47 protein-coding genes and 1 pseudogene (1 of these 48 cut by a window edge) are annotated in these 52,600 nt (G+C 30.2%); 12 read left to right on the top strand and 36 right to left on the bottom strand.

The window, feature by feature from the left end; genetic code table 11:
• The 7 genes from AJ889_RS07105 to AJ889_RS07080 all read left to right on the top strand — a co-directional run.
• The coding region (locus AJ889_RS07105) for a bacteriophage T4 gp5 trimerisation domain-containing protein (RefSeq protein WP_070293332.1) at positions 1-730 on the top strand (730 nt) is incomplete at its 5' end.
• Between the two features lie 70 nt (positions 731-800).
• The gene (locus AJ889_RS07100) at positions 801-1,508 is read left to right on the top strand and encodes a hypothetical protein (RefSeq protein WP_215425375.1); all 708 of its coding nucleotides are present in this window, start codon (positions 801-803) and stop codon (positions 1,506-1,508) included.
• A complete protein-coding gene (locus AJ889_RS09460) occupies positions 1,492-1,665 on the top strand; it encodes a hypothetical protein (protein WP_002873070.1) in 174 nt (57 codons plus the stop codon). Before AJ889_RS07100 ends, AJ889_RS09460 begins: the two co-directional genes overlap by 17 nt.
• 15 nt (positions 1,666-1,680) lie before the next feature.
• Positions 1,681-2,541 (top strand): hypothetical protein, encoded by an 861-nt coding sequence (locus AJ889_RS07095; protein WP_002873071.1) that lies wholly within the window; start codon positions 1,681-1,683, stop codon positions 2,539-2,541.
• Positions 2,529-4,481 (top strand): hypothetical protein, encoded by a 1,953-nt coding sequence (locus AJ889_RS07090; RefSeq protein ID WP_032585102.1) that lies wholly within the window; start codon positions 2,529-2,531, stop codon positions 4,479-4,481. Before AJ889_RS07095 ends, AJ889_RS07090 begins: the two co-directional genes overlap by 13 nt.
• Positions 4,474-5,721 (top strand): hypothetical protein, encoded by a 1,248-nt coding sequence (locus AJ889_RS07085; RefSeq protein ID WP_032585104.1) that lies wholly within the window; start codon positions 4,474-4,476, stop codon positions 5,719-5,721. The genes AJ889_RS07090 and AJ889_RS07085 overlap by 8 nt, the downstream gene beginning before the upstream one ends.
• The gene (locus AJ889_RS07080) at positions 5,702-6,970 is read left to right on the top strand and encodes a hypothetical protein (protein ID WP_032585107.1); all 1,269 of its coding nucleotides are present in this window, start codon (positions 5,702-5,704) and stop codon (positions 6,968-6,970) included. Before AJ889_RS07085 ends, AJ889_RS07080 begins: the two co-directional genes overlap by 20 nt.
• A 1,067-nt stretch (positions 6,971-8,037) precedes the next feature.
• Here the strand turns inward: AJ889_RS07080 and AJ889_RS07075 are convergent.
• The 19 genes from AJ889_RS07075 to lepA all read right to left on the bottom strand — a co-directional run bounded on the left by AJ889_RS07075 (position 8,038) and on the right by lepA (position 27,777).
• Complete coding sequence (locus tag AJ889_RS07075) at positions 8,038-8,487, bottom strand: hypothetical protein (RefSeq protein WP_074484714.1); 450 nt, start codon at positions 8,485-8,487, stop codon at positions 8,038-8,040.
• Between the two features lie 15 nt (positions 8,488-8,502).
• Positions 8,503-11,748, bottom strand: coding sequence for a cytochrome c biogenesis protein (gene ccsA / locus AJ889_RS07070; RefSeq protein ID WP_032585111.1), 3,246 nt, complete (start codon positions 11,746-11,748; stop codon positions 8,503-8,505).
• A gap of 17 nt (positions 11,749-11,765) precedes the next feature.
• Positions 11,766-12,461 carry an ABC transporter ATP-binding protein gene (locus AJ889_RS07065; protein ID WP_002852965.1) on the bottom strand — a complete coding sequence of 232 codons (696 nt, stop codon included), beginning with the start codon at positions 12,459-12,461 and terminating at the stop codon, positions 11,766-11,768.
• The gene (locus tag AJ889_RS07060; RefSeq protein WP_002853599.1) at positions 12,448-13,218 is read right to left on the bottom strand and encodes an ABC transporter ATP-binding protein; all 771 of its coding nucleotides are present in this window, start codon (positions 13,216-13,218) and stop codon (positions 12,448-12,450) included. The genes AJ889_RS07065 and AJ889_RS07060 overlap by 14 nt, the downstream gene beginning before the upstream one ends.
• Positions 13,215-14,267 carry a branched-chain amino acid ABC transporter permease gene (locus tag AJ889_RS07055; protein ID WP_002853049.1) on the bottom strand — a complete coding sequence of 351 codons (1,053 nt, stop codon included), beginning with the start codon at positions 14,265-14,267 and terminating at the stop codon, positions 13,215-13,217. Before AJ889_RS07055 ends, AJ889_RS07060 begins: the two co-directional genes overlap by 4 nt.
• Positions 14,267-15,163: a branched-chain amino acid ABC transporter permease gene (locus AJ889_RS07050; protein WP_002852952.1), complete on the bottom strand. Its 897-nt coding sequence runs from the start codon at positions 15,161-15,163 to the stop codon at positions 14,267-14,269. The genes AJ889_RS07055 and AJ889_RS07050 overlap by 1 nt, the downstream gene beginning before the upstream one ends.
• A gap of 18 nt (positions 15,164-15,181) precedes the next feature.
• Positions 15,182-16,291, bottom strand: coding sequence for an ABC transporter substrate-binding protein (locus AJ889_RS07045; RefSeq protein WP_002852953.1), 1,110 nt, complete (start codon positions 16,289-16,291; stop codon positions 15,182-15,184).
• Positions 16,292-16,312: 21 nt separating this feature from the next.
• Positions 16,313-17,428, bottom strand: a complete 1,116-nt coding sequence (locus AJ889_RS07040) for an ABC transporter substrate-binding protein (RefSeq protein WP_002859183.1) — start codon at positions 17,426-17,428, stop codon at positions 16,313-16,315.
• Between the two features lie 30 nt (positions 17,429-17,458).
• Positions 17,459-17,893 (bottom strand): c-type cytochrome, encoded by a 435-nt coding sequence (locus tag AJ889_RS07035; RefSeq protein ID WP_002853050.1) that lies wholly within the window; start codon positions 17,891-17,893, stop codon positions 17,459-17,461.
• 8 nt (positions 17,894-17,901) lie between these two features.
• On the bottom strand, positions 17,902-18,093 hold the full coding sequence (locus tag AJ889_RS07030) for a mini-MOMP protein (protein WP_002853004.1): 192 nt from the start codon (positions 18,091-18,093) through the stop codon (positions 17,902-17,904).
• Between the two features lie 52 nt (positions 18,094-18,145).
• Positions 18,146-18,652: a YqhA family protein gene (locus AJ889_RS07025; RefSeq protein ID WP_002852919.1), complete on the bottom strand. Its 507-nt coding sequence runs from the start codon at positions 18,650-18,652 to the stop codon at positions 18,146-18,148.
• Between the two features lie 8 nt (positions 18,653-18,660).
• Complete coding sequence (locus tag AJ889_RS07020) at positions 18,661-19,692, bottom strand: aspartate-semialdehyde dehydrogenase (RefSeq protein ID WP_002859182.1); 1,032 nt, start codon at positions 19,690-19,692, stop codon at positions 18,661-18,663.
• The gene (flgR, locus tag AJ889_RS07015) at positions 19,692-20,993 is read right to left on the bottom strand and encodes a fla regulon two-component system response regulator (RefSeq protein ID WP_032585112.1); all 1,302 of its coding nucleotides are present in this window, start codon (positions 20,991-20,993) and stop codon (positions 19,692-19,694) included. Before flgR ends, AJ889_RS07020 begins: the two co-directional genes overlap by 1 nt.
• Before the next feature lie 56 nt (positions 20,994-21,049).
• Entirely contained in the window at positions 21,050-21,499 is a 450-nt protein-coding gene (gene flgQ, locus AJ889_RS07010; RefSeq protein WP_070293330.1) for a flagellar assembly protein FlgQ, read from the bottom strand.
• On the bottom strand, positions 21,475-21,990 hold the full coding sequence (gene flgP, locus AJ889_RS07005; protein ID WP_002859181.1) for a flagellar assembly lipoprotein FlgP: 516 nt from the start codon (positions 21,988-21,990) through the stop codon (positions 21,475-21,477). Before flgP ends, flgQ begins: the two co-directional genes overlap by 25 nt.
• Before the next feature lie 68 nt (positions 21,991-22,058).
• Entirely contained in the window at positions 22,059-24,647 is a 2,589-nt protein-coding gene (gene gyrA, locus AJ889_RS07000) for a DNA topoisomerase (ATP-hydrolyzing) subunit A (RefSeq protein ID WP_032585115.1), read from the bottom strand.
• Between the two features lie 40 nt (positions 24,648-24,687).
• On the bottom strand, positions 24,688-25,263 hold the full coding sequence (locus tag AJ889_RS06995; RefSeq protein ID WP_002853564.1) for a ComF family protein: 576 nt from the start codon (positions 25,261-25,263) through the stop codon (positions 24,688-24,690).
• The gene (gene mapA / locus AJ889_RS06990) at positions 25,260-25,904 is read right to left on the bottom strand and encodes an outer membrane lipoprotein MapA (protein ID WP_002852941.1); all 645 of its coding nucleotides are present in this window, start codon (positions 25,902-25,904) and stop codon (positions 25,260-25,262) included. Before mapA ends, AJ889_RS06995 begins: the two co-directional genes overlap by 4 nt.
• A 76-nt stretch (positions 25,905-25,980) precedes the next feature.
• A complete protein-coding gene (gene lepA, locus AJ889_RS06985; RefSeq protein ID WP_002837927.1) occupies positions 25,981-27,777 on the bottom strand; it encodes a translation elongation factor 4 in 1,797 nt (598 codons plus the stop codon).
• Between the two features lie 126 nt (positions 27,778-27,903).
• Here lepA and cmeD point away from each other — a divergent pair, with 126 nt between their 5' ends.
• Genes cmeD through cmeF form a run of 3 tightly spaced genes read left to right on the top strand, consistent with a single transcriptional unit; the run spans position 27,904 to position 32,935 of the window.
• Positions 27,904-29,178: a multidrug efflux RND transporter outer membrane subunit CmeD gene (gene cmeD / locus AJ889_RS06980; RefSeq protein WP_002852947.1), complete on the top strand. Its 1,275-nt coding sequence runs from the start codon at positions 27,904-27,906 to the stop codon at positions 29,176-29,178.
• Positions 29,175-29,915: a multidrug efflux RND transporter periplasmic adaptor subunit CmeE gene (gene cmeE, locus AJ889_RS06975; protein ID WP_002874044.1), complete on the top strand. Its 741-nt coding sequence runs from the start codon at positions 29,175-29,177 to the stop codon at positions 29,913-29,915. The genes cmeD and cmeE overlap by 4 nt, the downstream gene beginning before the upstream one ends.
• Positions 29,916-29,917: 2 nt before the next feature.
• Positions 29,918-32,935, top strand: coding sequence for a multidrug efflux RND transporter permease subunit CmeF (gene cmeF, locus AJ889_RS06970; protein ID WP_032585118.1), 3,018 nt, complete (start codon positions 29,918-29,920; stop codon positions 32,933-32,935).
• Positions 32,936-32,958: 23 nt separating this feature from the next.
• Here cmeF and AJ889_RS06965 read toward each other — a convergent pair whose 3' ends face one another.
• From AJ889_RS06965 to AJ889_RS06950, 4 genes are read right to left on the bottom strand one after another with little or no spacing between them, the layout of a single operon-like run.
• Positions 32,959-33,765 carry an adenylosuccinate lyase gene (locus AJ889_RS06965; protein ID WP_002852998.1) on the bottom strand — a complete coding sequence of 269 codons (807 nt, stop codon included), beginning with the start codon at positions 33,763-33,765 and terminating at the stop codon, positions 32,959-32,961.
• Positions 33,766-34,485: an arginyltransferase gene (locus tag AJ889_RS06960; RefSeq protein ID WP_002934655.1), complete on the bottom strand. Its 720-nt coding sequence runs from the start codon at positions 34,483-34,485 to the stop codon at positions 33,766-33,768.
• Positions 34,485-34,736, bottom strand: coding sequence for a hypothetical protein (locus AJ889_RS06955; protein WP_002853000.1), 252 nt, complete (start codon positions 34,734-34,736; stop codon positions 34,485-34,487). Before AJ889_RS06955 ends, AJ889_RS06960 begins: the two co-directional genes overlap by 1 nt.
• 3 nt (positions 34,737-34,739) lie before the next feature.
• Positions 34,740-36,185 carry an acetyl-CoA carboxylase subunit A gene (locus AJ889_RS06950; RefSeq protein ID WP_002856595.1) on the bottom strand — a complete coding sequence of 482 codons (1,446 nt, stop codon included), beginning with the start codon at positions 36,183-36,185 and terminating at the stop codon, positions 34,740-34,742.
• A 139-nt stretch (positions 36,186-36,324) separates the two neighbouring features.
• Between AJ889_RS06950 and ftsW the strand changes: the two genes are divergently transcribed.
• Together ftsW and murG are read left to right on the top strand one after the other, a co-directional pair.
• On the top strand, positions 36,325-37,488 hold the full coding sequence (ftsW, locus tag AJ889_RS06945; RefSeq protein WP_002853553.1) for a putative lipid II flippase FtsW: 1,164 nt from the start codon (positions 36,325-36,327) through the stop codon (positions 37,486-37,488).
• Positions 37,485-38,513, top strand: a complete 1,029-nt coding sequence (murG, locus tag AJ889_RS06940) for an undecaprenyldiphospho-muramoylpentapeptide beta-N-acetylglucosaminyltransferase (protein ID WP_002852970.1) — start codon at positions 37,485-37,487, stop codon at positions 38,511-38,513. The genes ftsW and murG overlap by 4 nt, the downstream gene beginning before the upstream one ends.
• Here murG and AJ889_RS09455 read toward each other — a convergent pair.
• From AJ889_RS09455 to AJ889_RS06875, 13 genes and pseudogenes are all read right to left on the bottom strand, one after another.
• A pseudogene (locus tag AJ889_RS09455) lies at positions 38,484-39,637 on the bottom strand (MFS transporter). The gene murG and the pseudogene AJ889_RS09455 sit on opposite strands and share 30 nt — an antisense overlap.
• Before the next feature lie 7 nt (positions 39,638-39,644).
• A complete protein-coding gene (locus AJ889_RS06930; RefSeq protein ID WP_002852987.1) occupies positions 39,645-40,496 on the bottom strand; it encodes an ATP-binding protein in 852 nt (283 codons plus the stop codon).
• Between the two features lie 62 nt (positions 40,497-40,558).
• Positions 40,559-41,449 (bottom strand): AraC family transcriptional regulator, encoded by an 891-nt coding sequence (locus AJ889_RS06925; protein ID WP_002901132.1) that lies wholly within the window; start codon positions 41,447-41,449, stop codon positions 40,559-40,561.
• A complete protein-coding gene (locus tag AJ889_RS06920) occupies positions 41,446-42,051 on the bottom strand; it encodes a thiamine phosphate synthase (RefSeq protein WP_002852949.1) in 606 nt (201 codons plus the stop codon). Before AJ889_RS06920 ends, AJ889_RS06925 begins: the two co-directional genes overlap by 4 nt.
• On the bottom strand, positions 42,041-43,186 hold the full coding sequence (gene thiH / locus AJ889_RS06915) for a 2-iminoacetate synthase ThiH (protein WP_002860176.1): 1,146 nt from the start codon (positions 43,184-43,186) through the stop codon (positions 42,041-42,043). Before thiH ends, AJ889_RS06920 begins: the two co-directional genes overlap by 11 nt.
• Before the next feature lie 2 nt (positions 43,187-43,188).
• Entirely contained in the window at positions 43,189-43,965 is a 777-nt protein-coding gene (locus tag AJ889_RS06910; RefSeq protein WP_002854009.1) for a thiazole synthase, read from the bottom strand.
• 2 nt (positions 43,966-43,967) lie between these two features.
• Positions 43,968-44,771, bottom strand: a complete 804-nt coding sequence (thiF, locus tag AJ889_RS06905; protein WP_074484711.1) for a thiamine biosynthesis protein ThiF — start codon at positions 44,769-44,771, stop codon at positions 43,968-43,970.
• A complete protein-coding gene (thiS, locus tag AJ889_RS06900) occupies positions 44,768-44,959 on the bottom strand; it encodes a sulfur carrier protein ThiS (RefSeq protein ID WP_002853007.1) in 192 nt (63 codons plus the stop codon). The genes thiF and thiS overlap by 4 nt, the downstream gene beginning before the upstream one ends.
• A gap of 9 nt (positions 44,960-44,968) precedes the next feature.
• Positions 44,969-46,066, bottom strand: coding sequence for a succinyl-diaminopimelate desuccinylase (gene dapE / locus AJ889_RS06895; protein WP_002869463.1), 1,098 nt, complete (start codon positions 46,064-46,066; stop codon positions 44,969-44,971).
• Between the two features lie 4 nt (positions 46,067-46,070).
• The gene (locus AJ889_RS06890; protein ID WP_052775737.1) at positions 46,071-46,670 is read right to left on the bottom strand and encodes a LysE family translocator; all 600 of its coding nucleotides are present in this window, start codon (positions 46,668-46,670) and stop codon (positions 46,071-46,073) included.
• Positions 46,663-47,364: an NAD-dependent deacetylase gene (locus tag AJ889_RS06885; RefSeq protein ID WP_002853532.1), complete on the bottom strand. Its 702-nt coding sequence runs from the start codon at positions 47,362-47,364 to the stop codon at positions 46,663-46,665. The genes AJ889_RS06890 and AJ889_RS06885 overlap by 8 nt, the downstream gene beginning before the upstream one ends.
• A gap of 42 nt (positions 47,365-47,406) precedes the next feature.
• Positions 47,407-51,246, bottom strand: coding sequence for a restriction endonuclease subunit S (locus tag AJ889_RS06880; RefSeq protein WP_052775739.1), 3,840 nt, complete (start codon positions 51,244-51,246; stop codon positions 47,407-47,409).
• 8 nt (positions 51,247-51,254) lie between these two features.
• Positions 51,255-52,600, bottom strand: partial view of an endonuclease MutS2 gene (locus AJ889_RS06875; protein ID WP_074484710.1) — the 3' portion only. The gene runs 865 nt beyond the window's last position; only the last 1,346 of its 2,211 coding nucleotides appear in the window; its start codon lies beyond the right edge, outside the window; its stop codon occupies positions 51,255-51,257.

The following is a 52,600-nucleotide window of genomic DNA, read 5'->3' as shown; positions in this document are numbered from 1 at the left end:
TGAACTTACCCTCTCAAATATAAAAGATAAAGAACAAATTTATTTAAAAGCCCAAAAGGATTATGATGAATTAGTACAACATAATTTCACTCAAAGAATTTTAAATGATAAAGATTCTATAGTGGATGGAATTTATAATGAAAGGATTAAAAAGGTTCATACTCAAACCATAGACTTAGCTAAAAATGTCAATGTAGGAGGAGAATACTTAACTAATGTAGGCTTATCTAAAGATACCATAGTAGGATTAAGCAATACCTTAAATGTAGGAGTAGATAATAAAGTAAGAGTATCTAAGAATTCTAGCGAATATGTAGGAGAAAACAAAGATATAGAAATAAGTGCTAATCAAAACACTATTATCCATAAGGATGAGATAAGAAATGTGAAGGGAAATAAAAAGGAGGTGGTTGAGGGGCATTATGATATTAATGTCAGTGATAAAACGCAAGTGTTAAGCGAGAAAGAGATGGATTATAAAAGCAAAGATAATATTCTTTTTACAAGTAATGAATCCATAGGATTTGAAAGTGATAAAAATACAAGCATGGTAGCTGATAATATCACAACTATTCATGAGTTAAAAGCCGATAGCGAGGCGACTATACAGGTAGGAGAAACAATTATTAATGCAAAACCTGATTGTGTTATCATTAAAGCAGGTGGAGTAGAAGTAATTATAGACTCTAATGGACTTGTGGTTAAAGGTGGAGAGCTTAAAGCAGAGTAAAGGATAAACAATAAAAAAACCTTTTTACAAACTTAAAAGATTTTATATACCTTGTGGTGTGCTTATAGCTTTGATTATTTTTATAAGCTTAACTTATCATTTTTTACAACGACCTTTAGAGCTTATCTTTTGGGATAGATATTATTATGAAAAAGAATATCAAAATGCTAAAGATATGTATAAACTATTTAAAAGTAATGAAGAAGAATTTAAAAAAGTTTTTAAAGAGCAAAACTTAAATGAAGAATTAAAAACAAATCAAAAAGAATTGTTAAATTATATGCATCATTTCAAAAGAGATTCTAATTTTATGCAAATTTTAGGTTTGGATAATGCTTATCTTAAAGCTCTTAGAGATAAGACAAGTATATTTGGAAGAAAAAGTGAAAATAATCTTAATTATTTTTATCTTGCTTCTAATAGCACTACTAATTTAGATGAAATGAATAATTTTATAAGCATTATAGATAAATATATCATTTTTATCAATAAAATAGATACATTGCCTGACACTTATACACTCATGAAAATAGCCTTTAACGCTGATTATTTTCTTTTTAATCTCGTCCCATTTGCTTCAAACTTTATTTGCTCTATACCGCAAAAAGAACAATTATTAGAAAATATGATAAATTCTTATGAAAAAATGGATTTATTATACAAAACAAAACTAAAAACCGAAATTCAAGAAATGATATACCCAGCGATATATGCAACAAAAAAACTTAATCATTTCATAGATATTGCCAAAGGAAGATTAAATGCATGTGGAAAATAATTTAAGTCCTGAAGATAGACAAGGTATAGAAAATTACCTTATTATTTTAAATACGATAAGTTTTCTAGGCGATTTGAATATAAAATATAACAATCATAATGCAAAGATTAAAAATTATTCTAGTGGTTATTGTAAGTATTATTGTAAAATAGCTTAGATTTTAGGATTATAAATGAAAAAACTTTTTTATAGACTTAATTTTTTATTTAATACAAAATTAAAAAAATTAACTTGGATTGTAGCTATATTATTTATCGGATATAAATTACTTTTTTATACCGAAATTAAAAATGGTTATGTAAAAGTGACTTTACGTCCTATAGTAACACTTAATCAAGAGGGTTATTGCATAAAAGAAGGTAGAAGATTAAGCCAAAATGAATTATTTGAAAGAGCTACTAAAGATTGGCTTGAAAAACTTTATAACCAAGCACATGATCCACTAGTTATGAATGCAGATGGAGATTGGCTTGATATCACTAATTGCTATTATTCAAGCAAAGAAAAAGCAAAGAAAGGTTTAAATTGTCAATTTTACAGCAACGGCAAACAATTTGGTATCGATGATATTGCAAAACAAATTGATCTTAATAAAAGCCAAGAAGAAAATATGCAAAAAATAATGCAAGGCTTTAGCATTGTAAGACCTTTTGAGGAGGAAAAAATTTTAACAGATGATTTAGAGCTTAAATATTCTTTACTCTTACAAGATAGGTTAGGTGATTTTACTTTTATGCCTTATGATATTAGATTTATTGTCGTTGGTGGTGATACTGGTTATTATTCAAAATTTGGTTATTCTGTTTTTGCTTTAATGATACAAAAATATTTTATTGGAAACGACCATGACTTTAAATTTAAAAAAGGCACTGTAGAATATTGGAAAAATAAAGATAATAAAAACAATCATGAATACATATATTATCCCATTACAAATTGTGGCGAAGTTGAAATGCGTTATGACTTTGATCCTCCTGGATTATATTATCAATTATTTCATGATATGCAATGGAGGGATGAATGGCATCGTTAAATTTAAAAGGCGATTATGGAGTAGAAATTTTATCCTATTATCTTTGGGGGCAAAGCACACCGCCAAGTGATTTAGCCAGAAAAGATAACCGTGTGCTTATAGGTAAAGATTATCAAGCAAGAGATGAAAAAGAAATAATCATACAAGCTTCAGCACTTGATTATATGAAATATGTAGATAGATATACCAATGCTACAAATTTTGGGATATTTCAAAATTTTTTCAAAAGTGTTTTTAGTGAAAAAGAACTTGGGGAATTTAAAGATAAAATAGAAAATGAAACATATATTTTAGAATTAGACGATATCATAAAAACTAAGGTATATGGAGGTGTAAATCCGTTTCTTGATGAAGATAATAAGAATAAAGATAAAAGCACTAAAGATAAAGAAAATAATGAAGAAAATAAATACGAAAAATACGATGAAAATAAAATGGCAGTTAGAATAATTCATTATTATTTAGATACAAATTCAGGCAATTATGCTAAAAGAGCTTTTGCTTTTGGAAGCACAAGTATAGCATTTAATAAAGATGTAAAATTTCATATTAGTGCTAAAACTTATGAACCTGTTTGTATTTCCAATCTACAACTTTATCCTTTAAAGGATAATTTTGATTTTGAAAGTGATAGCAGTCTTGCAGAATTTGTAAATTTCTTTCTAGAAAAGGAATTAGATCCCTTAAAAATAGGTAGAACGGTTAATATTCATTTTATAGATCAAGAAAAGATTACACCTATGGTTATTTATAAAAGAGTATTTCAAATACTTCAAAACCAATCTTTTAATTCTTTAACTCCTTCTATAACTTCACTTCGTGAATATTATAAAACCCGTATCCTGCCATCTGGGGTATTATATTTGCAAGATGACAATACAAACTCTCAAACCAATTTAGAACAGACTATCCTCTACAACAATACAAGTTTTAACAAAATTTCAAAAGAACCCTTAAATGAATCCTCATCCAGTGCTAAAGAACCTTGCTTTATCACTTTATATTTAAAAGATGAACACAATAAACCCATTGCTAATGCTAAAATCATTATCAAAGGTTTTAAACATGATGAAGCTTTAAGAGTAGTTAATCTAAAAAGACGCAGTGATGAAAAGGGTAAAATAAGATTTGATAAAGAAAAGTATTTTAGTGATTGTTATAGCTTTAAAGTAAAGCTTGATGAAAGTGAAGCTTATTTTCCTACTCCTTTACAAAATGCTAAAAGGATATTTAATAATTATACCCATCACAAAGTTGGACTCATACTTAAATTTAAAGCAAAAGATCATTTAGTTTATGATGGATTTAATCTCTATCATTATAAAGGAAATGAATTAATTAATTCTTATATGGCAAGAAGTGGTACTGCTAAGGCAGATAATGAAAAAAGAAGTAAAAAGCAAATTGCAAATTATTTTTACCAAGATGAAAAAGATACAAGTAAAGGTAAAAAAGCTTATTTTTATTATGATGATGAAAGTATTAAAGATAGATTTGGCACTTTGCCTGAAGGAGAATATTATTTAAAGATTAATGAAATAGCTAAAGATACTAACCCTAGCTTTTTAAAAGATTATCCCTTTGAAATAGGAAAAACTTGGGGAAAATGTTGTGTAAGATTATATACCAATAAAGAATGTTCTAAAACTTTTAAAGAAGTAAAAATAAAAGAAAGTAATGAAAAAGAAAACAAAACAAGCAAAAAAGATAAAAAAGAGCAAAGCATAATAAAAGATAATCTATATCTTTACTCTATCAATGAAAAGGGAGAATTTGGCAGTAATGGTAGCATAGGTATGGCACAAGCACAGTTATTAGAGGATTTAAGTAAGCAAGCTAAGTTTGTGCAGAGTGAGGGGGAAAATATAATCTCACTCAAAGTGGCTTACCCTGAAAAAATAGATAATAAAATTATATTTGTAGGAAAAGTTTATGAATAAAACACTAATATTTCATGAAAATTCCCATATTGATTTAAATGCTTCTTTTGCACCAGGGACTTATATAGAATTGCAATTAGAAAAAGAAAGCGATAAAACGCTAAATTGGAGTTATGTAGAGTGCAATAGTGAGAAAAAAATGCGATCTTTGTTGGATGTTGATTGTCGTTCTATTGAGGCTAAAGATCTTAAATTTATAGCGAGTTTTAAAGGTAATATTTGTGGATTTCATTTACCTATAAGTAGAGATAATGAACCAATAAAAGATATAAAAGATTATAAATATTACATCATAGTCTTTGCTTATGATGAAAAAAAGGCTATACCTAGTTTAGAAGATTTTCATATAGTTATAGATATGAGCTTTAGAGTAGGAGTTGGAAGGGATGAGGATGTAAAAGAAAGCAAACTAAGGAATGATTTTAATAGTGATATAATTCAAACAAATTGTATTTTTAGTGTTCTTGAGGCTGTAGAGTTTTTAAAAGCTTGCCAAAGTTTTAAAGAAAAAGCAAAAGAAACAAATAATTATGAATTTTTTAAAAATTATCCCCAACTTGCAGGAAAAATTGCTTATATTTATTATAGATTTGATTTAGCTAATGAAAAATTTATTAAAAGTGTAAGTGATGGAGATAAGTATTTAAAAGAAAGAGAGAAATTTGTTAAAAAATTTATAGATGTTTATTCTGATGAGAAATTTTTTATCATACCAAGCTATAAAGCAAAATTTAGTGAATTTTCAAACAAAAGTGATGAGGAAAAAATTATGTTTTTTCAAGAATTTCTTGAAGATTTGGTAAAAGCTTTTGACATAGAACCACCAATTCCAACTATTTATAAAGAGTTTAAACAATACAATAACGGATCTTATAATAGTGTAGGAAAAAAAGCATTATATTTGAATTTAAAAAACAAAAAAGAACAGATATTATCAACTTTTTTTCACGAATTTAGACATTTTTATATTGATAAAAATAATTCTAAAGAAATAAAAAATCAACATACAGAAAGCATTTTTAAACTCATATATTCTAATGGATATTTTAAATTTGAAAATGTTGTTATGTTTTGGGCGTATGATAAAAAATGCATAATTAGTAATAATTATACAGATTGTGTCGGAGTTAAACCTTATAAATACAGTATATTTTCAGATAAGCCTGCAATTTATTGGTTTTCTCCAAGTGAAAGAGATGCGAGAATAAGCACATTTTATTTTGAAAAATATAGAGGTTGATATGTTAGAAGTAGCCATAAAGAATATATTTAAACATAAAGATTTCTTACAAACCAGAAAAGAACCTTATGCTATTTATTTAGCCATAAATACAAACATAAAAAGTTATAATAATATTTGTCCTAGCGAGAAATATTTTTGGAAATTTAATGATATGAATGAGCTTGAATGCTATAATCCAAAATTTGGCATATATCTTGGTAAAATTGTTTTTGATAAAAAAGGCAACAAACTCATCCCAAAATACATACCCGCTAAATTTGAAAATTTAGAAGAAGAAGTTAAAAAGATAAAAAATCCTTTATGGCTTGCTAATAAAAATCCTAATTATATTAAACCTAAATTTTATGATGGTATGGGTGGGGGTTATTATTTTGAAAGTCCAAATAATTTAGAGTATCAATGTAAAATAGAAAAAGACACTCAAATTTTAAGCCAAGAACAAATCATTTCCTATGTGAAAGAACTTTATAGTAAAAACACAATGATAATAAAAAATTATATTGATGCAATCAATAAAAATCATGGCATAAAACCTTTCGTATTTAATGATGAAATTTATGATCAATTAGGAGAAGTTGGCATTCTTACAAAAGAACAAGCTAATAATTTTAAAGATAAAAGTTATATTAAAAAAAATCCAATATTGCTTGCTATGCTTGATTATTTAGCAAAACAAAATAAAAAAGATGAAGATTATTTAATCACTTTTGATGATGAGTATTTTTATGCTGATTTGGTTTGGAGTTTAAAAGATTTCTTATTAGAGCTTTCTTATGGTTTGTTTCAAGATGAAACCAAGCTTCTTTTTAATCCTGCAGCTTATATGGATGACACAAAAATAGATTATAAAAATTTAAACGAAGAAATAAATAAGCGTTATGAAAAAATATTGCTTGATATGGGATTTGAAGGAGAAAATGGTTATTTTAATGATTATTATGATTATAGCTTTGGCAATAATGGTATTTTTAAATTTAACATATATGATTATTTTGCTTATGATGAAATAGGAGTGCGCCCATATGTTTCTCCTAGAAGCCCTTTTTATAGCCCTAATTTTGTCTATTCTGATGGAAATTATCACGGAGATGCAAAGCTTATCCCTTCTGCTTTAGGAAAGTATTATTTTGAGCTTTCCTATCAGAAAGGAGTTTATATAGAACTTTTACGCCCTTATTATCCAAGCATAAAAGATTTACCAGAAGGTTGGGACAATAAAATGCTAGAAAAAGCTAATTTAAAATAAATATGAGCATCCGTGAATAAACCCTTCTACAAACTTAAAAGATTTTATATACCTTGTGGTGTGCTTATAGCTTTGATTATTTTATAAGCTTAACTTATCATTTTTTACAACGACCTTTAGAGCTTATCTTTTGGGATAGATATGATATATCGAAATTATCTATTAATAACGAAGAGAAAAATTTTAAAACAATGAAAACTGTGATTACTTCTACTTTCGCTAACACTTAGAAGTAGGAGCTTCCTAACTAAAGCCAAGTATTCTTAGCTAGCTCGAAAGGCTTCTTGTTTATAGCTTACACCTAAATTTTCATATAAAATATTAAAACTGATACAAAAATCTTTCATAAATTGTTTCAGAAGTTAAAGAGTTTGTTTGGTAAATTACATTAAGGGTTTAAGCCGCAGGCTGACCCCCTACGGCTAAATTGTGAAACCCCTGAAAGGAGGTAACTCAATGAGGCTCATAAAACTCATTCTAGTGGTTATTATACTGCTTTGTTTATTTATAGTCAAGGCATATTAACCAAGCGCCATTTTGGGGAAACTAGAGTGGGTTACCTGCGGTATCAAACAAACTTTTAACCAAGCTTATCTCCTTTATATTGAATTATTTTATTTTTTAATTTATATTTTTCTTGCTTATACTAAAAGATAAGATTCAATTATAAACAAAATGTATTAAGAAGCTAAAGAGTTTGTTTGGTATAATTATAAAAGGTAGATGCCAAAGGGCTGCAACCCTTTAGCGTTAATTTACCGCCCAGAAGGGAGGTGATTAAATTGCTAAACAAAATTATAGTAATAATTATACTACTTTGTATAATTATAGTCAAGTGTTATTAACACTTGACTTCCCCTTTTTTTAAAGGGGAGCTATAATTTTCCTTTGGCTTACCAAACAAACTTTTAACTAAACTTCTCTTCTTCTATTGATTTTCTATATTTGAAAAATTTTATTTTTTAAAAAGTATATGTTAAAGTATATGTTTTTTGTATTATTAATTTTTCAAGTATGTTCTTTTGGTTATTTTAACTATAAATCACAGTCCTCTTGAGCACACCATATTATTTATCTTCTTTAATTTTTCTTTTAGCTAATCCCATATGCTCGTAAGCATCAATTTCTTTTTTGTAAGATCCAGAAATTTTCTTAAGTTCTTTATTTAAGTAACTTACTGTTTGTGCACTTGCATTAATATTTGCAGCCAAAGCAGAAACAAATTCTAGTTTCTTTTTTGCTGCTTCATCTAATTCTTTAGAAATTTTTGAACCAAGTTTATGTGTCTGCACATAAAGTTTGGCAAGTTCTTTTAATTCAATATCCGTTAGTTTAACATCGGAAGCAGCAATTATCATTTTATCTAAGTCTGTATCAAATTTTTTAGTCTTTTCAGCTACATGCTGCTTTTGGCTAGTTTTTTGCTTTTTAATTGTTTTTTTGCCATCACTTGTAATAAGATAAGCAATCACGCCTAAAAACAATAAAAGCGCTAAAGCAGCACAAAAAATAACCAAAAAAATATGGTTCATTTAAAGTTTGCCCACAAAATTTCGCTTCCTTCTTGCAAAAAAAGCTAAAACCACCATCAATGCAAATCCCCAATAAACATAATTAGGAATTTGAGCCGCTTCGCCTGCAGCGTAAGAATGAAGTCCTGTTAAAAAGTAATTTACTCCAAAATAAGTCATAATAATAACCCAATAAGCAAACATACTCCATAAAGCAAACACAAATTGATTACAATATTTTGGAATCATTCTAAGATGCAAAATTGCTGCATAAACCAAAATGCTAACTAAAGCCCAAGTTTCCTTAGAATCCCAACTCCAATATCTCCCCCAACTTTCATTTGCCCAAATTGCTCCTAAAAAATTTCCTACAGTAAGCAAACAAAGTCCAAAAATCATTGCCATTTCATTAATTCTTGTAGCCTCTGTAATATTTCTCAAAATATTAAGATTATATTTTCCATCTTTCTTAAGAAAACACATCAAGAACAATGTAAAGATACCAAGTAAGGCACAAAGTCCTAAAAATCCATAACTAGCAGTAATAACAGATACATGAATACTAAGCCAATAAGAATTAAGCACAGGAACAAGATTTGTAATTTGCGGATTCATTTCGCTTAAATGCGCAACCATTAATACAACACCAGATAAAATAGAAGTTAATGACAAGGCTATAGGACTTTTTCTGGAGAAAAATATACCCGACAAAGACAATGCCCAAGCTATATACACCATACTTTCATAACCATTACTCCATGGAGCATGACCTGATAAATAAGCACGAAGTCCAAGACCTACTGTATGAATTACAAAAGCTAAAACATTTAAAACATATACCACTTTAAATATAAAAGAGATTTTTAAATTCGGTACGACCATTTTAGAAAAAACAAGAATCAAAAGTAAAAAACCCGCAATTAAATATACAGGAGCGAGTTTAACGAAAATTTCAGCCTTATTAGAAAAAATTTCCATTTCAACCTTGGTTTTACTAGGCATGACTTTATATCCTATTTTTTCTTGATATTCTTTGATAAATTTCAAGCCTTCATCAGCTCTAGTCCAATTACCATCTTTAAAAGCATTTTCCACGGCACTAAAATAATTCTGTATTAAAGCCAAAACAATATGCCCTTCATCCCCCTTAAGAGTAGTTACAGCAGAAAAAGGTGCAAGCCAAACATTATTTGGATTATTTTGAACAGGAATAAATTTAAATAATTCACCACTAAAAACTAAATTTACAACATTAGCTCTTTCATCTAGTTTTATAATTTCCTTATCAAAAACTCCTCTTGCATTTGGGTTTTTACGATTTGCATTTTCAACATATTTTTGAAGTTTATATCGGTTATTCTCATCAAAGAAATCTTTATAAGAAATATATTTAGCACTAGGAATTTCTAAAATATTTGCAATAGCATCACGAACTGCTTGATTTTGTGGCATTAAAATAAAAGGTTCCATTTGCCATTTATCTACATCAACGAGCATGGAAAGCATAACAGCGTTAGAATTTTGACCCTTATAGCTATCACTTTGATGAATTTTTTCTAAAATTTCTCTTGATAGCGTATCAAAAGGCACCATTCTTCCATCTGCTGATTTTTGAACTATTAAAGTGGCAAGAGCTTTAGCATGATTAGTATTTACCACAGGTAAGGTCGAATTTAAATCTTGAGCAAAAGTCTTTTCAGAACCAAAAGATAACAATAAAATAAAAATAATCACACTTGTATGTTTTAAAGTGTCTTTATTAATTAATCTTGCCAAAGTTCTAAATCTAGAATGTGGATTTAAAAAATTCATAAACATTCCAAGACAAAGCAGAAAATAACCTATATAAGTTGGTATTTTGCCCGGATCTTTATTTACAGATAAAACAGTCCCTTTTTCATCTTGATCATAAGAACTTTGATAAAATCTATAGCCATCATAATCTAAAACATTATTCATAAAAATTCTATAATCAAAATTTTCATTATTATTTTTTACGGTAATTTCACTTGCATAAGAAGCTGGAGACATAGAACCTGGATAACGATCTAATACAAAATCTCTTAAATAAATATCAAAAGGCAATTGTTCATAAGAAAGTGCCCAAGAAATAAAGAATTTTTGACCTGCAAGTTCTATCATAATAGGTTTATTATATTCAAAAATATAAAATTCTTTATTTTCATTTTTATAGCTTAATTCTAATTTCAAAGCATTAGAGCCAGTTAATTCTAAGTTTTTATTCTCATTGCTTAAGGCAAAATCTTTAAAATGCAATAATAAAGAATTTTTCCAATTTTGAGGCTCGCCAAAAGTAGAAATCAACATAGTTCTACCCACTTCTAACCAAGCAGATTTAAACCATAACCAAAAACTTTCATCTTGAGGTCTATTGGAACCTTCTAAAGCTTCTTGCGCGTGCAAAGAAGCAGCTTTAACTACAAAGCTGATATCATTAATTTCATAGAGTCTTCTTTCCTTAGCATTTGCCTTTTCTCCAATTTTAAGGTCTAAATTTTGTCCATCTAGCATACTTAGAAAATGTAAGTTTTCACTTGAACTTAAAGTTAAATTTTCATCAATTTTTACAAAAGGTGCTTTAACATTATCATTCATAAAAGCAAAGTTAACCCCTTCTATATTCTTAACTTCACCTTTTTCAAATTTAACATCAACACCTTGAGATCCTTTTTGAGAAAGCATCAAAACCAATAAAGGATCAGAATTATTATTTTCTTTATAAGTATAATGAGCATTTAAGATTAAATCTTTATATTTTAATACAGCTTGATCATCACCTAAATTAAGTTTTAGTTTAAAAGAATTAGCAAAAGGCAAATTTCCTATATAACGATCATTAACCGCACTATAGCGTTCTCCATCTTTTATAGCAGAAATACGCAAAGAAGTCTTAGAACTTTCTATAAGTGAATTTTGAGTATGCTCTCTAATAGGTAAAATACCTTCAAAACCAGCATATCTTGTCATTGCAGAACCCACTAAAATAAATAAAAAAGAAATATGAAAAATCATTAAAGGTAATTTTTTAAGCCCAAACATTTTATAACGAAACATCCCGCATAGTAAATTAATACCAAGTAAAAGTTGTATATATTCAAACCAAAAAGTATCATAAACCATTGCCCAAGCCGTAGGAGTTCCATAAGCACTTTCAATAAAAGTTGCCAAAGCACAAAAAAGCGCAAAAAGCAAAAACAATACAACCGAAACTCTTAAATCCCCTATGCTTTTTATTATATTTTTCATTCTTTTTCCTTTAAATTTTAAAGCCCTAAATATTTCTTTCTAATCTCATCATCACCTATTAAATTTTTAGCCTCGTTTTCCATTACAATGCGACCATTTTCCAAAACATAAGCATAATCACTTATTTTTAATGCAGAATAAGCATTTTGCTCTACCAAAAGAATAGTTATACCCTCTTCTTTTAAACGCACAATAATATCAAAAACTTCACCCACAATCTTTGGAGCAAGTCCCAAAGAAGGCTCATCCAACATCAAAAGTTTTGGTTCACTCATTAAAGCCCTTGAAATCGCAAGCATTTGCGCTTCCCCTCCACTCAATGTTCCAGCTAAAGCATGCTTTTTACTTGCAAGTCTTGGAAAAAGTTTATACATTTGCTCTCTTAAATGCTCATAATTTTCAGCATTATTAAAAGCACCTATTTTTAAATTTTCCTCTACGCTTAAATTAATAAAAACACGCCTTCCTTCAGGAACTAAAGCTATACCTTTTTGAACTAAAGTATGAGTTAAATGCCTTTTAGTATCATAACCTAAGAAATTAACCTCACCAGTTCTTTTAACTGAGTTTAAAAGCGCATTTAAAGTTGAAGTTTTACCTGCTCCATTTGAACCTATAAGAGAAACAATATGACCTGTTTCCACTTTAAAATCAATCCCTTTAACAGCTTCAATTAATCCATAATAAACATGCAAATCTTTAACTATTAGCATCAAAATCCCCTAAATACGCAGCAATTACTTCTTTATGATTTACAGCATCGCAAAGTTTACCTTCAAAAATTGTTTTTCCATAATCAAGTACCAATACGCGATCACACAATTTATTTACAAATTTCATATCATGTTCTATAAGCAAAACGCTAATTTTATAATCTTTTCGTAATTTAAAAATGAGCTCAGCAAGTTCATCACTCTCAGAGCTATTCATCCCAGCGGCTGGCTCATCAAGCAATAATAATCTTGGTTGAGTAGCCATTGCTCTTGCAATCTCAACTTTTCTTTGTTGTCCATAACTCAAGCTAGTAGCCTTTTCATAGGCAAATTCTGCAATACCAAGTTCTTCTAATATTGCATAAGCCTTCTCTTTAAATACTTGTTCTATTTTTCCAAAACGCCCTAAATGCAAAAAGGCTTCAAAAATATTATATTTCATTTGTTTATTAAAACCAATAAGAACATTTTCAAGCACATTCATGCTTGAAAAAAGCCTAATATTTTGAAATGTTCTAGCTATTCCTAAATGCACAATCTTATGAGGTTTTAAGTGATCAATTCTTTCTCCTAGAAATTCAACCGAACCTGAACTAGGTTTATAGTTACCTGTTATAATATTAAAAAGAGTTGTTTTGCCAGCCCCATTAGGTCCAATTAAAGCAAAAATTTCACCCTCATTGATTTTAAAAGAAGTTTCATTAATAGCCTTAACACTACCAAAACTTTTTGAAATTTGTTTTAATTCCAAAATCATTTTTTGCTCCTTTTAAAACGCTTTTTAATCCCTCTAATCACATCACTCAACTCATAATAACCCATTATGCCTTTTCTTGCAAAAAGCATTACTAAAATCAGAACAATAGAAAAAACAACCATTCTAAGCCCTGGCGTTGATTGGATATCAAGATTTAAAGAATCTATTTTTATATTTAACTCATCTAAAAATCTAAGCCACTCACTTCCACCAATAACCAATATCGCACCTATAATAGCACCTGTAGTAGAACCAAGTCCACCTAAAACAATAATAATCAAAAGCTGAAAAGTAAGTAAAAAATCAAATTGAGTTGGAGATACGGTAGTCAACAGACAAGCTAAAAGTCCGCCACCTACACCTTCTAAAAATGCTGAAGTGCTAAAAGCTAAAGTTTTTATCCAAAAAGTATTTATTCCCATAGCGCTTGCAGCATCTTCATCATCTCTTATAGCCTTCATTGCACGACCATATTTAGAATAAACTATATTTAAAATTAAAATAACCGCTACAATAGCAATACCACCTGTCCAATAGATCGTGGAAAATTGTGGAATATCTACCAGCCCTCTTGAGCCATTAGTAATAGAAGGAAAATTAATAGCAGCTATTTTAATAATTATTCCAAAGCCTAAAGTTACAATAGCCAAATAATCCCCTCTCACGCGAAATACAGCAAAAGCCAAAATCAGGGCAAGTAAAGATGAACAAATTCCAGCCACAATTAAAGCTAGAATAAAGGAATTTGAATGGATAGCTAAAATAAAAGAACTAGGACCATCTAAAAAAAACTGATCATTTTTTGCATCAGCACTTAAAAGAACTAAAGCAGCCGCATAAGCTCCAATCGCAACAAATCCATTGGGTTCTAGTGAAAATTGTCCAGTTACACCATTAATAAGATTGTAACTCACAGCCAAAATAATAAAAATAGCAATTTGATTAACAATGTTTAATCCATAATCCCCAAAAATATAAGGAGAAATGAAAATAAAAATAATTGAAGCAATTAAAAAGATTAAATGTGAAACCTTAATTCTAACCATCATTAAAACCTACTCTTTTCAAAATTTATACCTAAAATTCCCGTAGGCCTAAATAACAATATAAACACCAAAAAAATAAAAGCAAATGCATCTTTAAAGCCTGATAAATCTGGAAAAAAAGCCACAACAACAACTTCAGTAAATCCTATAATAAGTCCACCCAAAACTGCACCTACTACAGAACCTATACCTCCTAAAACTGCAGCAGCAAAAGCTTTTAAACCTATTAAAGTTCCCATAGTAGGTTCAACAGAGTAATAATTTGCAGCCCAAAAAACACCCCCAACTGCTGCCAAAGCTGAACCTAGGGCAAAAACTATAGCAATAATACGATTTGCATCTATACCCATTAAATTTACTGTTTGTATATCAAATGCCAAAGCACGAATAGCTATACCATATTTGCTTTTATACAAAATCCATAACACTGCTATTAAAATAACAAATGTAAGAGCAGGAACCATTAAAGAACCATAAGTTGTTATCACTCCACCAAAATTAACACTTTCCTCAAAATAACTTGGTGGTGTAAAAGTTCTAGGTGTTGAAGTAAAAAGCATATTAAAAAGATTTTGCAAGAAAAAACTAATACCGATTGCTGTAATCAACAATGAAATTCTAGGAGCCTGTCTTAAAGGTTTATAAGCGATTCTATCTGTAGCTATTCCAACACAAGCAGCAAAAATCATTGCTAAAGACAAAGCTCCTAGAAAAGGAACATTTAGATTAGTCATGCAAAAAAGAGCCGCATAAGCACCAACCATCATAATATCGCCGTGAGCAAAATTAATAAGTCTTAACACGCCATAAACCATAGTATAGCCAACAGCAATAAGGGCATACATACTGCCCAAACTAAGTCCATTAACAAGTTGTTGTAAAAATAAAGTAGAATCCATAATCTTTCTATTTTTCCTTTAAGGATTGATAATATCTTTATAATTTTGCTTCTGATTTTTAATTTCTTTAACCACTACAGAACGAGTTGCATTTCCTGTTTGATCAATACTGATAACACCAGAAACACCTTGATAATTTTTAGTTTGGTGAATTTTTTCATTGACACACTTACTAGTAAGATTTTCAACGCAAGCATTCATAGCATTTAGCATTACAAAATACGCATCAGCACCCATAGCCGAAAAATTTGGAACTTCTTTTGTTCCCTTAGCTTTTTCATAAACACTGATAAATTCTTTGCTTAATTTTGTAGTTGGATTATTAGCATCAAAACTATCTGTGAAAATATAACCCTCGCTTGCATCTCCAGCTAAACTAATAAAAGTTTGATCAGCAACTCCATCTGCAGAACCCATAGGAATATTTAAACCTGCGAGTTTTGATTGTCTTGCAAATAAAGAAGCTTCACTATAATAAAGCGGTAAAAAAATAAATTCTGGATTTAAACTTTTAACTTGAGCTACAATAGCTCTAAAATCTTTATCACCTGAATTAACTCTTAAAATTCTAAGAATTTGACCACCATTAGACTTGTACTGTTTTTCAAAAGCTTTTGCTAAACCTAAGGAATAGTCAGTGCTTTGATCTACTACAATAACAGCACTTTTGTAATTAAGTTTTGAAAAAACATATTTTGCTAAAGATGAACCTTGAAAACTATCCATAAAACATACTCGAGAAGAATATATTTTTTTATCAAGCAATCTATCACCAGTTGCAGCAGGAGCGATCAATGGAATTTTATTATCTTCTGCTACGCGCATAACTTGCAATGTATTAGCAGTAACCATTTCCCCTATAAGGCCTATAACTTTATCTTGAGAAACTAAACGATTTGCTCCACTCGAAGATTCTAATTTATCACCTTTAGTATCAATAATAGCAAGAGAAACCTTATCTCCATTACTTAAAGCTGATTGCATTGAATTTGCAAGTTTAATCCCTTCTAGTGCGCTTTGTCCATATGCTGCAGTAGCTCCGCTAAGCGGTAAAACAACTCCTATTTTGACTTCCGCAGCACTTAAACTTAAACTTAGAATACTTGCTAAAATTAAACTTTTTTTCATTCTCTACCTTTATTTTAGTAATTATGGATTTATAATTGTTTTATAATTTTGTTTTTGATTTTGAATTTCTTTAATCACAACAGAACGAATGGCATTACCGCTTTCATCTATGCTAATCACACCACCAACAGCTTGAAAATCTTTAGTTTGATGAATTTTGCTATTAATACATTCGCTGCTAAGATTACCAACGCAAGCATTCATAGCATTTAACATTACAAAATACGCATCAGCCCCCATAGCCGAAAATGCTGGAAGTTCTTTTGTTCCTTTAACTTTCTCATAAGCTGCAACAAAATCTTTTCCTAATTGTGTAGATGGATTGTTATAATCAAAACTATCAGTGAAAATTACTCCATTAACAGCACTTCCGCCAAGATCTATAAAAGTTTGATTATTAACACCATCTCCTGCTGCTAAAAGTTTATCAAAACCAATTTGTCTTGCTTGTCTCGCAATTAAAGCAGCTTCAGGATGATAAATAGGCATATAAACAAAATCAGGATTTAAACTCTTAAGTTGAGAAACCACAGCTCTAAAATCTTTATCTCCTGAATTAATAACAAGTTTTTTTATAATTTTCCCACCATTATTCTTAAAAGAATTTTCAAAAGCTCTTGCCAAACCTAAGGAATAAACATTGCTTTGATCTATGATGATAACAGCATTTTTAAGTCCTAAATCCTTAGATACATAAGTAGCAAATTTATCTCCTTGAAAACTATCTTTAAAACAAACTCTACTTGCATATTTCTTTTTATCTAGCAATTTATCTCCAGATGCCACTGGAGCTATTAGGGGAATTTTTTTCTCTTCTGCTATAGAAATAGCTTGAATGGTATTTGGAGTTGTAGCTTCACCAATAATCCCAAGGACTTTATCTGTTGCTATTAAACGATTAACTCCATTTGAAGTTTCAAGCTTATCTCCTTTTGTATCTATTGTGATAAGTTTAATAACATCTCCATTTGAAAGTTTTGGCTGTAGCTTATTAGCCAGTTCAATTCCGTTAAAAACATCTTGCCCATAAGCTGCCACAGTTCCAGTTAAAGGTAAAACTACTCCTATATTAATATCCTTAGCATATAAGCAATTTACCATAGTTAAAACACTTAAAGTTAAAGTTAGTTTTTTCATAGTATTCCTTTTAATTATAGTTTTTACATTTTATTTTAGAAATATATTATGTTTTGTTTTTTGCGCAGGTTCTTCTTCAAGAAGATCTTTTACTTGCAAATCAAGCGCAAAATTTCCACCTTTAATATAAGCAATAATATTATCTATATCCTCGTGGCTTAAATTTCTAGCATAAAAAGCCATTTGAGAAGCTGTTGTAGAACTGCTACTATCAAGAGTATAACCTATCAAAGCTCCTTTAATATCCTCAGGAGACATATCTTTTAAAATTCTAGATCCTATAACACTCTTTTCAGCATTATCTCCATGGCAAGTATTGCATTTATTTTGAAAATACAAAGCCTTCGCTTTTTCCATATCATATTGCTTATTTGCATCAAAGGTATAAGTAAAAAATGATTTCAAGTTAATACCAAAAAGCGCAACAACAAATATTGAACTAATAAACAACCAGCGTGCAATCATGATTTTCCTTATTTTATTGTAATTTCTGTTTGTGTTTTATTTTGATATCTATGTGTTTTTTTGTTGTATTTTTTTTCTTTTTTAATATCATAGCGATAACGAACAGTCCCTGAAACTTCTATATCTTTAAAGACTTCATCTAACGGAGCTGCAAAAACAAAATGATTTAAAATCATACCAATTAAAAATATTTTTTTCATTTTTATTCTTTAAACACAAAAAAACGATTATATCAAAAAAAGATAATCCTTGTTAATGACCACCTTTGTGTAAAAAATAAAGTCCTACACAAAGAGCTAAAATCGATCCAGCAAGAAAAGCCATATCCACAGGAGTAGCAAATTTCATCTGTAAAACCCTTTGAAAGAAATTTACCACTAAGACCATAATGATAACTTTTGCAAGCTTGTCTTTTAATTGATCTAAGCTATGCACCTCTAAAACCTTGCTTTGTTTTGTTTGTTTAAATTCTTCTATTTCGCTGATAAAAAGCTCATAAACTCCAAAAGAAAAAATAAACAAAACTAAAGCCATAAGATAAAGATCAACAGCTCCTATAATTAAAGCCACCACATCCTCATGCAAATCCACATTAGAACCTGCATCAAAAAAATAATTATAAGTATAAAATATAACTTTTAAAACATCATAACTTGCAATAAAAAACAATACAAAAGCTCCAATTAAACCAAAAATTACGGGTAAAATTGTAACAATACGACTTCTAACAAGTAAAGATTCAAATATTTTCTCTAACATTTTTTTCCTTATTTATTTTTTAATTCTAACCATTTTTGCGCAATACGCACAGCATTTGTTGCAGCACCTACACGAATTTGATCCGCCACACACCAAAGATGGAGTATTTTTTTATCATACACATCAGCACGAATTCTTCCTACATAAGTTTCATTAGTATCGCTAGTCATTAAGGGCATAGGGTATTTTTTATTTTTAGGATCATCTATGACAATAACACTTGGTGCTTTTTCTAAAATTTCTTTAGCTTTTTTTACATCTATTTCTTTTTCAAAATGCATAGTAATGGCTTCGCTATGACTTCTTAAAACAGGCACTCTTACACAAGTTGCCGAAACTTCTAAATTTTTATGTAAAATTTTTTGAGTTTCATTGACCATTTTAAGTTCTTCTTTAGTGTAATCATTATCCATAAAAACATCAATTTGTGGAATAAGATTAAGTGCCAAAGTATAAGGAAAAGTTTGAGGTTCAAATTCATCAAGTTTAAAAGCAAAAAAACTTTGCATGGCTTCAACCAATTCTTGCATTCCTTCTTTTCCTGCTCCACTTGCAGCCTGATAGGTACTTACATCAACACGCTTTAAATTAAATGCATCATTTAAAGGTTTTAAAACTTGCACCATTTGTATAGTAGAACAATTTGGATTAGCAATAATCCCTGTTTTTTTCCAATCTTTAATATCCTCAGGATTGCATTCAGGAACCACCAAAGGAACATCTTTTTCCATTCTAAAATGACTTGTATTATCAATTACAATAGCACCTGATTCTACTGCAAATTTAGCATATTTTTCACTCACACTTCCACCTGCGCTAAAAAAAGCAATATCAATAGGATTTTCTTTAAATACATTTTCGGTAAGTTCTTTGACTTTATAAGCTTTGCCTTTAAATTCTACTTCACTACCTACACTTTTTGCACTTGCTAAAGGTAAAATACTTTCCACTGGGAAATCAAGTTCATCTAAAACATTTAAAAGCTCTTCCCCAACCGCACCAGTAGCACCCACAATGGCTATTTTTTGTTTTTTTGACATTACTTATCCTTTATTTGATATTTTTTAATTTTTTCATTTAAAATTTTTATATCCATACCTAAAATTTGAGAAGCTTGATCCTTGTCATAATCTACACTTAAAAGAACTTCACAAATCAATTCTTTTTCTAAATTCTTTACATCTTTTTTTATACTTCTAGCTTCTAAGAACAAATCTTCACTTGAAATTTCATCATTTTCACTTAAAATACAAGCTCTTTGTACAACGGATATTAATTCTCTAATATTACCAGGAAAATCATATTCAAGTAAAGCATTTTTAGCTTCTTGACTGAGCTGTTTTTCCTTAAAATCATATTCTTTACAAGTATCTTCTAAAACCTTTTGAGCTATACCTAAAATTTCTTCTTTACGCTCTCTTAAAGGCGGGATATTAATAGGAACAGTGTTTAAACGATAATATAAATCTGAACGAAATTCGCCATTTTTTATTTTTTCATCCAAATTTGCATTAGTTGCACTGATAATTCTTACATCTATTTTGATGCTTTTTGTACTTCCAAGTCGCGTAATTTCTTTTTCTTGCAAAGCTCTTAAAAGTTTGGCTTGAATTTCATAAGGCATTTCGCCAATTTCATCTAAAAATAAAGTGCCCTCATTAGCCATTTCAAAAAGCCCTATTTTAGTTGCATTAGCATCAGTAAAAGCACCTTTTTCAAAACCAAAAAGCTCACTTTCAATCAAATTTGCAGGAATGGCCGCCATATTAATAGCAACAAAAGGCTTATTAGAGCGTTTAGAACGAGTGTGAATATAACGAGAAAATACCTCTTTTCCTACTCCACTCTCTCCAAAAAACATTACAGAGGCATCAGTTTTAGCCGCTTTTTGACTTAAATTTAATGTTTTTTCTAAATTAGGAGAAGTTGAAAAAAAATCTTTATTTTCTTCTTTTTTTTCATTTTTTTTGCTTTTTTTATCGGCTGTTTTTTCTCTTATGATTTTAGCACGCTTAATAGCCTCGACTAAAGTATCAACATCAAAAGGCTTGGTTAAAAAATCTTTTACTCCCAAACGAACCGCTTCTATAGCACGGCTTAAAGTAGCATTTCCTGTCATAATAATAAAATCATATTTATTTTCACAGGCTTTAACAAATTCTATGCCATCAATTCCTGGCATATTAATATCTGTAATAATCAAATCTGTATTCTCATCTATTTTTTTTAAAGCTTCAGTAGCAGATTTATAAGATTTAATATTAAATTCTTCATACTCTGCTAATGCAATTTCTAAGGATTTGCGCATATTAATATCATCTTCTACTATGACTAAATTCATCCTAAGCCTTTTAAAAAATTTCTACTATAGTATCCAATTTGCGCTTAATTTTGAATTTACTTTTTTTTAAGATAATAAATTATCGCATTTTGTTCGCCAAATTCCACGGTAAAACGCAAGGGTAAAATTTTAACATAAGTTTCACTTTGAGCACGTAATAAGTCAGTATTAACAATATCCTTAACACTGATTCTAGCCCCTATAAAGCAATCGCTTAACTCATCTTTATGAGAATTTAAAAAATTAAATTTAATTGTTTTTGGCATATTATCATCAATCAATCCTAAAGAAGTTCGAGGTACAACTTTTAAATCTTGATCACTATAAGAAATTTCACATACCCATTGTTCTTCAACATTTTCGCTTTGCGTCATTGCTAAGGATAAATTTTGATTTTGATGAAAGAGAATGAAATTTTTACTAGAAAGCTCTGCCCAAAAAATAAATTCATCTTGGGCAAAAAGCTTAAAGCTAAGAAAGATTAATAAGCAAACAATTCTTTCCACTTGTCTGCATCGATTTTAAGTTCTAAGTTTACCCTATAAAGCCCTTGATTAAAATTCTGATCAATAATACTTGCATTTTTTATCAAACCATTTACTTGCGCAGTAATAGTTGAACTTCTAAGCATTGCATCTTTTACGGTGTCTTTACCATTCACTTTCACACCATAAAGCTTACTTGCAAGCTGTCTGTAAGCATCTGTAATCGCTGCTCTTTTTGCTAAAGCTAGGGCTTGAGCAGTAGAAACTGTATTCATCGGAGCAATCCCTTCACCAACTGCTGTAAAACTAAGTTCCGTTTCGCTAGCATCTGGAGCCAACATTTTTTCTTCTCTGATAATATCACGCACATCATCTTTATCGACTTTTTGCACGATAACATCTTGAGATGGGGCAGTGCTATTTGCACTTGAATTTTTAGTTGCACTGTTTGCACTTGATACACAACCAGCGAAAATTCCTGCTATTGCTAGCATAAAATAAATTTTTTTCATTTTTACACCTTCAAAATATTGTAATTAGTAAAAAATAAAAAGCAATAAGCGTTCCAACTTTAAACTTATTACAAATCTAAACCAAAGTTTTCATCGCTTAACTCATCCTCATCATTTTCCTCTTTAGGACACTTAGCGATGCTAACCACCTCGTCATTTTCCACATTAACTACAATGACACCACTCGTATTACGCCCTGCTTTTCTAATGCTTTGCATATCAACACGTATCATCTTGCCTGAACTTGTAAGAGCCATCAAATCCATAGTTTCATCTACTATAACTACGCTAATAAGATCTTTGGTTTTTTCTGTAAGTTTCATACAAATTACACCCTTACCACCTCTGCTTTGCAATCTATATTCTCCAGCATTTGTGCGTTTTCCTATACCTTTTGCACTTATGCTTAAAATTTCTTGCTCATCATTTTCTATAACAACTGCACCTACTAATTCGTCATTTTTCTCTTTAAACTTAATAGCCGTCACCCCACGACTTACACGGCCGATTTCACGCACTTTAGCAAGTGGGAATTTGATACACATACCTTTTTTGGTTACTGCAAAGAGCATTTTACCTTGTGTGCTTACACTTTCTTCATTTTCAAGATTTTCATCATCTAAATTTTCAATTTCTTGATTTTCTAAATTTTCTTCACCACCAGTGGCAAAAATTTCATCTTCATCTCTTTGAACAATAATAGCAGTTACCAACTCATCATTTTCATCCAAGTTGATCGCTCTAACTCCTACACTTCTGATATTTTGATATTCACTCAAATTTGTACGCTTTACAATACCATTTTTAGTAAAGAAACATAAAGATTTACTCTCATCAAAATCCGTGGTTGGAATAATAGCCATGATTTTTTCTTCAGCTTGTAAATTAATAAGATTTACCACTGCTTTTCCTTTAGCCGTTCTTGAGCCTTCAGGAATTTTATAAACTTTAAGCCAATAAAGCTGTCCACGATCTGTTACAAACATAAGTGTATCATGTGTATTTGCCGTAAAGAAACTTTCTATAAAATCATCATCATAAGTCGTAACGGCTAATTTTCCTTTTCCGCCTCGTTTTTGCTTTTCATATTGTTTACTAGGCACACGCTTAATATAACCACGATGCGTAATAGTTACAACCATATTTTCATTAGGAATCAAATCTTCAATATCAATATCATCATAATCATCTTCAATTTGAGTAATACGTGGCACATCAAATTTACTTCTAATTTCTTTTAATTCATCGCGAATTAAATTTTCAAGCAAGGTTTCACTTTTTAAAATTTCTTCAAGTCTTGCAATTTCTTTCATTAATTCTGCAAGTTCATTTTCGATTTTTTCTCTTTCAAGTCCTGTTAAACGACCAAGTTTCATATCTAAAATAGCATTCGCTTGAAGCTCACTAAGACCAAATTTAGCTACCAAAGAATCTCTTGCGGTATTATTATCAGAACTATTTTTAATTAAAGCAATCACTTCATCTATATTATCAAGTGCAATTTTAAGACCTTCTAAAATATGAGCTCTTGCTCTTGCCTTTTGAAGTTCAAAAATCGTTCTTCTAATAATAACTGTTTTTCTATGGGTTAAGAAAAGATTTAAAAGTTCTAACAAAGAAAAAATTTTAGGTTCTTTATTGTGAATTGCCAACATAATCACACCAAAAGTACTTTCCATAGTAGTAGATTTAAATAGATTGTTTAAAACAATTTCACTCATAGCCTCACGTTTAAGCTCTATAACAACGCGGATTCCTTCTTTATTGCTCTCATCTCTTACTTCAGATATTCCTTCAATTTGCTTTTCTTTAACAAGCTCTGCAATCTGCTCTATAAGCCTAGCTTTATTGGTTTGATAAGGAAGCTCATCTATAACAATAACATCTTTATTTGTCTTTTTTTCAATATGAGTTTTAGCGCGCACTTTCACGCGACCACGCCCTGTGCGATAAGCTTCTATAATACCTTTTTTACCATAAATTATTCCACCTGTTGGAAAATCTGGACCTTTGATAAACTGCATAATCTCTTCTAAGCTTGCATCTTTACTATCAAGCAAATATAAAAGTCCATCTATCAACTCATTTAAACTATGAGGTGGGATGTTTGTCGCCATACCTACAGCTATACCACTTGAACCATTTAATAATAAATTTGGAACCCTAGAAGGTAAGACATCAGGTTCACTTTCTGAACCATCATAATTTGGAATAAAATCGACCGTATCTTTATCTATATCTTTTAAAAGCTCATGAGAAAGTTTACTCATTTTTGCTTCAGTATAACGCATCGCAGCAGCGCTATCACCATCTATAGATCCAAAGTTGCCTTGTCCTGTAATACTTGGATATCTCATAGAAAAATCTTGAGCCATTCTAACCAAAGCATCATAAACTGCTATATCTCCATGTGGATGATAACGACCTATAACAGCACCCACTATACGGGCTGATTTGACAAAATCTGTTCTACTTTTTGCCTCATCATTTTGCATAGCATATAAAATTCTTCTATGAACAGGCTTTAAACCATCTCTTGCGTCAGGCAAAGCACGACCTATAATAACACTCATAGAATAGTCTAAGTAACTACCTTTTATAGAATTTTCTATATCTACAAGTTCAATATCAGAATCTTTGCTAAAAATATTCTCCATAAAAATCCTTCTATTAGTTCAAAGTTTTGATTATAGCATATTAAACTTTTGCATCAGCTAAAACAAGAGCAAAAAGTACAGAAATTTTATTTTCTTCTAAAACTTTTTTAGCTTCCAAAAGGCTAGAACCAGTCGTTACAATATCATCTACTAAAATTACAGGTTCGTGAATGGTTTTTAAGAGTTTGTAATTTCTTTTATGTTTTTGACGAAATTCTAAACTTTTTCCAGAATATTTAATATGATTTTGTGCTTTTAAAACATTAAAAACAGGTTTTACAAATTTTGTTTTAAGATATCTAGCTAAAATAGCAGAATGCGAATAAAGCATATCTTCAACCTTATCATCTAAAGCTATAACATTAATTGTCATTCTAGGATCAAAAAAATCTTTAAATTTTGCAAAACTTAATTTAGCAAGCATTTTATAAACAAAATAACCATAAAAATAATGTTTAGAGTGAAGCAAGTGTTGTATTTCATGGTATTTATAAAAAGAATAGACTTTGAAATTATTATCAAGCTTTCTTACATTTAAGGAAAATTCAGAAAGCTCTAGCTCGCATAATTCACAAAAGCAGAGCAGAGCAAAAGCTCCGCAATTTATACACCTCAAAGTTCAGAGATTAAACTAGCTGCTTTATTTGCCATTTGTTTTATTAACAAATGAGTATAAAAAGTTGTTTCTTTTAAATCATCAAAACCTTGTACATCTTGCTTGGTGCGGATTGTAAATTTCTTATTTTTATTTATATCACTAACTTGTAAAACTCCTACTAGTTTTGAATGTAATCCTATAGCATCTTGAGTTGCTCCATAAGATATAAATTCTAAATCAATCTTACTCACATAAGGTGAATTTTGATCGTTATTGTCAAGCACAACTATTCCTCTAGCTTCAAGTTCTTGTTTTAAATAAGTATAAAATACCGCATTAAAATTCACATCAACAAATAACTTTTTCCCTTTAGCATTTAAAACCTTTTGCCCTTCTTTTAAATCATAAAATCTATGTAAATAAACCTTTTTCAAAGCAATACCAGTGTCTAAAGTGCGTTTATTGGCACAACATTGAATTCCAACATCGCTAATGTATAAAAGCCCTTTAATCTTTGCTTCAAAACCACCAGGACTTTCACAAGAACTGCATTGAGAATTTTTAGAAATTTGATTAACTTGAGCAAAAGTATCTTGTTTAGTTGCACAAGCACTCAAAAATAAAATAGGCACTATAAAAATCAAAAATTTTTTAAACATTTTTTCTCCTTAGAAAATTATTTTAAAATTGTATTAAAAATACAAGCAAATTTCAAGCCAAGTTTTAAATTTATCATCAATCTATCTTTAAAACACTCAAAAAAGCCTCTTGAGGTAAATTTACCTTACCTATAGCTTTCATTCTTTTTTTACCTTCTTTTTGCTTTTCTAAAAGCTTTCTTTTTCTAGTAATATCCCCACCATAACATTTTGCTGTCACATTTTTACCCATGGATTTAACAGTTTCTCTTGCGATGATTTTATTTCCAATACTTGCTTGAATGGCCACTTCAAAAAGCTGTCTAGGAACTATTTCTTTCATAGCACTAACAAGTTCTCTTCCTTTACTTTGCGCTTTTTCATTAGGCACGATAATGCTTAGCGCATCAACATTTTCACCCGCTACCTTAATATCAAGTTTTACCAAATCCCCTACTCTAAATTCTATAGGCTCATAATCAAAACTCGCATAACCTTTTGTTAAGGACTTTAATTTATCATAAAAATCCATCACAATCTCATTTAAAGGCACATCATATTCTAGCAAAACACGCTCAGGTGTGATATAGTCCATTTTAACCTGTACTCCTCTTTTGCGATTTAAAAGAGTGATTAAATTCCCTAAAAATTCACTTGGAGTAATGATAGTAGCTTTAACATAAGGCTCTTTTATATGATCGATTTTATTAACAGGAGGAAGCTCGCTAGGATTTTGAATTTTAATAAGCTCTCCATCGGTTTGATAAATTTCGTAAGTCACAGTTGGAGCTGTAGCAATCAAATCAAGATTAAATTCTCTCTCAAGCCTTTCTTTGATAACTTCCATATGTAAAAGCCCTAAAAATCCTACCCTAAAACCAAAGCCTAAGGCCAAAGAAGTTTCAGGCTCATAAGTAATAGAACTATCATTAAGCTTTAATTTATCCAAAGCATCTCTTAAATCTTCAAATTTATCCGTTTCTATAGGATAAAGTCCCGCAAACACAAAAGCTTTAGCCTTTTCAAAACCACCTATGGCTTCTTTAGCTTTGTTTTTTACCAAAGTGATGGTATCGCCTACTTGTACATCACCTACGGTTTTAAGCCCTAAAACCACCACACCTACTTCGCCTGATTGTAAAGATTGAGTTTTAATTGGACTTAAAGGGTGGGGATAAAAAAGATCTTGAACTATATGTTTTTTATCCGTACTCATGACTAAAACTTCATCGTTTTTAGCAATACTTCCTTCATAAATCCTAACCAAAGCCAAAGCACCCAAATAATTATCAAACCAAGAATCATAAATTAAAGCCTTAGTAGGAGCTTCATCATCTGTTTTTGGTGCAGGGATTTTAGTAATAATTGTTTCTATAAGCTCTTTTATACCCACTCCTGTTTTTGCACTCACACAAATTGCATCTTTGCAATCTATACCTATAATATGCTCGATTTCATGCTTTACTTTCTCAACATCAGCATTAGGTAAATCGATTTTATTAATCACAGGAATGATTTCAAGATTATTTTCAAGCGCTATATAAACATTAGCTATAGTCTGTGCTTCAACACCTTGAGAAGCATCTACTACAAGCAAAGCTCCTTCACAACTTGCCAAAGAACGACTCACTTCATAAGAAAAATCCACATGGCCAGGAGTATCAATAAGATTTAAAACAAAATTTTCATTATTAAATTTATAATTTAAACGCACTGATTGTGCTTTTATGGTGATACCACGCTCTTTTTCTATATCCATAGTATCCATAACTTGTGAACTCATCTGCCTATCGCTAATAGCACCACACTCGCTAATAATCCTATCTGCAAGAGTAGATTTTCCATGATCTATATGAGCTATAATAGAAAAATTTCTAATATTTTTTACCGACAAAATTTCATCCTAAATATAAAATTTTAAAGCTAGGATTTTAACAAAATTTATGTTTAAAACAAATAAATTTTATTTTATATAAAAAACTTCAATTGAAATTTATATAAAACATATTAAAATATCAAAATGTTTGAAAAATATTTAAAATCAGCTATATTTTTAGCTCTTTATCCCTTAGCAATGTTAGCTTCTAATTTGCACGAATTTATAGCACTAAGTCAAAATAATGAATCCTATCTCATTAAGCAAATGCAAAGCGAACAAGCAAATTTAGACAAAGAACAAGCTTTTAGAAATTACCTACCCTCTCTTAGTCTAAACTCAGCTTATGTAGCCAACAATAAAGATCGCTTCATTATCGATCCACAAGAAAGTTTATTTGCTAAAGTTTCTCTTAATTTTTTGCTTTTTGATGGGGGTGCTAGAGAGGCTAATTTAAGAGCTTTAGAAAGCAGAGAAAAATTAAGCCTTTTAGACAAAGAACAAAATAAAAATTACCTTGCCCTAAATGCAATCACACTTTATTTTAACACCTTAAGTCTTGAAAAAATTTTACTAGCCAATCAACAAAAAGTATCTTTTTTAAAATCAACTTTTGAAAGATTGCAAAAATTTTACGACGCAGGACTTAGCCCTAAAGATGAACTTGAAAGCATTAAGGCTAAATACCATTTAAGCTTATTAGAGCTCAGTCAAAATGAATTAAAACTTGCCAATATACAAAAAGAGATTAAAATTTTAAGCGATACAGATTTTAAAGTGCAAGGGAATGCTTTTTTAGAAAATCCGCAACAAGAAAAAAGTCAAAACTATGAAGTAATGATAGCTAAAGAACAAATCAATCTTGCTAAAGAAAGTGTAAATTTAGCAAAAGCTGAATATTTTCCAAAATTTTATATTCAAGATAATTTTAACTTTTATAAAAACAATTATAATCCAAAAGTTCCAGCTCCTTTTGCAAATTTAGCGGATCAATTCTTAGAAAAATATTCTCAAGGTAATCAATTTATTTTAGGTATGGAATGGAAAATTTTTGATTTCAATGCAAGGGCGAAAGAAGTTGAAAAAGAGCGTTTAAATGTTCAAATAGCCAATGCAAATGCAAGATTTAGCGAGAGAAAAAATAAAGAAGAATTAAATTATTTAGACAAAAGTTTAAAAGTTTTACAAGAACAAATTTTAGCTCTTAATCTTAGCTTAAATGCTGCAAATTTAGCTTTTGAAAGTGTAGATAAAAAATACCAAGCAGGACTTGTTTCTTATGTAGAATATCTTCAAGCTTTAGAGGTTAAATTTAAAGCACAAAGCGATTTAGAGCTTGCTAAAAATGAATTTGAAATTACTAAAGCAAATTATTATTTTAATGCGGGTATAGATCTTAATTCAAAGGTTAAAGAATGAAAAAAATTCTATTTTTACTTCTTGTTTTTAATTGCGCCTTTGGCGAAGAAATTTACGCAAGTTTCAATGTAGAAGCATCAAAACAAAGCAAACTTGCCCTTGAAAGCATAGGTTTGGTTCAAAAAATTCCTGTAGAAATTGGACAAAAAGTCAACAAAGGAGAACTTTTACTTGCTCTTGATCAAGAAAGTGAAAAAATAGCTCTTCAAAATGCTCAAAATTCTTATCAACTTGCCCTTGTAGAATACGAAAATACCAAAAGTAGGATGCAAAAAATCAAAGCTGTAGAAAATGTTATAGACAAACAAAGCTATGAAGATATGAAAGCTAAGTTTGATGCTGCTAATTTAAATTTAAACAAAGCAAAAATCAATATAGCTTATTATAAAAATATCATGGCAAAAAAAGAATTACGCGCACCTTATGATGCTATTATCGCAAACAAATTTATACAAGTGGGCGAAGGAGTAGGAGGAGTAGCTCAACCTTTAATAGAAATTTTTTCCTATCCACAAAGCAAACTGATTTTAAGTTTTGATGAAAAATATAAAGATAAAGTTAGATTAGGCGATGATTTCTTTTATAAAATCGATCAAAATGGTACAGAATTGAAAGGAAAAATTAGCCTTATTTATCCAAGTATAGAAGTAAAAACAAGAAAAGTTTATGCTGAAGTGCAAACCACAAATCTAACACCAGGGCTTTTTGGTGAAGGTAGAATCATCACTAAAGATTAAAAATGTTTAAACTAGCTATAAACCGACCTATTACCGTGCTAATGTTTTTCTTAGCTCTTATGATTTTTGGGCTAATCTCTGCTTTTAGCATGAGTGTAAATTTATTTCCTAATGTTTCCATACCTCTTATAAAAATCACAAGCAAGATAAATGGGGATTTAAATTTCGTAGAATCAAAAGTCACTAAAGAAATAGAAAATGCTTTAAGTGAAATCGATGGAGTAAAGACCATAACCTCAGCTGCATATGATAATTTTAGTGTAAGTGTAGTCGAGTTTAAACTGGGTAAAAATCTTGAAGTAGCTGCCAATGATGTGCGTGATAAAATAGGAACTTTAAGCCTACCTTCTAAGCCTGAAATTGAAAAAATCAGTTCAGATTCTGGTTCTGCTATTTCACTTTTTCTATATTCTAAAGATAAATTACAACTCATGCGTGAAATCAATGACAAAATAAAACCTTTTTTGCAAAGAGTTGAAGGAGTAGGTAAAATCGAAGCTAAGGGGTTTTTAGAACCCCAAATTCGCATAGAATTAAAACCAAACGAACTTAGAAAATACAATCTTAATGCCCTTGATGTAGCAAATATCATCAAAAGTCAAAATTTTAAACAAGCCCTAGGCGAACTTAACAACAATCAAGATAACTATATCATCAAAGGCTATTTTGAAGCCACAAATTTAGAAGAACTTAGCAATCTTCGCATAAAAACAGGAGTATTTTTAAGTGATATTGCTAATATTTTAAGCCTTTATGAAGATGAAAAACAAAGTGCTTTATACGAAGGTAAAGAAGGGGTGCTTTTAGAACTCGGAAAAATCGCAAATTATAACACCCTTGAAATGATTAAAAATGTCAAAAATGCCTTGCCTATTTTAGAAAAACAAATTCCAAAAGATATAAGCATTAATATGCTTTATGATAAAAGCTTAAATATCCACAAGCACCTTTCTCAAGTGATTTTTGATATGGTTTTGGGGATTTTTCTAACCCTTGTTATCGTGTTTTTATTTTTAAGAAATTTAAGTGCAACTCTCATTGCTTGCATAGCTATACCTACTTCTATCATTTCAACTTTTTTTATTATCGATCTTTTAGGCTATGATTTAAACCGCTTAACTTTTATAGCTTTAACCTTAAGCATAGGAATTTTTATCGATGATGCTATAGTAGTGATTGAAAATATTGCTAAAAAACTAAAAACTTATCCGCCTTTACAAGCTGCTTTTTTGGGTATCAATGAAATAGGTTTTAGCGTTTTAAGCATAAGTATAGTTTTACTTTGTGTTTTTATCCCTATTTCTTATATGAACTCTATATCAGGACTTTTTTTCAATGCCTTAGGCATAAGCGTTGCAAGTGGGATAGTTATAAGCTTTTTGGTTTCTGTATTTTTAATACCTAGTATTGGGGCAAGATTTTTAAATCCAAAAGAAAACAAGTTTTATGAAAAAACAGAAGCTTTTTTTGAAAAAATAGAGCAAAAGTATGAAAATTTACTCTATAAAATTTTACAAAATAAAGTAAAATTTATCCTAGCCACTCTTGTTTTTATAGGGCTTTCTTTTGCTTTAGCCACTCGCATAGGGCTTGATTTTTTACCTATGGAAGATGATAGTGAAATTCAAGTTTTGCTTGAAAGCAAAAAGGATTTAAGTTTAGAAGCCATGAAAGAAAAAAGTTTAAATTTGCTTGAAAAAATCAAAAATGATAGCAATGTCAAATACGCTTTTTTACTTGTAGGCTATGATGATGCCAAAGATGCTACAAAGGCTAAAATTTATGTTAAACTTAAAAATTTAGACGAAAGAAATTTAAGACAAAGCGCCATAGTAAGTTTATATCGTCAAAAATTTCAAGATGAAAGTTTAAAAATCAAAATTTTAGAACTTCCAAAGATAGAGGGTGCAGGCATTGATGATCCCGTGCAATTTTTAATCTTAGGAGATGATTTAAACACTCTAAAAGAAGCTGCTTCTCAGGCAAAAGAAATTTTAGGCACTAATGCACGCATTGTAGATATAAGCGATAATGCTAATGCTACAAAAGATGAAGTAGCCTTACACATCAACAAAGAAAAAGCCAAACTTTTAGATGTCAATCCTCAATATATCGCTGGGGTTTTAGGGTATTCTTTCTCGCAACTTAGCGTAGGAAGCATGGATAGAGGCAATTCAAAAGATGATATTATCCTAAGTTTTGCTCCAGAATTTAAAAAAGACATAGAAGCTTTAAAGCGCATTAGCATTAAAAACAACCAAGGTATAAATTTAGAACTTTCAAGCGTGGTGGATTTTATATACAGTAAAGATTTAAAAACTATCAATCGTTACAATAAAAACCGCTCTGTGAAAATCACAGCTGGAGTGAATGATCTTTCCTTAGGAGCGGTGCAAAAACTTTTACTAGATAATATGGATAAAATTTTAAATAACAATCCAAGTCTTAGCTATGCTTTTTCAGGCTTTATCAATCTTTTAGGTGAAACCGTGCAAGGTTTTGCTATGGCAGTAGCACTTGCTTTTGTTTTAATTTATCTTGTTTTAGCCGCACTTTATGAAAGTTTTATTCTGCCTTTAATCATCATGATAACCATGCCTTTAGCCTTTGGCGGAGCTTCTATAGGGCTTTTTATCACAGGGCATAATTTTTCACTTTTTGTACTTATTGCCATCATCTTACTTTTTGGTATGGTGGGGAAAAATGCTATTTTACTCGTAGATGTAGCTAATAAAAAATGCCATGAAGGTTTAGATCCCGATAAAGCTCTTTTAATCGCTGGAAAATCACGCTTAAGGGCTATATTGATGACAACTTTTGCTATGATTTTTGCTATGCTCCCACTTGCTCTTTCAAGGGGTGCGGGCTATGAAGCTAATTCTCCTATGGCAATAGCCATTATCTTTGGACTTATAAGTTCGACTTTGCTTACCTTACTCGTAGTACCTGCACTTTTTAAATTTTGTTTTAAACTAGATAGCAAATTAAGAAAAATTTATGAGAGAGAAAAATTAAATTAACCAAAATGATTAATTTAATTTTTTTAAGTATTATTCTTATAAAGTGCTTTTAAGTTATCATAGGCGATTTGTATTTTTTCAAACTGTTCTCTTGCGTAAGCTTTTTCTATTGCACTTTTTCCTTGATGAAAATCAGGATGATAAAGTTTTACCAAAATCAAATATTTTTGTCTGATTTCACTAAGATCATTTTGCGGAGTGCATTCTAAAGTATTAAAATAATTACTAAAAAGCTTAGCTAAAGCATTAAATTTCCATTTCATATTTTCTTTATTGTGAATATTTTGGCGAAATTTTTTATACTCTTCGCGGTCAACTTCAAAATTCACGCAATATTTTAAATGCTCGCTCTCATCTGCAAAAGCTTCAAAAAGTTCAAGGGTATTCTCGTTTTTATATTCTAAAATTAGAATATTTGTCATTTCATTATATTCTATATTATGATCTTGAAAATAATTTCTTATATAAGTAATAAATAATTTTTCATTAGAGCTTAACTTCATCAAAATTCTACCCGCAACAAAATCAATCTTGATAAACAACATAGGCTTAAGCATATTATTTTGTTCAAAAATTAATCTAAAAGTTTTAAAATGAGCATCTTGTAAATTCTCTATACCTTCATTTGTGCTTTTACGATATTTTTGATCTAAAACTTTTAAGAAATAACGGCGCTGTGGAATTTCATTTTCTTCAAAAAAAGAAAAAATTTTATTTTTTCGTCCTATGACCTTTGTGAAATTTTTGGTAATCAAGTCTTTAAAATACTGAAATACGCTAATATCATCTGTATTAACATTGATAGTTTCTAAAGTTTGCACGATTTGCATCTATTTCTCCCATAAAACCTCATTTTCAAAAAGCTCTTTAGTGCCTTTTAAAATTTCATTGGGTGTATAATCGGCTTTATAAGATAAAGATTGACACTTTTTTACAAAATACCCAAGATAAATATAATCTAAGTTCATTTTTTTAGCTATTTGTATTTCATTGAGCAAAGAAAATTTACCCAAAGAAAAATACGAAAAATCAGGATCATAAAAACAATAAATGCTTGAAATTCCATCCTCTAAAATATCAATCAAATCAACACAAACGAGCTTATCTTCTATATAAAATGCAAGCTCATATCCAAAATTCATAAAACCATCGACATAAAGATTATAATACTGTTTAAAGCTTAAATCATAACGCTTCCAGTTCTTTTTTTCTTCCATAAAACGATGGTATTTATCATATAAAAACAAATGTTCATTGCTTAAATTGGGTGTTCTAAGTATAACTTTGGTGTTAATATTTTTATTTACAACCCTTCTTTCACTTCTTGAAAAATTATATTCATTAACTAAAATTCTAAGACTTAAACATTCATCACAATCTTTACAAATAGGGCGTGAAAAATACCTACCAAAACGACGCCAACCTCGTTTTATTAGCTCATTATTGATTTCTTTAGGGCAATTTTCAATGTATTTATACTCTATTTTTGAACGTTTATCCTTTAAGTAAGGACACTGATCTTCAAGAGTACAAAAACCAATCTCAAGCATTAAATTTTCTTAATATCTGTATTTTTGATAAATTCGGAAAATTCATCCTGTAGTTTTTCTTGCTTTAAGAAAATTTCTTGCATTTCCTTATCTATGTTTGTTTCTTGATTTTTTTCGCGAATATCTTTAGCTAGTTTTTCTAAATTTTTTACACTTGCACCACTCTTGCTTGATTTCTTCGCTAATTTTGAAGTATTGGTGTTAGCTTGCATTTCTTTTTTAATACTTTTAAGACTGTCTAAAAAATCCATCTATTATTCCCTACTTTCTCGTATTTTTTTAAGCGTAGCAGCTATTGCAGCTATAACTTCTTCTTTATTTTCTTGATGACGATCTTCTGTTTTTTCTAATAATTCTTGCATATGTGTTTCTATGAAAGAGGTGTCTAAATACCCCCTTCTAAATTCTCTTGTTTTTGTAATGGCAATTAAAAATGGTATTGTTGTTCTAATATCATCAATCACAAATTCCTTCAAAGCACGCTCAAGTTTATTAACCGCTAAATCATAACTTGTTGCTTTAATAATAAGCTTTGCAAGCATGGAATCATAATAAGGCGGCACAGTATAGTCTTTATAAATATGACTATCAACCCTAACAGATGGTCCAAGAGCTGGGTAGTATTCTCCTATTTTTCCAGGACTTGGAATAAAATTTTTCCATACATTTTCAGCAGTAATTCTAGCTTCAATAGCAAAACCCCTAGGTTTAATATCGCTTTGTTCTAAGTCCAAAATTTCTCCTGCTGCAATACGAATTTGTCTTACAATAAGATCAATACCTGTAATTTCTTCAGTAATTGGATGCTCAACTTGAATTCTTGTATTCATTTCCATAAAATAAAAGCGATTATAATCATCAAGCAAAAACTCTATAGTTCCAGCATTTGTATAACCTACAGCCTTAGCAGCTGCCACAGCTGTAACACCCATGGTTTTTCTAAGATTATCTGAAATTCCAGGGCAAGGTGCTATCTCAATTACCTTTTGATGTCTTCTTTGAATAGAACAATCCCTTTCACAAAGATGGATAATATTTCCGTAGTTATCTCCTAAAATTTGAAATTCTATATGTCTGGGATTAACTACATATTTTTCCATAAATACTTCATCATTATTAAAGTATGTTAAAGCTTCTCTTTTGCAAGATTCAAAGGCATTTTCAAGATCTTGTTCTTTATGAACAACGCGAATTCCGCGTCCACCTCCACCACCTGAAGCTTTTAAAATAACAGGATAACCAATCTTCTCAGCAAAAATTTTAATTTCTTCCATGCTATAGGAATTTAATTTTTCAGTCCCTGGAACAATAGGTATGCCATTTTTAGCCATTAACTTACGAGCGATATTTTTATTTCCCATCTTATGGATTACTTCAGATTTTGGACCTATAAAAATAATTCCAGCATCTTCACAAGCCTTAGCAAATTCGTAATTCTCACTTAAAAATCCATAACCAGGATGGATCGCATCAGCACCACAAGCCTTAGCAATCTCGACAATACGAGCAACATCTAAATATCCTCTTATAGCATCCGTTCCTATGCGATAAGCCTCATCTGCGATTTTTACATGCAAACATTCACGATCAGGCTCTGTAAAAACTGCAACACTTTTAATATGTAAATCTCTACAAGCACGGATTACTCTAACAGCTATTTCAGCTCTATTTGCTATGAGAATTTTATGGATTTGATTCATAATTTGCCTTTTTTGTTATATTTTTATTGTTAATTTTAGCAAATTTTCCTTACAAAAACTTAGCAAAAAATTTAATTTATTTTAGTTATAATAAAACTTTTTAAAATTTTAATTCCAATAAAGAAAAGTTATAATTATAATGGTTGCTGATAAAAGATTATTTTATTTAAGTTGTATTTTAATCACCATAGGAATAGTATTTTCATACTCTCTTACAGCTTTTACTGTTCTTTTTCTTGACTATAGCGAGTTTCATTTTTTTATTCGTCAGCTTTTTTTTGGAATTAGTGGCATACTTATAATGTTTTTTATTTCTCGATTGGATCCTGATAAAGCACTTTCTAAAAAAATTATTTTAGCTATTTTGATTATTTCTTTTATCTTTATCATCATTTTGCCATTTTTACCTTCTGCATTAGCAACAGCTAGCGGAGGAGCTAAACGCTGGATACGCTTAGGCCCACTCTCTATCTCTCCTGTGGAATTTTTTAAAATAGGATTGATTTATTTTTTAGCATGGAGCTATACAAGGCGTATTGATGATAGTAAAAAAGCTATCAGACACGAGGCTTTAATTCTTCTGCCTTATTGTATCTTAGCTTCTATAGTTATAGGATATATTTATATCACTCAAAACGATTTAGGACAAAGTGTAATTTCTTTCTTTTTGATTCTAGCTTTAGCTTTTTTTGCAGGAGCTAGTAAAAGACTTTTTGCTTTTGGAACTTTAATCATTATGATGATAGGTATAATGGTAATTTTTAGTAACCAAAGAAGAATTCAAAGAATCGCTTCTTGGTGGGGGAATATACAAGATGCTTTTTTACCTATGCTTCCTGATTGGCTGGCAAATGCTTTAAGAGTAAGTAGCAACAGCGAGCCTTATCAAATTTCACACTCTTTAAATGCTATAGCCCATGGAGGAATGTTTGGCGAAGGCCTAGGACTTGGAACTTTTAAATTAGGCTTTTTAAGTGAAGTGCATACTGACTTTGTTCTTTCAGGAATTACTGAAGAAATAGGACTCTTAGGTCTTGGGGTTATTTGCTATATTTATCTTTGGATGATTTTAAGAATTTTTAGAATTGCAGGAAGATGTGAAGCTAAACAAGATTTTATTTTTTGTTCAGGCATAGCCTTACTTTTACTTTTTTCTTTCTTTATGAATGCTTTTGGTATTATTTCTCTTACTCCACTAAAAGGTGTAGCGGTTCCACTTTTAAGCTATGGAGGAAGTTCAATGTGGGCAATTTGCATAGGCATAGGATATGTATTAATGATTTCAAAAAAGGTTAAATTATGACAATAGCTTTAACAGGTGGTGGAACTGGAGGACATTTGGCCATAGTGCGTTGCTTATTAGAAAGTGCGATTAAAAAAAATATAGAATGTGTATACATAGGCAGTCAAAATGGTCAAGATAAAGCTTGGTTTGAAAATGAAGTACGCTTTAAAGAAAAATTTTTTTTAAGCTCTAAAGGAGTGGTTAATCAAAGCAAATTTGACAAAATCAGTTCTTTACTCCACACCTTAAAACTCTCCAAAGATTGTAGAGAAATTTTTAAAAAATACCACATCCAAGCCGTTTTTAGTGTAGGTGGATACAGTGCAGCTCCTGCATCTTTTGCGGCTTTATTCTCACATTTGCCTCTTTTTATACATGAACAAAATTCAAAAAGCGGCTCTTTAAATATGCTTTTAAAACCTTTCGCTACAAAATTTTTTAGCGCCTTTGAAAAAGAAATTAGCCCTTATCCTGTAGCAGATAAATTTTTTGATAATGCTAGGATTCGCAAAGAATTAAAAAATATTATTTTCTTAGGAGGATCACAAGGAGCTAGCTTTATAAACGAACTAGCTTTAAATTTAGCACCAAAACTTCAAGAACAAAATATCAAAATCATTCATCAATGTGGAAAAAATGATTTTGAAAAGTGCAAAAAACATTATCAAAGCTTAAATATCCAAGCTGATATTTTTGATTTTAGTTTAAATTTGGAAGAAAAAATGAAAAATGCAGATCTAGCTATATCAAGAGCAGGTGCAAGTACTCTTTTTGAACTTTGTGCTAATACTTTGCCCACTATTTTTATACCTTATCCTTATGCAGCTAAAAATCATCAATACTTTAATGCTAAATTTTTACAAGATCAAGCTTTATGTCAAATTTTTATGCAAAACTCTATTAATCTTGATGAATTTTTTAAGTCAATATTAAAACTAAATCTAGAAAATATTTCTACAAGATTGCAAAATATAACCCAAAAAAATGGCGCAGATATGCTAATCCAAAAAGCTTTATTTGATAATTTGACTTTTATAAGATAAATATCCAAAGATATTTACTAAAATTCCAACAAAAACTAACATCAAAATAGCAAATGAAAAATTTTCAAATTTGTCATGCAAAAAACCTATAATCCATTGTCCTTGTGCTGCAATTAAATATCCAAAACCCTGAGCTAAAGCAGAAAGTCTCGCTGCTATTTGAGCATTAGAGCTTTTTTGTGCAATAAAAAGCAACGCAATGCCAAAAACTCCACCCCATGGAAAACCCATGATAAAAGCACTGATAATAATAGAAATTTTACTATCAAAAATAAAGAGCATACCAAAAGCGATCACATACATACTGCACAAACCTGCTATGTAAAAAGTATGTAAATTTTGTCTTAATTTTCCTAAAAGTAAAGGGCCAAAAAGAGACACTGGAGCTGCAACAAGTTGAGCAAATAAAACCATACTTGTAGAAAATTCTTTATCAAATCCTTTTTCTACAACAATTTGAACATACCAAAAAAACAAAGAATAAGCTAAAAAACTTTGAAATCCCATAAAAAGAGTAATTTTCTAAGTTGTTAAATTTATAAAAAGATTGATTTTTTTATGAGCTTTTTTCTTAATACGAAAAAATCTACCATTTTTAGCTTGAGGATAGTAAACTACTAAAGCTACAAAAGAAAAAATAGCCCAGAAAAACATAGCTCCAGCTAAATCAAATACACTAAGCAAAGGTATAGCTAAAGCAATACCTATAATCGAAGAAATACTCAAAACAAGACTATAAATTCCCATTATACTTGCCATTTTTTTTGGAAATTTTTCTTTAATAAAACTAGGAAGTAAAACATTTGCAATTGCTATACCACAGCCCATTGCTAACATTCCTAAAAATAAGCCATATACACCAAAATAAGAACGAATAATTTCGCCTAAAAAAATTAAAAAATTCCAAAAACAATAGCACGAATAGGAGAAAAATACCCCACAATAAAAGAAATACCTCCAAAAGCTATCAAAGGAAGACTTGTAAGTATGCCTGCTACGGTTGAGTTTAAATAATACTTATCTTTAATAATATCAATAATAGGCCCCACTGCAGTAATTGGGGCTCTAAGATTAAAAGCTACAATAATAACATTAATCCAAAATATCTTTTTAAAAGAAGCCATAAAAGCCTTATTTGTTAAGTTCTACTTTGAATATTTTACCTTCTGCCATCTTAGGAATCCATAAAATATTACCTTCAATAAATATATCTGCAGGACCTTTCATCAAAGGAAGTTCAAGTTTTACAGATTTAACATTATCTAAATTATAAATATATCCATTTAGATTATTTCCCCAAGAACTTACCAATAAACCATCTTTATAAGGAACTATTCCATCATAAGATTCTTTTTCATTTTTAATTATACTGAGTTCTTTTGTATTTAAATCATAAGCCATTACAACACCGCCACTTACACCATCAGGATGATAACCAGTTATAAAAAGCTTATGTTTTTTTCTATCTAGATATAACCCATTTGGACCGCCAAATTTTGCTAAATCAAGTTTTAATAATTCATCATATTGCTTAGTTTTTAAATCAACCTTTAAAATAAGCCCTGTGCCAGTATCGCTAACCAAAAGCGTATTGTCGTCTAATTTTTCTATGTCATTTAAAAAGATTGCGCCTTTAATAGGTAAATTAAAAATTTCTTTTTTAGTTTTAAGATCAAAACCGCGTAAAACATCGATATCTACCACATAAAGAGTTTTTCCAATCTCCATCATGCCTTTTGGTGCATTAAGATGGGTTAAAAATTTATATTCTAGCACTTTGCCATTTTTATCAAGCTTAGAAATAAATCCATCATTATCTTTCGCCAAAGGTTCAAGTTTTTCTCCTACATTAGATACATAAACATAGTTTTTATCTACAAAAATACTTTCAGGGCTTTTAAAACCATCAAATTCTTGATATTTTAATTCACTTGCACCAAGCAAACTTCCAAGAAGCGCTAAACTTAAAACATATTTTTTCATATTTTCTCCTTTATTTAAAAATATTTTCATTGAATTATATTTATTTAGATAAAAAAAATGTGCTAGTTTTTTGATAAAAAATACAAGTTTTTTGTTTTTTGATATTGCTTAGGAGTTTGCTCATATTTCTCTTTAAATCTTTCAATAAACCAAGCTGCCGAAGAAAAAGCGCACTCATTAGCTATTTCATTGATATTTTTTTTAGAAAATTTAAGTAAAATCTTTGCTTTTTGCAACCTTTTTTCATCTAACCATTTTTTAGGACTTTGTCCAAAACATTTCTTAAATTCTTTAGAAAAAGTTGCTAAATCTAATTTCGCAAAATTAGACATTTCATTTACGCTTAAAAATTCTCTACCACAATACTCAAAAAGTTGGGAAAGATCAAGGCGAAATTCTTTTAAAATTCCTGATAAAAAACTAATAAAATAAATATTCTTATTTAAAAGCAAATGTAAAAAAATCTCTTCAAATTTCAAACTCACTATAGGATCTAAAATTTGCGTATTTTCTTCAAAATGCGGTGAAAAACTTTCCAAAATTCCTTGCAAAATCTTATCATTTTTTACCCAAAAAATTTCATAGTTTTGAAACTTTTGATCTAGTTTAAAAAAATCTTTATACTTATAAATAAGCTCAATTAAAAATGCATTGTCAAAAAAAAATAAATAAGCTTCATAAACTCCTTTACTAAGTCCTACATTGCTTAAAGTATAGCTCCCAGCTTTTAAAAACAAAGTTTCATAAGAGTTAATCTTATAATCTTTTGATGCAGTATGTAAAATTTTATATCCTTTGCGAACAAAAGTTAAAAGATGACTTCCTACATTAACAAAAGTAGAATGCGAAGTATCCGTTTGTGTATATTTAGCAAAAGTGCAAGATTTAATTTTTTTATAATTGACACCTTTTAATTGCTTTAAATCTTCTGGTAAAGAAAGAATTTTATTCATCGTAAATTTTGCCTACATTCTAAAAGATACTTTTTAAGATCTTTTTCTTTCATTAAAATTTCACGCATGCAAACACCTACTACATTTATATCTTTAAAATTTTCTATATTTTGAGCATTGATACCGCCTATAGCATAAAGTGGAATTTGACTAAATTCAAGCAAGGATTTTAAAAAATCAATCCCTTTAGGTTCTAAACCCATCTTGCAAGAACTTTCAAAAATATGCCCTACAAAAGCATAATTTACCTTATAGCTCATCGCCTCTAAAAGCTCTTCTTTGCTATGGACTGAAGTACCAAGTATATGAAAATATTTTGTTAATTTAGGTTCTTTTCTTAGCAAAGAAAGCGGTGCGTGAAAATAACGATGTCCCAATTTTAAACACTCCCTATCAAAAAAATGCAAAAAACAAGTCACTTTTTGCTTTGCGCAAATGCTTAAAACTTCTTTTGCTAAGTCATAATACTCAAATTCGCTTAAATCTTTTTCTCTTAAAACTATAGCATCTACCTTAGCCTTAGCAAGTTTTTCAATCTGCTTTAAAAAGTCTATTTCTACACATTTTCTATCGCTTATGGCGATGATTTTTTTATCCCACATAGATACTATCGCTCATCACAGCTTGTAAATTGGATCTTTTAAGCATAGCTAAAATTTCATCTACGCTTCTATCATCTGAAATTTCAAACTGCTCATCACCCTTTTTCTCACCCTTATGCTCACCTATACCCACACTCACTCCTGCACTCATTTTAGTAGCACCAAGCTTAATAACCTCATCTCTAAAACCTATTCTTTCACGACTTGAAATGGTAATGCCCGCAAAAGGCAAAAAGAGTCTATAAGCACAAAGTACTTGCAAAAGGCGTTTTTCACTCACATCTTTAGGATGGATTTTAGCATTATTGATAATAGGCCTTAAACGTGGTACTGAAATAGAAATTTCAGCATGCGAATAAGCTTGTTGTAAAAAATGTGCATGAAGCGCCGTAGCAAGAGCGTCTTTTCTAAAATCATCTATACCCAAAAGTGCCGCAAAAGCCACTCCACGCATACCCGCTTTTAAAGCTCTTTCTTGAGCATTAAAGCGATAAGGAAAAATGCGTTTTTCACCAGCTAAATGAATTTTAGAATATTTTAGAGGATTGTAAGTTTCTTGAAAAACAGTCACATAATCACAACCCTTTTCATGCAAAATTTTATATTCATCTTCATTCATAGGATAAATTTCAACACCTACAACCTTAAAATACTCTCTAGCAATCTTGCAAGCATTTGCTATATATTCTACACTTGCAAACTCCCTACCCTCACCTGTTAGCATTAAAATTTCTTCTAAACCACTTTTAGCAATGGCTTGCATTTCTTCGTGAATTTCAGCTTCATTTAGCTTAGCTCTTGCGATTTTATTGCCTTTTTGAAAACCACAATAAACACATTTAGAATTACAATAATTTGACAAATAAAGTGGGGTAAAAAGAGAGATAGAATTTCCAAAATATTTTTGCTTGACTTTAGCGGATTTAAAGGCTAATTCTTCTATGAAATCTTCTGCTGCACTTGAAAGCAAGGCTTTTAAATGCTCTATGCTTAAATGTGTTTGATTTAAAGCATTTTTAACATCTTTAGCGCTAAATTGACTCTCATCATAGCTTTGAACTTGACTTAAAACCTTATTTAAAATTTCGCTTTTTATTTCCTGCATGTGAGGTAAATGCTGCATATAATCTTGCATAATCAATCCCTTAAAAAGCCTGTTAATGGGGAACTTGCTTTAGCTTCACTCACACTTGCCACACCTGCTAAAAAAGCCGCTCTTCCCGCATTTACTGCCAAAGAAAAAGCTCTAGCCATCAAGGCTATATCTTTAGCTTCAGCTATGGCTGTATTTACCATCACTGCACTTACTCCCATTTGCATAGCTTCACAAGCTTGTGAAGGACTTCCAATACCCGCATCTACAATGATAGGCAAATCAATTTCATTAAGCAAAATTTGTATAAATTCCTTAGCACATAAACCTTTATTACTCCCAATAGGCGCTGCTAAAGGCATGATAGCCGCAGCTCCAGCATCACGCATAGCTCTAGCTGCGTAAAGATCAGCATGCATGTAAGGTAGGGGCGTAAAACCCTCTTTAGCTAAAAGCTCACAAGCTTTAATCGTTTCATAATTATCAGGCAGCAAATACCTACTATCGCTTATCACTTCTATTTTGATAAGTTCTCCACAACCAAGCTCTCTTGAAAGCCTTGCAATGCGTAAGGCTTCATCGGCGTTTCTTGCGCCTGAAGTGTTGGGCAAAAGTGTGATATTTTTAGGGATATAATCAAGTATATTAGCAATTTCCCCTGTATTTGCACGGCGTAAGGCTAGAGTGATAATCTGTGCTTTAGCTTCTTCTATAGCTGATTTTATAAGCTCTAGCGAATATTTTCCAGAACCTAAAATAAATCTTGAATCAAACTCGTATTTGCCTATTTTTAATTTATCGTTTTTTAAATTTTCTTGCATTTTTACTCCTTATTTGCTAAAAGCTCTAAAACAAGGTTACTTTGATGTCCTGCGCAAATATTTACCCTTGGCGCCATAAGTCCATTTCCCACCTTAGCACCATTTACCAAATCCCCGCACACATAGAAATTTTTAGCAATTTTTCTTGTTTGTATGCTGTTGCTATCACCATAGCCCGCAAGCCCTGAAGCGCAGATTAAAATACCATCTTTGTAAAATCTATGAAAATTTTGCGCTATCATTGCTTTTGCGATAGCACTATCAAAGGCTTCACAAACTATATCTATATCTTTAAACAAAGATTTTAAATTATCCTCATCGATTTTTAAGGTACAAATTTCAACGCTGATATAAGGATTAATTTCGCTAATTTGCTCTTTTAAAGCTTCGGTTTTAAACTTGCCCAAATCACTTACACGATAAGCCTGACGATTTAAATTACTAGGCTCAATCACATCAAAATCAATCAACTTTAAATACCCCACTCCACTTCTTGCCAAATTTATCGCTATATGTGATCCAAGTCCGCCTAAACCACACACCGCCACGCGCCCATTTTTAAGTTTATCGTGAAGCTTTGGTGTATGTCTTGCTCTCATCATAGCATCTAGTGCGTCTTTTGGAGGTAAAGTATTTTTTTCTATACAAAAAAGCTCATCATTTTCATTTAAAGCGATATTCTCTTTTGTTGCAAAACCATTGATAATCCATACATCATTTTCATTTTTGCTGATATTTTCAAAAAATTCCAAACTTGTTTTAAAGTCTGTATCAAGTTCTTTGCCATTGAATTTTACTCTCATCATCCACCTCCTACAAAACTTACGATTTCAGCTTTATCATTTTCTTTTAAAATCAAATTTTCAAATTCACTCTTAGGTATAATCTCTCCATTTAATTCCAAGGCGATAAGTTCTATTTTCAAGCCTTTTTCTTTGATAAAATCCATAAATTTAAGCTCTTTTAACTCAAGCTTTTGTCCATTGATAATCATTCTAAACCTTTAAAAATTTTCTATCAAGTCTTTAAAAACAAGGCAAAGTTTTTCAAATTCTTCTATACTTACTCTTTCATCAATAGCGTGAATTCTATCATTACAAACCCCAAATTCCACTACCTTTACACCGTATTTTGCAAAATACCTTGCATCACTTGTGCCGCCTTTGGTATTAAGCTCTGGCACTTCATGGGTGATTTTTTGAACGCTTTCATTCATTTTTTGAACGATTTTATTATCGATATTTGTCAAAAAAGCTTCGCTTGATTGTTTTAGCTCTAACTCATAGTTTAAACCATGACAAATTTTTTCTACATAACTTTTTACATCTTCTAAGCTTGTATCAGGGGAATTGCGAACATTAAACATAAGTTTTAAATCATTTGGCGTAACATTACACACCCCCATACCTCCGCGAATATCAGTTATAACGATTTTTGAAGGACTAAATTCAGCACTTCCAGGATCAAGATCAAAACCCGCTAAAAGCTTTAAAACTGGCGCAAAATCATGCACAGGATTGATACATTTTTCAGGGTAAGCCGCATGCCCTTGTTTTCCACGGATTAAAAGTTTTCCATTGATAGAACCACGACGCCCTATTTTAATACTATCGCCGATTTTTTTAACGCAGGTTGGCTCGGCAACCACAGCATAATCAGGTAGCATATCTCTTTCTTGCATCCATTCTAAAACAGCCTTAGTTCCATATATAGCTTCGCCTTCTTCATCACTTGTTAAAATAAGGCTAAGTCTAGCTCCTTTAAAATCCGCATTCTTTACCGCATCTACAAAGGCTGCTACTCCGCTTTTCATATCTTGAGCACCCCTTGCATAGATAAAGCCTTCTTTTTCCACAGGCGCAAAAGCATTATTACTCCAACCCTCGCCTGCAGGCACCACATCTACATGCCCACCAAAAGCTAAATGCTCGCCTTCATCTTTAAATTTTTTAGTGAGTAAAAGGTTTTTAATGCCTTCTTTTTCTATAAAAAAAGCTTCAAAATCACTCAGTTCCATAGCGATGAAATTTAAAGCTCCATCATCATTTGGCGTAACAGATTTAAATTTTAAAAGTTCGATTAAAAATTCTTTTGCATTCATTTTTTTATCCTATAAAAGTTTTATATAATAAATTAAGAGCAAAATACTCTATAATTATAGCTGAAATTATATTGATTATAAAAACAACTTTTGCACTAAAAACATGACTATATCTTGCCACCACAAAGGCTAAAGCACTTACCCAAAAAAGTATAGCCACAACAAGCCCTAAAGTCATCAAATAAGCATGATCACTACTTAAAACCACACTTGCAGCACTAAGCCAAAATCCTATCACAAAAGGATTTAAACCATTTAAAAAAGCTCCTTTAATATAACTTTTCAAAAGACTTTCTTTAAATTCTTTATGCTCTAAATTTAAGCTTTCTTTCTTTTTTCTTAGCATCAAATACGCCATATAAGTTAAAAAACAAAAACCAAAAATCGCCAAAAAACGCATAAAAATGACATTGTCTAAGAAATTTAAAAGCCCAAATTGAAGCAAAAAAAGATAAAGCATATCTATACTAAATGCTCCAAGTCCTACAGCTATGGAATTTTTAAAAGCTTTTAGTGCATAAGTTAAAATCAAAATATTTACAGGTCCAAAAGGCACACTCACTCCAAAGCCCAAAAAAACTCCACTTAAAAAAGAATCAAACATTGCCATCTTTCATAAAATTTTCTATATCAAGTGCAATTTTATCAATAGCGTTTATAATATCTTCTATATAGATTTTATCAAAATACCGCTCTAAATTCGCATCTTTTTCGTAGATATTTAAAATACTTTTTTCGCACATTGAAGCATAACGCCCTACAGGCAAAACCGCCCCACTTGTGCCTATGCTGATAAAAAGCGAAGTTTGATTTAACAAAGAATAAAGCGTAGCATAAGCAGGGGCTTGCTCTTCAAACATGACTATATTGTGTCTTAAATCCTTGCTTTTGCATTTTGGGCATTGTTTATCTGTGATTTTTTCATAACCTATATTAAAAATTTCTTCGCATTTTAAGCAGCGAAGTTCAGGTAAAAAGCCATGCAAATGTACTACATCTTTACACCCTGCACGCTCTAGCAAATCATCTACATTTTGCGTGATGACAAAAAGGTTTTTACCCCATTTTTCTTTTAACTGTGCGATTTTTTCATGAGCATGATTTGGCTTTACATTTTGAAGTTGTGCCCTTCTTGCATCGTAAAAATCAAGTACTTTTTTAGGATTTTTTCTAAAACCTGTTGCAGAGCAAACCTCCATCACATCGTATTCTTCCCAAAGTCCATCATTATCTCTAAAAGTTTTAAGCCCACTTGGAGCAGACAAACCCGCTCCGCTTAATATCATAATGTTTTTCATCGCTAAACCTTATAAAATTTACAAAGTTTAGCAAAAAATGCTTTAAGAAAATAAATATTTTTGCAAGATTTTTTCTTTTTCTTTTTCTAATCTATCAAGTTCTATTTTATATTCATTGATTTTTTTCTCAATCTTGTCAGTTATATCTGCTATTTGATCTTGAAATTCTAAAGAAGGAAGTTTAACTCTTAATGCTTTTATTCTATCTATTGAAGCTCTAAGTTTTCTTGAAAATCCTTGTTTTTTACCAGCTTCATTTAAAATAAAACTTATGTATTTAGCATTTATTTTTGTATCATCAACCCTTAATACCCCACAATGATCAGTTGGATAAAACTTTTTATTTTTTGGTATAAATCCCACCATCCAATCTCCATCTATACCCCACAAAACAGAATCATTATCATAATCTTGCAAAATTTCTTTATTAACAAATCCAAATACTTCCAACACATTTGCACTATAAACAGGAATTTGTCCATTTTCAAGCAGCTCATTATTTAAAACTCTTTTTCCAATACTTAGTTTAAAAATTGGATTTGATAAAGCATATTCTTTAATTGTTTTATTAAATGATGATAAAAATTCACTATCCAAATTTATTTTACACAAATTATTAATTTTATCTAAAATAGAATTTAGTTCATATTCTTGATTGTCCTCTATAATACCACATTTTTGAAGCATTGCTTTGATTAGGTTTTGATACTCTTTTATACTCAAACTTAAAGTATTATACTGCTCTTCTATCTTTTCACACTCTGCTACGATTTGTTTTTGAATTTCAAGCGGTGGTTTTGGAATAACCATATTTTGCAAGATTCCTAAATTTATATTTTGTTGCGAAGTTGTAATAACTTCGTTATATAATTGAAATTTAAAATAATCAATGGCATACATAAGATATTTATTTATAAATTCTTCATTTGGAATAATAGCTACTATAGCTTGATTTGTTGTCATATCTTCGCCTAATATTCCAACTCTACCAATAGTTGCATAAATTGAAACAACAACAGCACCTTTTTGTATCATTTTTGCATTAGAATTCTTAAAACCCTCTCTTGTAATTTTTTCTTTAGTATCCATAATAACTTGACGATTAGAGTAATCGCTAATTGTTAGCCACTTAATATCCCCATTCCAATAATTTATATTTTTTCTTGATGGTGTTCCTCCCATGAAAAAATCTCCACAAATTTTCAATTTAACCAATGGGTATTGAGACTTTATTTCTTCTCTTTGAGTTTTTGGATTTAAACTTATAGCTTTATTAAATTCCACTTTTTCAAAATCTATCATATCAACAAGCCTTGCTTTTGTAGCATAAGTCTGTAATTCTTGCGGGATAACATCAAGCGTATTTAAAAAAGATTTGTAGATTAAAGTATTAAGCTTAGTCTCATTTTGTGGATTGCCTCTTTCAAAAAGTGGGCTCAAATAAGGCTCGTGCAATTCTTTTAAACCTTCATCACCTTTTCTATTACTCCACTCATAACCTAAAAATTTCTTTTGTTCTTTTATATCACTTGGGGATTTTATGATTAAAACTTCTTGATTAAGACTTAGACTAAAATAAAGCAATTTATCCTTTTCGATTGCCTGAGCATAAGCTAAAAAGGCTTTATCTTCTAAATCTTGCTTATCTTTACTTTCTTTATAAATTTTAGATTCTTTAAGTTTTTTATAATCGCTTGTTTGCCTAAATGCATTGCGATAATCTTTAAAGGCTTCTAGCTCTGCAAGTTTAGAATCTAAATTACCATTTAAAAAATTGCTATAAAGCTCTTTATCAAATTTTCTAAAATCACAATACGCACTTAGATAATTTTGATAAAAGTTTTCATTGTCTTTTAAATTTTCAGTTTCTATGCGTTCTTTAATCAAACTATAATCTTGAGAAATAAGATGATTTTCTTGTTTAAAAGTTTCTTTTTTGCGTAAAAATAAAATAATCGTATTTGTCCCTGTTGCTCCAAATGTTTGATTACCTAGCTCTACAATGGCAATAAAATCAAAATTTTGAAATAATATTTCTCTTGTATTTTTATAAATAGAATCTTTATTTAAAATAGAACCTGGTAAGATAATGGCAGCTTTAGCATTATCATTTAAAATTTGATTTGCTCGCTCACAAAAAAAGCATTCGATAGAATTATTTGTTTCTATGTTTATATCATCGTTAAAAAGTTTATAGGTATTCTTAGATTTATCACTTAAAGTTTCTAAAAATCCTTTTACAGAATAAGGCGGATTTGCTATAAGCAAATCAAAACTATTTGATTCTATTTGTGGTTTTGCTTTTTCTCCTTCTAAATTATTTGTATTTGCTAATTCAAAAGAAGCAAGTGCATCAGCATATAAAATATTGATTTCATTTTGCCCATACATTGCACTTGATACCTTAGAAACCTTACTTAAGCGATACTCTTTTTCAATACCATAAATATTTTTATAATGCTCTTTAAGCTCATCTTTTGTTAGATAACGCTTAAGCTCATTGGCATAGGTGTTTAAAAAATGTCCAGCACCGCAAGCATAATCAATCACCCTTAAAGCTTTAGAGCTTTTGCTTAACATTTCTTGAAGCGGTAAAGAATACATAATAAATTCACAAATTTGAATAGGGGTAAAAAACTGCCCTTCATCTTGCTTCATACCTTTTTGTAAAAAAAGTTCAAAAAGATTGCCTAAAAATTGATTTGTAGAGTTTTGAGTAAGCTTGTAATTTGCAAAAAGCTCTACTATTTCTTTTAATACAAGTGCATTTTTTAAGAATAATTCTTTATTATGCACTTCTAAAAATGCAAAATCATTATTTGAATAAAATTTTAATTCTTTGATGTAATTTTGCATTACTTCTTTTAAAGTTTTTATCTTTAATTGCTTAAAGTCTTTTTCTATATCTTCATTAGATACAAAGGTAATTTTCTCTCCTAAGAATTCTTTCATAGCTTCTTTATAAAGCCACATTAATCTATCTTGCATATTTGCATAAGTATCTGCCATTACACCAAAATATCCAAATTTGAGATTGTTTTTATTAAAAGTTTCATCATAAATTTTGCAAAGAAAAATATTTACAAGTTTATCAAAGGCATTTTCCTTGCCTGATATATTATGCTTGCGTAAAATTTTTGCAAATTCGTGATATTTGCCTTCTTCTTTAAGTTCTTTAAGATTATCAAAAGTTGGAGTAATTTCTAAAATTTTATAGGCATTGACATTTGCTTCAAAAATACCTTGTTTAAAATATTGCAGTTCATAACTTTCTTTCCAAGTTTTAAAAAGTTCTATATTGTTATTAGATTTTTTATAAGAATTTTGCAATTCCTTTTCTTTTAGATATTCTTCGTTATCGTAAGCTTGTATGATGTAATTTTTATATTCTAACTTATCGCTAAAATCACTTGTATAAAGACAAAGATATTTTACACCTTTTTCTTGCTGAAAATAAGAAAAAAGCTGTCCGCCATCTTCTTGCATTCTATTCCATTCTTTTATAAATTCACTATTTTTAGAATCTGTGGTTTTACATTCTATAATCAAATAAGGATTGTTTTCATTATCCTTTACTAAAATATCAGCCTTACCACCTTTTTTATCCCTGCCAAGATTCCATTTTGGCTCTAACTCTAAATGTTCAGCCTTATAACCTTTTTCTAAAAGTCTATGCACACATTCAAAAACTACAAAATTTTCAGGGTGTGAAAAATTAGAAGTAGTTTTATCGTGAATTTTTATTTCTTTTGGATAATTAATACTTTGGTTTTTATAATCTATTAAAAGAGTGTAATTATTGATTGTTTTTACATAATTTTCATTTTTATTTTTAAAGCCTAAGTTTTCTAAAACTTGTTTTAAATTATCTTTTGTAATCATTTATTTCCTTATAATTTTACCACCTTAGCACCAAAACCACCTTGATTGATCGGTGCGTCATTAAAGCCCTTGACACTTTTATGAGTTTTCAAAAACTCTCTTACAGCAAAGGCAAGCTTTCCTGTTCCTATACCATGGTAAACTAAAACTTCATCAAAGCCTGCAAGCAAAGCATCTGAAATAAATTTATCAAGCCTTGAAATAGCTTCATCACTCCTAAGCCCGTGCAAATCCAAGCTAACGCTAAGATTAGTCGGTTTTGCCACACTAATGCTTGTTTTTGGACTTATTTTAGGTGCAGGAGTGCTTTTTTTAAGCAGTTTTAAAGGCACACGAAGTTTGATCCCATCACTTTCAACCATAGCATCGTTTTTAGAAATGCTTATGATTTTACCCTTAATTTTTTCATATTTTACAAAATCCCCCACACGCAATTCTTCGTTTTGCTCCATACTTGGCAAGATGATTTCTTTTTTAAGTTCATTGGCTTTATTAAGACTTCTTTGCTTGTCTTTTATATCTTTAAGCTGTATGGTTTTTTTAGCTTCTTCTATGGCTTTGTGAAATTTAAATTCTAAATTTCTCAAACTCGTACGAAATTCTTGTTCATTTTTTTCTTTTTGCTCTTTTAAGGAAAGTAAAATTTCATCGACTTTTTGCTCTTTTTTCTCGACATTTTCAAGCTTAGCTTTTAGTTCTAATTCAAGATTGATATTTTTACCCACAAGCTCTTCTAAATTTTCTTTATCCTCGCCATAAAGCTTTTTAGCCTCGCTAACTAAATTCGGCGGAATCTGATAACGCAAAGCGGTTTCAAAGGCATAAGATTTTCCTATGGTGCCTTTTAAAAACTCGTATTTTGGGCGTGAAAGCTCTTCATCATATAAGGCAGCGATGAGTTCAACTTGCTCATTCTTTGCTAAAAGCATGGCAAGGCGTTTGTGGTGTGTAGTAATGATGATTTTAAGATTATTAGCTATGAGTTTTGAAATTAACACACTATACAAACAAGCCGCTTCTTCAAAATCTGTTCCAAGCTCTATTTCATCGATACCTAAAAGCAAATTTTTCCTAGAAAAAAGTCTAGAAAAATGCAACATTCTTCCTGCAAAAGTTGAAATGTCGTTTTTAACATTTTGCGGATCTTCTATGATGGCATCAAATTCTTTAAAAGTACCGATTTTACTTTCACTTGCTTTTATATGCATAGGCAAAAGATGTTTAGCTAAAAATGCTGCGCTTAGCATGGATTTTAAAAGCATGGATTTTCCGCCTGCATTTACCCCTGTGATGATTAAAACTTGTTTTTTAAATTCCAAACTCACGCTTTTTGGATTTTTTAAGGCAGGATGAG

The sequence above is a fragment of the Campylobacter sp. BCW_6468 genome (genome assembly GCF_001762865.1).
In the GTDB taxonomy this organism is placed as follows: domain Bacteria; phylum Campylobacterota; class Campylobacteria; order Campylobacterales; family Campylobacteraceae; genus Campylobacter_D; species Campylobacter_D jejuni.
This window is presented reverse-complemented; position numbering and strand designations above follow the sequence as displayed.

Excerpts from the sequence above, each read along its gene's own strand:
- AJ889_RS07020 (WP_002859182.1), bottom strand. The coding sequence starts at position 19,692 with ATGTCAAAAAAACAAAAAATAGCCATTGTGGGTGCTACTGGTGCGGTT.
- cmeE (WP_002874044.1), top strand. The coding sequence starts at position 29,175 with ATGAAAAAAATTCTATTTTTACTTCTTGTTTTTAATTGCGCCTTTGGC.
- AJ889_RS07065 (WP_002852965.1), bottom strand. The coding sequence starts at position 12,461 with ATGCTAATAGTTAAAGATTTGCATGTTTATTATGGATTAATTGAAGCT.
- AJ889_RS07030 (WP_002853004.1), bottom strand. The coding sequence starts at position 18,093 with ATGAAAAAAATATTTTTAATTGGTATGATTTTAAATCATTTTGTTTTT.
- AJ889_RS06910 (WP_002854009.1), bottom strand. The coding sequence starts at position 43,965 with ATGCAAGAAAATTTAAAAAACGATAAATTAAAAATAGGCAAATACGAG.
- AJ889_RS06955 (WP_002853000.1), bottom strand. The coding sequence starts at position 34,736 with ATGGATTTTTTAGACAGTCTTAAAAGTATTAAAAAAGAAATGCAAGCT.
- mapA (WP_002852941.1), bottom strand. The coding sequence starts at position 25,904 with ATGTTTAAAAAATTTTTGATTTTTATAGTGCCTATTTTATTTTTGAGT.
- AJ889_RS06920 (WP_002852949.1), bottom strand. The coding sequence starts at position 42,051 with ATGTGGGATAAAAAAATCATCGCCATAAGCGATAGAAAATGTGTAGAA.
- ccsA (WP_032585111.1), bottom strand. The coding sequence starts at position 11,748 with ATGAAAAATATAATAAAAAGCATAGGGGATTTAAGAGTTTCGGTTGTA.
- murG (WP_002852970.1), top strand. The coding sequence starts at position 37,485 with ATGACAATAGCTTTAACAGGTGGTGGAACTGGAGGACATTTGGCCATA.
- flgP (WP_002859181.1), bottom strand. The coding sequence starts at position 21,990 with ATGAAAAAAATTTATTTTATGCTAGCAATAGCAGGAATTTTCGCTGGT.
- AJ889_RS07085 (WP_032585104.1), top strand. The coding sequence starts at position 4,474 with ATGAATAAAACACTAATATTTCATGAAAATTCCCATATTGATTTAAAT.
- gyrA (WP_032585115.1), bottom strand. The coding sequence starts at position 24,647 with ATGGAGAATATTTTTAGCAAAGATTCTGATATTGAACTTGTAGATATA.
- AJ889_RS06925 (WP_002901132.1), bottom strand. The coding sequence starts at position 41,449 with ATGAATAAAATTCTTTCTTTACCAGAAGATTTAAAGCAATTAAAAGGT.
- AJ889_RS07045 (WP_002852953.1), bottom strand. The coding sequence starts at position 16,291 with ATGAAAAAAAGTTTAATTTTAGCAAGTATTCTAAGTTTAAGTTTAAGT.
- AJ889_RS07050 (WP_002852952.1), bottom strand. The coding sequence starts at position 15,163 with ATGGATTCTACTTTATTTTTACAACAACTTGTTAATGGACTTAGTTTG.
- AJ889_RS06960 (WP_002934655.1), bottom strand. The coding sequence starts at position 34,485 with ATGCTTGAGATTGGTTTTTGTACTCTTGAAGATCAGTGTCCTTACTTA.
- AJ889_RS06965 (WP_002852998.1), bottom strand. The coding sequence starts at position 33,765 with ATGCAAATCGTGCAAACTTTAGAAACTATCAATGTTAATACAGATGAT.
- thiF (WP_074484711.1), bottom strand. The coding sequence starts at position 44,771 with ATGATGAGAGTAAAATTCAATGGCAAAGAACTTGATACAGACTTTAAA.
- cmeF (WP_032585118.1), top strand. The coding sequence starts at position 29,918 with ATGTTTAAACTAGCTATAAACCGACCTATTACCGTGCTAATGTTTTTC.
- AJ889_RS07025 (WP_002852919.1), bottom strand. The coding sequence starts at position 18,652 with ATGTTAGAGAAAATATTTGAATCTTTACTTGTTAGAAGTCGTATTGTT.
- AJ889_RS07095 (WP_002873071.1), top strand. The coding sequence starts at position 1,681 with ATGAAAAAACTTTTTTATAGACTTAATTTTTTATTTAATACAAAATTA.
- AJ889_RS07055 (WP_002853049.1), bottom strand. The coding sequence starts at position 14,267 with ATGATGGTTAGAATTAAGGTTTCACATTTAATCTTTTTAATTGCTTCA.
- AJ889_RS06930 (WP_002852987.1), bottom strand. The coding sequence starts at position 40,496 with ATGAAAAAATATGTTTTAAGTTTAGCGCTTCTTGGAAGTTTGCTTGGT.
- thiH (WP_002860176.1), bottom strand. The coding sequence starts at position 43,186 with ATGCAAGATTATATGCAGCATTTACCTCACATGCAGGAAATAAAAAGC.
- AJ889_RS07035 (WP_002853050.1), bottom strand. The coding sequence starts at position 17,893 with ATGATTGCACGCTGGTTGTTTATTAGTTCAATATTTGTTGTTGCGCTT.
- flgR (WP_032585112.1), bottom strand. The coding sequence starts at position 20,993 with ATGAATTTAGTCATAGTAGAAGATGATATTAATATGCGCAAATCCTTA.
- AJ889_RS06950 (WP_002856595.1), bottom strand. The coding sequence starts at position 36,185 with ATGAATCAAATCCATAAAATTCTCATAGCAAATAGAGCTGAAATAGCT.
- dapE (WP_002869463.1), bottom strand. The coding sequence starts at position 46,066 with ATGAATGCAAAAGAATTTTTAATCGAACTTTTAAAATTTAAATCTGTT.
- thiS (WP_002853007.1), bottom strand. The coding sequence starts at position 44,959 with ATGATTATCAATGGACAAAAGCTTGAGTTAAAAGAGCTTAAATTTATG.
- ftsW (WP_002853553.1), top strand. The coding sequence starts at position 36,325 with ATGGTTGCTGATAAAAGATTATTTTATTTAAGTTGTATTTTAATCACC.
- AJ889_RS07060 (WP_002853599.1), bottom strand. The coding sequence starts at position 13,218 with ATGATTTTGGAATTAAAACAAATTTCAAAAAGTTTTGGTAGTGTTAAG.
- AJ889_RS07090 (WP_032585102.1), top strand. The coding sequence starts at position 2,529 with ATGGCATCGTTAAATTTAAAAGGCGATTATGGAGTAGAAATTTTATCC.
- AJ889_RS06890 (WP_052775737.1), bottom strand. The coding sequence starts at position 46,670 with ATGTTTGATTCTTTTTTAAGTGGAGTTTTTTTGGGCTTTGGAGTGAGT.
- AJ889_RS09460 (WP_002873070.1), top strand. The coding sequence starts at position 1,492 with ATGCATGTGGAAAATAATTTAAGTCCTGAAGATAGACAAGGTATAGAA.
- AJ889_RS07040 (WP_002859183.1), bottom strand. The coding sequence starts at position 17,428 with ATGAAAAAACTAACTTTAACTTTAAGTGTTTTAACTATGGTAAATTGC.
- AJ889_RS06880 (WP_052775739.1), bottom strand. The coding sequence starts at position 51,246 with ATGATTACAAAAGATAATTTAAAACAAGTTTTAGAAAACTTAGGCTTT.
- AJ889_RS06885 (WP_002853532.1), bottom strand. The coding sequence starts at position 47,364 with ATGAAAAACATTATGATATTAAGCGGAGCGGGTTTGTCTGCTCCAAGT.
- cmeD (WP_002852947.1), top strand. The coding sequence starts at position 27,904 with ATGTTTGAAAAATATTTAAAATCAGCTATATTTTTAGCTCTTTATCCC.